Origin of the sequence: uncultured Hymenobacter sp., assembly GCF_964242765.1 — a bacterium.
Lineage (GTDB): Bacteria > Bacteroidota > Bacteroidia > Cytophagales > Hymenobacteraceae > Hymenobacter.
Genome location: NZ_CAXTBM010000037.1, coordinates 1 through 57671 on the forward strand (window position 1 = coordinate 1; position 57671 = coordinate 57671).

The following is a 57671-nucleotide window of genomic DNA, read 5'->3' on the forward strand; positions in this document are numbered from 1 at the left end:
GGGCAGAGCGAATCCAGGGCTGGGTGGGGCGGGGGAGAGACACGGATGGAGAAGCTAATTACTAGGATGCCGCCAGCATTTCGTGCGCTGCCCGTACGCCTTGATAAAATCCTTCCTCGAAGATAGAAATACCGCTCAGGTCGGTGTGGGCGAAGAACAACTTATTGCGCCAGGGGTGGGCGGCCGCCACTCGGTCAGGGCCCCAGAGGTAGCCGGGTGTAGGTGCTACCATGCCATGGCCCCACACCCACACATCGGCCCGCCGAACATGAGGCGTAACGCCGGGGTGCATGATTTCCAGCTCCGCAAGCAGGCGTTTTACCCATTCATCGTAGCTGGTTTGGTAGGCGCTGCGGCGGGCAGCTTCGGGCGGCTCGTCGCACAGTGGCCAGTACATGGTAATGACCTTGGCCCCGTCGGAGTTGAGGCTTAAATTTTGGTGGTTGGCATTCACATAGCCCACCGCCGTGCTACCGTAGCGCACATTGTCCCAACACAGCGGCTGACCGGGGCCCTGCGGCAGGCCGTCCACCGTGAGGTTTGCTACCACCCACGGCGCATGATAGGGCGTTAAGGTAGACTTAGGGGCATCGGTCAGGCCTGCTAGGAGCCGCTGCGTAACAAACTGCGGCGTAGCCAATAGCACCTGCTGCGCCTCCACGCGCACCGATTGTTGGGTAGCTACGTCATACGCCAGCACGTCTAGCCCCGTAGTAGTTTCGCGCAATTGATAAGCTACCATGCCCGTGCTGATGGGGGCGGAAGCCTGCTGGCGCAGCTGTTCGATCAAGAAGTTATTGCCTTCGGGCCAGGTTAGCACATCGGAGGCGCTGGCGTTGTGGGCGCGGCCTTTGCGAGCGGCAAAGTAGTGCAGTCCCGCCCACGCCGACACCGCCGCGGCGGGCGCGCCGTAGTCGTCGCGGCAGCCGTAGTCGAGGTACCAAAGCAAGTAGGGAGAGGTGTAACCGTGCTGTGTGAGGTAATCGGAGAAGGAAATGGTATCGAGCTGGCGGTAGGTTGAGTCGGCGGAGGAATGATCCAAGGGAATGGCAAACGCCTCTTTGTCGTCCTGGCCGCGGGCTTGCTTTAGCTCTTCAATTAGTTTGAAAAATCGCGCAATTTCGGCGCGGTCGGCGGCTGGTACACCGGCATCGGGCACCAAACCCTGCTGCCAATGCCCGTGGATGCTGAGGCGCTCCTCGGGGTCGTGGCAGAGATAGTACTCGTTGTAAATAGGCAAGCCCGTATCCGCAGCATACCCGGTTATCACCTCTGACTCTCGCAAAAAGGCCAGCAGCTTGCTGTTGCGGGAATCAGGAACAGGCAGGTAATGGGCGCCCCACGGATACGCGGAAACCTGGTTTTGCCCGGAGGATGCATTTCCGCCCACTCGCTCGTCTAGTTCAAGTAGCAGTGTATTAGTTTGGCCTTGTTGGTGCAGCTCACGCCGGGCGGCTAACCCGGCCACGCCTCCGCCAATAATGAGCACTTCGGTGCGCACGGTGCGGGTGGGAGCCGGCAGCTTTCCTGGTTGTCGCAGCAAATGGCCGGTAACATGATTAGCACCATGCAGAGCCCCCTGGATGTGGGCCCGCACCGTGCCCGGCGCGCATGATTCGAGCAAGCTGGTTGGGGCAAGCAGCACCCCGGCCAAGCCCAAGCCGGCTCGTTGCAGAAACGTGCGCCGTGGCAGGTCAACTCCTGGCCCTTTCCCCGAAAAAGGAGAGGTGCTAACGGCTAGTTTTTTAGCTCTAAAGGCCATACTGTCTTGATTGGTATATAACGCCCACTGCGGGCTAAGACACCTTTTAGTATAAACTGCAAAGATTAATGCGAGTAGGGCCCCCAGTCTTCCTCGAAATACCGCACCAGCGCCTGGTTATTTAATTGGTTAATTTCCGTCGGTACTTCGGCCATGTCGGGCGGGAAGTAGAGCATTTGGCGCAGGGTGGCAGGCGTGAGGAAGCGCAGGCCGGTTGGCAGCGGGCTGGCATCGGGGCGCCAATGAGCGTTGCGGCCTGCCAGTACGTAGCCCCACTCCCCAAACGAAGGCACGTAGCAGTGGTAAGGAATAGTCTGGAAGCCAGCCGCCGCCAAGGTGTGCGCCACGCACCAAAACGACTGCCGCGCCACATAAGGCGAAGTGCTCTGCACTACCACTCGGCCACCGGGCGCTAGCCGGCGCTCCAGTTCCCGATAGAAAGCAGTGCTGTACAGCTTCCCAATCGAGTAATTGCCGGGGTCGGGAAAGTCCACCACTATGCCGTCGTAGTGGGCTGTGTCTTGCCGAATCCACTGATAGGCGTCGCCGTTGATAACTTCCACTTTGGGATCAAGCAAAGCGCGCTGGTTGAGCTGCACCAAGATTTCGTTGCGCTGGAATAGTTGCGTCATGCCCGGGTCGAGGTCGACGAGGCGGATTTGCTGGAGGCGCGGATACTTTAGTAGTTCCCGCACCGCGAGGCCGTCGCCGCCACCTAGCACCAGAATGCGACGGGCTTTGGGCAAACCTTGGAGCAAAGGATGCACCAGCGCCTCGTGGTAACGGTATTCATCTTGGGAGCTGAACTGTAGGTTGCCGTTGAGAAATAGACGCAGCTCCCGGTTGTTTTTGGTAAGCACTAGCCGCTGATACGAAGTACTCTTGCTATAAATCACCTGGTCCTGAAAAGCCAGAGTTTCGGTATAGCTCTGGATACGCTCGGAATACACGAAAGTGGCACCCAAGGCCAGCAGCGCTACCAGCAGCCCGCCCGCAAAACTCCGGCGGTACGGCCGCGTTTCGCGAAAACGAAACAACGCTACGCCGGCTACTACCACGTTCAGCGCGCCAAACAGCAACGAGGTACGCATCAAGCCCAACTGCGGCACCAACACCAGCGGAAAAATCAACGAGGCTAATAGCGCCCCGATATAATCAAAGGTAAAAACCCGCGAAACTAGGTCCTTGAACTCGTAGCGGTTCTCCAAAATCCGCATCAGCAGCGGAATTTCCAGACCCACCAAAATTCCCGTAAAGCCGACCAGGGCGTACAGAATCAGGCGAAAAGACGTGACGTACTCGAAGAGCACAAACAGCAGCGGCGCCGAAAAGCCGCCCACCAGCCCCACCAATATCTCCAACCGAATAAACCACTTCAGCAACGGCCCGCCCAAGTAGCGCGACAACCACGACCCAATGCCCATCGAAAACAGATAGGCCCCGATGATGGTGGAAAACTGCGTAACCGAGTCGCCGAGTAGATACGAGGCCAGCGTGCCCGCAATCAACTCATAAATCAGGCCGCACGTAGCAATAACGAACACCGAGCCCAACAGCAGCGCCGCCTGGCTTTCCACAGCGCCCAACCGGCCCGACGCGCCCAACGCTACTGCCGCTGTTTTGCGGCCGGTGCGGCGTACCGGCTCCTTAACCATGAATGGCCGCGCTGATTATCAGAGCCACGGCAATCATGAAAGCCGCGCTTACCAATGCAAAAGCGTTGTTGTGCTCTTCCATAATTTCCTTGCGCAACGTGCCCGGCGTAAACTTCTCAAACAGAACAAAGCTGATAACTAAAATAACGATGCCTAAAACCGAATAGATAACGGAAGCGGCAATAAGCTTGAAGTTGAGGTATTCCATGAGGTAGAGTTGTGAGGTGGTGAAGTAGCCAGCTGCCAGTTACCAGTTGCCGGTTGGTTCTGCCAACTGGCAACTGGTAACTCACTTGTGGTAGAAGCGGGCGTGGCCGCCAGAGCCACCGCGGCTACTGCTGCTATTCAAGTTTTCAGTGTTTTCGTTGTCGTCGCCGAGCAGGCGAGTGCCCCGCAGGCCGGCCCAAACGAACGTGCCGTAAGCCAGGGCAGCCGCTAGAGCGTAGTAGCGTATGCTTTTTAAGTCGCGCAGGAGTTTCATAATGAATCTGAAAAGAAGATTATTCTGCTGCTTCTTGCGGACCATAGTCGCTATTGAGCCAGCGGGTTTGTTCGTGGGTGTATCGGCGGTATAGCTGAATGCCGGGGTAAATAGCTAGCAGCAGCAGAAACAGGATAGCATTGGAATGCAGCGGTGTGTTCTGCGTTACGGTGAGGTCGATGGGCAAATCGAGGCCGGCCTCGGTGGCGGGGTAAATGTTGAGGTGGTAGCGGCCCGACGGGATGCCGGCCAACGTAGCATCGTCGCTCTGGCTGCCTTCGCTCCAGCTTTCGCCACCCTCGACTCCAGAGTAAAACTCCAGGTTCTTCGTGAATTCGTAGCTCTGCCCAGTTTTCTCGTTTACCAGCGAAACCGGGATTTCCAGCCACTGATTGCTGAGCGAGGAGCGTAAGTCAAACTCGAGGGCCGCCGGTCCCTGCACCTCAAAGGAAGGTGTTACGATAACATTGTTGCTGCCCGCAACGGCGGCCGCCGCTGCGTTGGTATCGGTAAGGGCTTGGCTGCTAAACTGCTGGCTGAGCAACTGCTGTTGCGGTTTTACAAACAAGAACAGCGCCTGCGTCACGACGATGACCAAGGCCATAACCAATGAAAACTGACTCAGGGCAGGCCAGCTCGCTTCGCCCGGTGCTGGCTGAATAGCGCCCACGCCTTCGCGCCAAGGCATACGTTGGGGTTCCAAATTGAAGGCCGCTTGTATGGTATCCGGCTCCAGATAAGTAGCCTTGTACCACTCTGATTTTTTGGTTCGGGGGTTTCGCTCCTGTACCAGCATGTAGGGCGGCGCAATAAATTCAGAAATATTCAGCTTTTCGTCGTCCAGAATATTCCAGTCGAACTCGCCCATGGCGTACAGCACTTGCTGCTGGTATCTGTTGTAAAGAGCGTAATTGGTGTCGTTGGTGAAAACGTACGCACGCCGCGACGTGGGCAGGCCTACTTGGTAGCTGCCCTGGACAGGTTCTACGAACATCCAATGGCCTTCAAATACGGCCAGTTGCACGTAAGCTCCGGTGGCTTGGTCCAGCAACATGTATTCTATCCATTGAGCAGGATATCGTACTTCGCGCTTCAGTATAAAGCCAACCACGAGGTAGGACTCCCCAAGCAATGTGCCGACGGTACCTAGCAGCAGAGTCGGGTTTTCAACGAGGACCTGCTTGAACCCGTTAATTATTCGCGGTGGCCCTTCGTTTTCGTACTCGAAGAAAGTGCGGCATGTTGGGCACACGAAAAACGTACTGTTTTTAGTGTCAAAGTAGCCGATAGAGGCGTTGCATTTCGGGCATTCGAGTTGCGCCGGGGCCACGCTAGAGGGTAGACTTGCACTCATCGGCTCACCTCGGTTTTGGTTAACTCGATGCCTTCGAAAAAGCGCAGAGTTTCGGCGTATAGCTGCCGTACGGTTGCCGAATTATCGCGCTGGAAATTCGACAAGAACACGTCGAAGGTGGCCAGGCCGTATTCCGGCCACGTGTGCACACTCAGGTGCGACTCTGTGAGGCCGACCACCGCCGTAAAACTGCCGTTGGGAAACGTGTGGTACACTTCGCCCACTTTGGTGAGCTGCAACGCCCGGATCTGGTCGTTGAAAAACGACTGGCAGGCGGCAGCATCAATTAGACGATGTACCGGCGCCGTGAAGGTAGCCAGCACGTGTAAACCAGGAGTATAAGAAGACATAGAATAAACAACAGCAACATAGACAGCCGCCGCCAGTAAGCTGGACGGATAATGGAAAGCAATAGTACGCAGAGTGTTGCTAATGCCAAAACCGACAGTGCTAGTGCGTGCAAGACTCACGCCCTCTGGCAAGACCAACTTGCTGCAGAAGCTTTTACGCCCCTTCAATTGCTTCTTCAACTTTCAAGATGAACACCTATATTGGACTAATAAGGTCTTTTCTTAAACTCTAGCCAGCTCAGCAGTCGAATACGGTTGTGCGAAGGCGAAACTCAACTTGTTGCTATGAAAAAACACTTACTCTCCATAGGTCTGCTGGCGGCCTTGTCGGCCCCGGTGTGGGCGCAAGACAACCGCAAAGAAATTGGCAACCTAGTGGTGGATGGCATTCCGGCCTTGCCCGCTGACCTGCTGGAGCGCGTCGATCAATATCAGAACGTGCGGGGCGCGAGCTTCGCCGATTGGGACCGGGATGGCAAAGGGCTGTTTATTTCGACGCGCTTCGCGGAGGTGCCCCAGATTCACCACGTGGCCGCGCCCGGCGCCGACCGGCGACAGATTACGTTCTTTAAAGAACCGCTTGGGTCGGTGGGAGTAGCACCCGACAAAAAGCAGAACGGCTTCCTCTACAGCCGCGACCTTGGTGGCAACGAAAACTACCAGATCTACTTCTTCGACCTCGGAAACGGCCAGTCGCGGCTGCTGACGGATGGCAAGAGCCGCAACAACTTGCAAGGTTGGAACGAGGCTGGAACTCAGTTGGCTTTCACCAGCAACCAGCGCAACGGCACCGACCTCGACCTTTACAGCCTAGATTTCAAGTCCAATGCCAAGCCCGCTATGCTAGCCGAGCTAAAAGGCGGCGGTTGGCGCGTGGCCGATTGGTCGGACGATGGCAAGCAGATGATTCTGGCCAACTACAAATCCATCAACGAAAGTGAGCTGTACCGGTTTGATGTAGCTTCGCGGAAGATGGAGCGCCTGCACCCGACGCCGGCGCCAGTAGCCTACGCGGGGGTGGAGTTTACCAACGATGGCAAGGGCCTTTTTCTGACTTCTGATGAGGGCACCGAGTTTCAAACCCTGCGCTATTATGACTTAGCAACTGGCAAACAAATCCCGCTTACGGCGGCCATCAATTGGGATGTAGAAGGCATGGACCTCAGCAAAGATGGCAGCAAGCTGGTTTTTTCAACCAACGAAGGCGGCTACTTCAAGCTCTACGTGCTCGACACTAAAACCCGGCAGTACCAACCCGTACCCAACATCCCGAAAGGCGTCATCGGCAACTTCAAGCTCAACGACGACAACCAGCGGCTAGCCGTAAGCTTCGGTACTCCCACTTCTAGTTCCGACGTGTACGTGGTAAATCTGACCACGCAAGCCCTCACGCGCTGGACTACCAGCGAAGTGGGCGGGCTGAACCCGGCCAGCTTTGTGGAGCCAGAACTGATTCAATATCCCACCTTCGACCAGGTGGACGGCAAACCCCGTATGATTCCGGCTCTCGTATATCGGCCCCGCAATGCAAACGGTAAAACGCCCGTGCTGCTCAGCATTCATGGCGGACCGGAAGGTCAGTCGTTGCCTAATTTCAGCCCTTTGATCAACTTGTTGGTAAAGGAGTTAGGCGTTGCGGTGGTAGTGCCCAACGTGCGTGGCTCCAGTGGTTACGGCAAAACCTACCTCAAGCTCGACAACGGCCCCAAGCGCGAGGAATCAGTGCGCGACATCGGCGCGCTGCTCGACTGGATAGCCAAGCAGCCCGACCTCGACGCCACCCGAGTCGGTGTGTACGGCGGTTCGTATGGCGGCTACATGTGCTTGGCTACCATGACCAACTATAATGCCCGCATGCGCTGCGGCGTCGATTTGTTCGGTATCAGCAACTTCACCACGTTCCTCAAAAACACCAGCTCCTACCGCGCCGACCTACGCCGGGTGGAGTACGGCGACGAGCGGGACCCAGCCATGCAAACCGTATTCGAGCAGATTTCACCCATCAACAAAATCAAGAACATCACCAAGCCCATGCTGGTCTACCAAGGCAAAAACGACCCGCGCGTGCCCCTCACCGAATCCGAACAAATGGTGGACGGCCTGAAGAAGCAGGGCACCAAAGTCTGGTACATCATGGCCAAAGACGAAGGCCACAGCCTCGCCAAGAAAGCCAACCGGGATTACACCTACGGCGCCATGATGCTGTTCCTGCGGGACAACCTGGTGAATTTGGTGAAGTAATAAATTAGTATCAAAAGCAAGAAGACTAGTTCCCCTCTCAGCTGAGGAGAATTAGTCTTCTTGCTTTTAACAACCTAATGTATCTAGCCTCATAGTACTGCTTTGCCTTAACTAGAAGTGCGCCGATACGTAGGGCAAAGGCTAAAGCATCTTATTTCGCCTGCATGACAAAACCTCTTTTCTCACACTTGGCAGCTTCCAGTTGCCTGAGTACCCTTTTACTAGTTGGTAGCGTAGCTTCGGCGCAACGCAACCCGTTTACTGGTGACAAGCGCACTACGATCAATGAAGCCGACCTCAAGCGCGACTTGTTTGCCATTGGAGGCGACCATTTCCGCGGCCGCGAAGGCGGAACGCTCGATGAACTCCGAGCATCTATGTGGATAGCCGAGCAACTGCGTGCCAGCGGCCTGCAACCCGCTGGCGACGATGGCACTTACTTCCAGTTCTTTCATATCCAGCGGACTCGTCTTACTAAAGGCAGCACCCTGCGCATTGGCACTCACCAACTCACCCACGGCCAGGACGCCATGATTCTGGCGCCGGGCATTGCTTCCATAAATGCCCCGCTGGTATATGTGGGCACGGGTACTGCCACCGAAATGGCGGGCGTTGATGTCAAGGGCAAAGCAGTAGCTATACTCTTCTCGGGCACCGGGCCGGCTGAGCTAAGCTACCGACGCTTCCTGACCGGCACCATGCGCGACCGGTCGGCAGAACTGGTAAAAGCAGGCGCCGTAGCGGTTGTTTTTGTGTCAGATGCGCGGGCCCAAGACTACTACGAGCGGTGGACCACCGGCTACGAGCGGGGCCGTTATGACTTGCCCGGCGGCCCCAACGTAGCAGTTGTAGCGCAGGCGCCCACCATTTGGCTACCCGCCGATGCGCTATCGTGGGTGCGCCAGCCTGGCCAGCAACTCACCGCTACGCTTAACGTGGAAAGTTTCAGCTATCCGTCCGTCAACATCGTGGCCAAAGTGCCCGGCACCGATTCCAAGCTGAAAGCAGAGAATGTGCTGTTCAGCACCCACCAAGACCACGACGGCGTACGCAAAGCCGTGGCCGGCGACTCCATCTGGAACGGCGCCGACGACAACGCCACTGGCTGCGCCGCCTTGCTAGCTATAGGCCGGGCTTTCGTGCAGAAACCAGGGCGCCGCTCGGCGCTTTTTGTGTATCACGGGGCCGAAGAGCGAGGATTGCTAGGGTCGCGCTACTACGCGGCTAACCCCACTGTGCCCAAGGAGTCGATAGTGGCTGTGCTGAACGCCGAGATGATAGGCCGCAACGCTCCCGACAGCGCGGCGCTGCTCGGCTCGCAACCGCCTCACCGCAATTCCAAGGACCTTGTAGCTACCGCCTTGGCGGCCAACCAAGCCAGCCCGAAGTTCAAACTTGATACGCTCTGGGACAAGCCCACCCATCCCGAAGGCTGGTACTTCCGCTCCGACCACCTGTCTTACGCCCGCCTGAATATTCCTTCTATCTGCTACACCACGCTGCTACACAAGGATTATCACACGCCCAAAGACGAGCCAGAAGGCATCAACATCAACAAGCTTGCCGGCGTCACCCGCTGGATTTACCTGACCGGCTGGGCCGTAGCCAATCAGAACGAGCGGCCACCAGTGGACCCAGGCTTCAAGCTGGAGCGGTAAAGAATAACTGTCCTACGGAAGGTCTTTCCTGTAGTAGGAGGCAAGCACTGAATGAAGGCAAGAGCTTGCAATAAGTTTTGCCCTTCATTCGCTACTTACACATAATGCAAAACAAGCTGCGCGAAGCTAAAACGCTATAATGGGCGTTTGGCTTCGCGCAGCTTGTTTTCAGGTAGGTGCAGTTTTCTCTTACTTTTTTGTGACAGTCTGCGTTTCTCGAATCATGCGTAGCATCTCCATGGTCATCAACTGAAGGTGCTCGGTGTTGTTGGTCATAAACCCAACCATTTCAATCAAACGGTCCTGCACTTCGCGGTTGTTGGCCGGAATTTGGGAAGTAAGAATCCCGCGCACCAGCCAGATTTCCCGGATGTCTTCGGCTCTTACCCTGTGCACCTGGTAGTGTGAGTTGTCGGAGTAAAGCTCTACAATGTCGTCAGCGTGCAAGATGGGGGCGTTGATGCGCTTCACCATAATCATGTTTTCCATTACCACCACATAAGGGTAGCCAGGGGCCAAGTTGGTCCACTTGTCTACATAGCTGCACAGCACCATGTCCTTGTGGCGAATAATGGGCATCATGCTGTCGCTTTCTACTTCGAAAGCTCGCCCGCCTTGAATAGGAAAGCCAGGAATGGTAAACTTCACTAGGTCTTCGACGAAAGAAGGATCACTGAACTGACGGCTATAGCCAGCTTGTGCCGGAATCGGAACCAGCGACATGTTTTCCTTGCCTTTGGTATCGGTAGTGACCACCAGTGTACGGCCGTTATCGGTGCGCAAGGGCAAGTTTTTGGTTACCTCAATACCTACTTCAACATCTGTTGTAGGAGCACTCATATACATATTGCCCTGACCCCGAATAAGCCACTCAGCACTCAATTCGGGGTAGCGAGTGAGTATGTCCAATAAGGTTTCATAACTAGGTTTGTTGCGTTGACGCAAAATGGAGTACAGCTTCTCGGGTCTATCATAGCTAAGCTCTTTAGCTAATTGATTCACAGTAATACCTTTATCGGCTATAAAAGCAGCAAACCGTTCGTGCAATTCCATTTTGGTGTGGTTATGTTGTAAGACTTTGTGGTATGATGCTGGGTTTTGGTCTATTCACTTGCTTTGTATTCAATATTTATTGGCAATAATAAAGGATATAGTTGTAATTGCAACAGTAATAATTGAGCTTATGTGTTGCGTCCCATCAGTTGTAAGATTGATGTCAATACCATTTGTAAGCATAGAATTAATGGGCTAGGTGCTCAGCAGGGCTTCCTACCTGTAGTCACAAAGCGTCAGGAGAGATAGGTTTTAAGGGCTGAGCTTGCGGAGCGGGAGGTGCTAGTCTTCTATTGCCATCTTCAGGCTCCACTGCCACCGACGATATGGCGGCAGCTACTGAGCCAGCTAAAATGAGGTAGCTGCCTATCGTTACAACAAGAGCTGGCAAGGGCACTTGCGTGGTGGTAAGCACAAGACCCAAGGCGCCCAAAGTTGAGCCTATAGCGCGGAGTTTGCGGAAAAATTGGGGAGTAGGCAGTCTTAACCGGTCCCATAAGGTCAGATTTTGGTGCTGATTCATGACAATGCGGATGAAAATGGATAGAAAAAGGCGTGGCAGAGCGGGAGCAAGGCCCCACTCATGTGCTCATGCTCAGTCAACTTTATTTCAAGATCTGCTGAATATTATTCTTCGTTCAGCCTGGTATTAGCTCGCCACAGAATCTGCTCTACTCGCTCGCTACGAACTTCTTGGCGCCGTGTGGAGTCCATCAACTGGTTCTGCCGCTCCACCGATACCGATAACAACTTGTCCAAGGCTTCCACTCGCTCGTGTAGCCGTAGCACTGAATTCGCACTTTCGCGGCGGCCTACAGTTACCTCCCGCGCCATTTCCGTCCGATGTTCTTGGAATTTGATTTCGAAAGCCTGTTTGTGCTTTACCTCCCGTGCCAACGCGGCCATCTGATACCCGTCCAACTTCTCCAGCAAAGCAGCAATCTGCATTTCTGGAGTTCGCCGATGTTCTTTAAGAGTTTCAACATCACGCCAACTTTTGATGAAGTAGAGCACGCCTGCGGAACCTGCCGTTAACACCGACACTAGTATTCCCCAGTAACTCATAAAGTCCTGCATGACGCTCAGTATCTAAATACCGACTGCACCCTAGAAGTCAAACAGCGCAAGCCAATCCGCGCAGATACCTTATCACGCAGCGCTTGGTGGCCAGCGTGAAGGCCATACGCACATCTAGCTTGTGCATGAAATTCGAGTTTGCTGACAATAGATAGTGTCGCAGATCTACCGTCAGCATAAGTAGTTTCAATTTCATCGGTAAGCTTGTTCATAGAAGATAGGAGTAAGGGTTACAGACATTGTTGATGCAAATGTTGTATTATGTTGTATATTATACAAATAAATAAGAAGAAATGTTTTCTCGAATGACAACTTGAACTTGAAACGTTTGAAACCTTATTTATAAGTAGCTTTTAATCAAACAAATGCAGATGCTTTATTTTCAGGAAATATTGTATAAACCGTGCGAGATAGTAGATATTGATGTGTTCCGCCCTCACATGAGTTGGTAGGTAATACACAGTACAAGCTAAATCTGAGTTGTATACACGCAGAACAGCTTTGAGTAGAGCAGAAGAAGTGAGAGTTCTAAAAGCATCACCAGCTATGAATACATGGCCTTCTCGTTTAGCTCTTATTGCATCTCAAGAGAATTGGCTCTGGCTCGAACAAATATTTATTAGCTGGTCTATGCTAGCTCTTGATCAGCTAGCTCTTTGATCAGGTTCAGAGCTCCAATCATTTCAAAAGGAGCTTGAATGAGCTACTAGCACGCATCTAGTTCTATCGGCGTATCCAGCAAGGTCTTTTTCAACTGCTCTCGGTGCATGCGCCACTCCGGCATAAAATGATCCATTAGTCCCCAGAATCGAGCATTATGCAGTCGCTCATGCAGATGCACTAGTTCGTGCACTACCACGTATTCCAAGCAGGGAGTAGGCCTCTTAATTAGCTCTAGGTTCAACCAAATTCGCTTCGCGCGAATGTTGCAAGTGCCCCAGCGGGTTTTCATTTGCTTGATGCCCCACTCGTTCACTCGCACGTCTACTGTCCTTTGCCATTGTGCCACCATACCCGGTAGTTGAGCCTTCATCTGCCGTCGATACCATGTTAGCAACACTTTCTCACGCTGTTGTTGGGTACTGCCTTCCCGCACATACAAATCCAGAATTTGCGATTCTCGACACTCCACGTACGGCGTTCTATCAACTATGTGAAGCTGCAACTGGTACCCTACGCCCTGATAGTAATGCGTTTCGCCCGAAACATACTGCAACTCTGTCGGGGGCGTCCGCGACTTGAACTTCTCTTGATGTTTCGAAATCCACGCCCGACGGGCAATTACAAAATCCTGAATAGCTTGGTCGGATGTGCGCGTTGGTACGGCCACTCGGATGCGCCCGTCGGAGGCATATACGGTTAGGCGTAGGCTGCGAATGTTCTTGCGTACTAGTTCTACTTGAAAATCACCAATTTGTATTGCTGGCATAATGAGTGGTAGCAAGAACACAGTTTTCGGTGTTGCTAAAACTTTCTTTGAGATGAATATTCTTCATTTTACAACCAGTGCGTTAAACTAAACATCAGTTCACAAGCGTCTGCACAACCCTGTGCGAAGCTACCTGACGAGCTGTTGGCTTCCAATGGACTGTGAATGTTGCGCCGGCTTGTTACGCTTTTGACGATGCTCCGCAACGAAAGGCTCTGCTTCTTGCAGGCAACCTTATTTGCCAATAACACTTATTGCTACTAAGTGCTAGCACAGTAAGTAGTTGGCCAGCGCTTGAGCTTGTTCAACTCTAAGTAGCCTACTATGAGTGGCTATAAATATAAAAGCGGCCCCTCCAAGAGCTTGGAAAGGCCGCTTTTACGGCTAATTCGGCGCTATTAGTGCCTTTGGGTACCCAGAGCCGGAGTCGAACCGGCACACCTTGCGGTATTGGTGTTTGAGACCAACGCGTCTACCGGTTCCGCCATCTGGGCTTCACGCACTCCTTCGTTTTAGGAGCGGGCTGCAAACTTAGTTAGACTTTCGCGAATGCGCAACAAGTAGCGCTTTTTCAAATAGTAGGTCCGTACTTGTTGTAAAGCTTGAGGCCGGGCATCAGTCGGCAAGCCAGGGTAGCCAGCCAGCACGGGCTCGATGCCTGCATCTAGCGTCTGGGTCAAGGCGTTAACTTCGTCTTCCACCCGCTTGGCGGCCTCCAGATCGGGCTCGAATTCGAACTCCATTATTTGCTCGTTTAAGTCCATTACTTCCATCAAAAAATTTGGTGGCATTTCCTGTTTGCCCTCTTCCAGCAACCCGTGTTGCCCCAAAATGTACGCCATCCGCAGGTCAGGATCGGAGAGGGTGCGGTAGGCGTTGGTGTTCAAAGTTGCCAGCCGCAGGATTTCCTGCTGCCGCCCTGGGCTCGCCGTAGCGTGAAAATCGGGGTGGTATTCGCGGCTTAAGGCGTAGTAGCGACGCTTCAGGGCTGCCTCGTCCGGCTGGAAGGTCTCGGGCAGGTCGTAGAATTCGAAATAATTGGTGTCCATAGCTAGCAATACAGCCTTTGCCGATTAAGGTTGGGGCTTTTACCTTGGCTAGTGCCTTTGTCGGGCTCCACTATTTTTCGGCCACATTTTTCCGGCAGACCTTAGGAACAAGGAGTAGTGATTTATAGCGACCGAAAAAATATAACTAAAAGCCGCGAGGATACACGCCAGTCAAGCCCCAAGTCGGTTGCTTCTTTTTTCACCATGCCACTACTATTCCGGAAGTACTTGGTGCGCCGAAAATGCCTGCGCTGGCGCAGCAAACAACGCCTTGGTAGCAGGCCACACCTGCCCAAACAGTTCTGAGCGACGATATTCATTCAACGCTTCCTCGGACTCCCAATGACTGTGGGTGCAGTAGATATGCGGCTGTTCTGCATCCTGCCACAACTCCAGAAAGCGGCAGCCAGGCATTAAGCGAATCTGGTATTGGGAGCGGTGAAAAATCTTTAAAAAAGCTGGGACTTGTTCAGGCGCGAAAGTCATGCGCACAATCCTAATTAGCATGATGAGAAAGTTTAAGTTAGCTTATCAGCTAATAGAATCGGGCTGATTTGCAACTAGTATTCTACTTAACATAATATAAAAATAGAATTGAAATAGGCATTTAGACGCTAGAAATAGGGTTTTTGAAGTGGCTATTAATGGGTTTTGCTAGCTAGCGCACCTTTACTGACTGTCAACTGGGAAGCGCAAATCAACTTGCGAATCAAAGTGCAGCCCGAGCAGCTCCGAAGCGTTGCCTTGATTGATACCGATGCAAAGCTGATCCTGGCTGTTGAAAATGCACACGGCTTCGCCTGGATCAGCGGCCTGGAAATGAGCCGCAATTTCACGTACCGTTTCGCGGGCAAAATGAATCGTGAAGGGGCGGGTGCGGCCAATCACTTCCACCGCTTGGCGCGTGATGTCGGTGATTAGATTACCGTAGTGGTCGACGTGCACAACGTGGCCGGTGATGCGATTGTCCTGGAGCCGCACTTGGCGGTTGAGCAGCTGATAGAGCTGCGTAGTGGTAGGACCAAGGTCGGTGAGCAAGCCACCCTGGGCCAAATGCACGGCTGCGGGGGCCAGCAGGTCGCGGGTGGGGGAGGCAGTAAGGCCGGTGGCTTTCCCTAAGCTCACTAACTCTTCGGGTTGGCCGTCGCAGATCAGGGCGAGCAAACCGTTGTCGGCGGCTACGAAATAGTGGCCTTGATAGAGGGCTGCATGCCAGGCAGCGCGTGGACCGCCTAAATCGTTGACGCCTATCAGGTGAGCGGTACCAGTGGGAAAGTCGCGAAATACCGCATTTAGAACGTGAACGGCGTGCGCGATGTTGAAGGGTTCAACAGCATGCGAAATGTCGAGTACAGGCACTGCTGGGGCCAATTGCAGAATCCGCGCTTTTACGGCCGCCACGTAATGGTCGCGGTAGCCGAAGTCAGACAGAAACGTAATCAACCCCATTGCCGGAAATCCTGAGTTCTTCGTACTATTGTTTTAGTGCCTTGCGAGGGCGGCAAAAGTAGCCTATTTGCGGGAACTGATGTTGTTCAAACGCTTTCATTTCACTCAACTTCCTAGTCCTTACCACCCCTTAATTTGGTAGAGAAAGTCATCACGCTCGAAAACGTGTCCCTGATTGATTTCCTGGGGCCCGATAACCAGAACATCCGTCAGCTAGCGGCGGCTTTTCCGGGCAGCAAAATTATTTCCCGCGGCAACGAGATTAAAATACAGGGTCAAACGCCCGTCATCAGCCGTATCAACGATATTCTGTCGGCTCTGCTGGAACATTATCACCAGTACGGACAAATCACCGACAGAACCGTGTATCAGTACCTCTCCTCGTCCGATGAAGACCAGCAAGACCGCCTGCTAGCGGCCTCGCCCGACGTTATTTTGTTTGGCGCAAAAGGGGGCGTTATCAAAGCCAAAACGGCCAACCAGCAGCGGCTCGTTGACGCCGTTATGCGCCACGACCTGGTGTTTGCCCTCGGGCCAGCCGGTACCGGCAAGACGTATATTTCGGTGGCGCTGGCCGTACGGGCGCTCAAAAACAAGGAGGTCAAAAAAATTATTATTTCGCGCCCCGTAGTGGAGGCCGGCGAAAGCCTTGGTTTCCTGCCCGGCGACCTGAAGGACAAGATTGACCCCTACCTGCGGCCCATTTATGATGCGCTGGAGGATATGTTGCCGCCCGAGAAATTTAAGTTCTACATGGAGAACAAGACCATCGAAATTGCGCCGCTGGCTTATATGCGCGGGCGGACGCTCAACAATGCCTTTGTGCTTCTCGATGAAGCGCAAAATACCACGCCCTCGCAGCTGAAGATGTTCCTGACCCGTATGGGCCCAACGGCCAAGGTGATGGTAAACGGTGACCGAAGCCAGATTGACTTGCCCACCAAGCAGAAGTCTGGCCTCATTCAGGCGTTGGACATTCTGAAAGAGGTGAGCGGCATCGGCTTCGTGGAAATGAGTTCCGAAGACGTGGTACGTCACCGCTTGGTGAAGTCGATTGTGATGGCCTACGACAAGTTCGACGTAGACGCCCAGCACGAGCAAGCCAATCAGGCCAACCGCCCGATTCGCGAGTATCAGCCCTACCGTCGTCCTAACGGCCCTGGGTCTGCTGCTCCCGATGCTGGCCGTCACCCCGACGCCCGCCGCGAAGACGACGGCACGCAGGAGCTACCCGTAAACCAGGAGCAGCAACTGTAAAGCACCAAGCGGCAAGCAGCGCGTTCGGCTAGCCGACACCGTATAGTTCTGACTACAACAAAAAGCGGCCTCCACCTGGAGGCCGCTTTTTTATTTCGTTGCTACTTTCGCCAACTAATCGAAATGCGGGACTTGAACTCATCCGCGAAATCTGAACAATCCGTCTACATCCAGGCTACATGAAAGCTCAACGTATTTCTGCTCCTCAAGACCTCGACGCAGCTTTTGCTATTCGGCGGGAAGTATTTGTAGTGGGACAAAACGTACCCGCCGAAGAAGAATATGATGCCCACGACGTGAACGGGGCTACGCACTACTTGGCCCGTACCGCCGACGGTATTCCCTGCGGAGCCGCCCGTTGGCGGAAAACCGAGTCTGGGGTGAAACTGGAGCGTTTTGCAGTGCTAGCCGACTTTCGTAACCAGCAAGCTGGGGCCCTGCTACTCGAACAGGTTCTTAAAGATGTTGATGCGCAGAACCCTGGCACGGTCGTGTACTTGCACGCGCAACTGCCGGCCGTGCGATTCTACGAGCGGCATGGCTTCGAGAAAGTAGGAGAGATGTTTGAGGAATGTGATATTCAACACTACAAGATGATCCGTCGGGCAGTGGCTTAATAAGGCACAGTAGAGATTTGACGAGCAACTGCCGTTATTGCAGCAGCCTTTATTGTTGGGTAGCACGAGAGCATAAAATGCAACGGTAAGGCTCTTGTTATTAAGACGTTAAACCGTTGATTCGACGGATAAGGCTATACTTCTGCTTGAGGTGATTGCAACTGGATATTGGAAAAAGTTAATTTTATCTTTGTATTTTACCGAAAACAAAGATTGATTAGCTTTTAACCCAATACTATGTTAGCTCAACTCCGGCCGGCCATCGGGACTTTTCCGAAGCAAAAACAGTTGGAATTCTATCTCGTTGCCACGGGCTGTATTCTCTTTTTAGGCATTGTCTTCCGCCTGTTTCATTACTTCTATAACCGCTCGTTGTGGACGGATGAAATCTATCTGTCGGCGGGCATAGTGGATATGAGCTTTCAGGAGTTACTCTCTCAGCCCTTGCCCTACATGCAAAAGGCGCCGATTGGGTACTTATTACTATCGCACCTATTTGTGGTGCTCTTTGGTAATACGGAACTAGCGCTGCGCTTGTGTTCTTTGCTGACGGGTATTGCTGCCTTGTTCTTGTTTTTGCCCGTCGCGCGCTATTTCTTGAAACCTTTCGGGGCGTTGGTGGCGCTGGCGCTGTTAGCATTTGCCTCGCCAATTATTCACCATTCGGTAGAGGCCAAACCCTACGGAGTAGACCTATTCACTACGGTCCTGGTTTTATGGCTTTACGTCCGCTACCAGCACGAAACCACCGTAAAGAAGCTGGTGTGGTGGGGGCTTGGGGGCAGCATTGCCGTGTGGCTGTCGTACCCGAGCATCTTTGTACTAGCCGGTATAGCACTTGCGACTAGCATTTACCAGGTGCTAAAGGGTAATTGGCAAGTTGCCTTTCGCTTGGCAATTCCCTTCGGTATGTGGCTGGTGAGCTTCGTGCTTAGCTATCTGTTGTTCGCAAAGGAGGGGTCCGATGCGGGCTGGCTGGTGTATTTCTTCGTCAAGTTCGATGGCTATTTTCCGCTCCAGCCAGTGAGTGGCGTTACGTGGCTGGTGCGTAAGGCATTCGCTTTCTTCGATTATCCGCTCGGCTTAACGTGGATCAACAACTTAGGCAATCACACCAATACGGGGCGCTTTATCGAGCGGATGACTATTGTTCCGGTTGTGTTGGCCAGCCTTGGAACCTTGTATTATTTCAAACAAAACAAAAGATACCTTGGACTGCTCGCTGCTATACTGGGAATAGCCGTCGTTGCTTCTTCCCTTAAACTCTACCCTTTCCACGAAAGGATGACGGTCTATCTCGCCCCACTGGTTGCCTTGTTGCTGGCGGGCGGCTGTGATTACCTCAGAAATAAAACCGCTTTTCTCAAGTACGTGAGCTACGGGCTGGCCTTGCTGCTTTTAGCTGGTGCACTGAAAAACCTACTAATCAACACCACGACTCCTTACTTACTTGGCGGCTATAAAATGTCGTATTACCGGGAGGCTCTACAGTACGTTAACACTAAGTACCGAGCCGGTGATGCTGTGTATGTGTATTGGAATGGGGTGGCAGGGTACAAATATTATAAAGCTGCTAATGCACTCAAGTTCGACGGGGTAATAGGGAAAGATCATCGGCATAGCGTTCATAGTTACCCCGAATTTTTCGCGAAGGTGGATGCTGATCTTAAGGCGCTACCTAACCAAAAGCGAGCATGGGTGATTTATAGCCTCATGGATATGAATCAGGGCGATTATGCAGGTGAGCCCGCTTGGTATTATAATGGTCATGACTTCAGAGAGGGATACGGGGCCGAACGGTTCGTGAAACATTTAGCGCAGGCTGGTAGAGTAATCGATACGTATGTTCCGGCCGATGGAAATAAAGCAAACGATGCTCATGCCCATCTACTAGAATTAAAGTAAAATGCTTAGCTAGCCACTCACAGGATATTCTGCCCGAAAAACAAGCAAACTAGTAAGCAAGCAAAAGCACAGTAAAGCTATAACACTTCGTAAGCCTGACGGCCCCTGCATTGATAGCCTCTTGTTGGGGTGTTAATCAAGCAAGGCTCTGCTATATTTATAAGGTATTAGGGTCTTATTGTATTGTGTTTATAATGTGTTAGCCTTGTGACTTCTATACTTCATTGGGCCTCCTACGCCTTTGTGCGTCTGGTGCTAGCCCTGATGGCGGGCATTCTAACGTACCTCTATTTCGGGGAGCTGCTTCCGCCGCTACTGGGGTTGTTGGTGGGTCTGGCGGTTCTTTTTGGGCTTGTTCAGTACTGGGCGAGTCGGCAGCGGGGGGCCGCAGCCACCGATGCGGCGGGTCTGCTGGCAGTAATGACGGTGTACGTGGCCGGGGTAGCCCTGACGCAGCAGGCTACCGAGTCTCTGGCGGCGAGCCACTTGTACCAGTTCCGCGACAGGATAGAGTTCTACCGCGGCGTGGTAGACGACTATACGGTGGTGCGGCCTGCTACCTACGCTACTACGGTGCGGGTTTCGGCGGTGCGGGTAGGAGGGAAGTGGCAGTCGGCCGTGGGTGGCATTCGCGTTTCCGTGCCGCGCGATTCAGGCCTGGTAGCCCCTCTCTACGGCGACGTATGGCTGGTGCGGGGTGGGCCCGCGCCGAGTAAAGCCCCGCTTAATCCCGGCGAGTTCGACTACCGCCGCTATCTGGCGTATCATCAGGTCTACCACCAGCAATTCATCCACCCCGACCAATACCGTAAAATAGCCACGGCCCCGCCCAACGCCCTGCGGGCAGTGGCCATGCGGGCCGCCCGAGTGCTCGATGGCGTATTCCGGCATTACGTCCACGCCAAGCGCGAGTATGCTTTAGCTTCGGCACTGGTGCTGGGCATCAAAGACGAGGTAGATCAGGAAACCAAGCAGGCCTACGCCAACACCGGTACCACCCACATCATGGCCGTATCGGGCTTGCAGGTAGGACTGCTGTTCGGGGCCGTGACGTGGATGCTGGGTTTCGCTCCGGGCCGCCGGGGGCCAATGTTCCGGCTGGTGTCGGCGTTGCTGGGGCTAGGAATTATTTGGAGCTATGCGTTCCTGACGGGCTTATCGGCCTCGGTGCTGCGGGCGGCGGTTATGTTCACGTTCATCATTGTGGCCCGGGCCAGCGGCCGGCAAACCAACATGTTCAACACGTTGGCCGTGGCCGCTTTCTGCCTCCTGTGCTATGACCCGTATTTGCTCTGCGACGTAGGCTTTCAGCTATCCTTTCTGGCTGTTATCAGCATCGTGTACTTGCAGCCGCGCATTGCCGCTTGGTTTGAGGTAAAAGGCTATTTCCAAACCAAGCAGCGGCCTTGGCAATCTAAAGCGACGCAGCGCTTCTGGAAAGCTTCCGGGTTCGTTCTCGACAAAATCTGGCAAGCCACAGCGTTGTCGTTGGCGGCACAGGTGGCTACGTTTCCCTTGGGCCTTTACTACTTCCATCAGTTCCCGCTCAGCTTTCTGTTCTCCAACCTCGTGGCCGTGCCCATTTCCTCGGGCGCCGTGTATGTGGGGCTCGGGCTACTCGTACTCAAAGGCGTTGTGGCCTTCATCGGACTGATTTCGTCGGAATTGGCCGGGTTGCTCGACATCGTTCCGAGCGGAGTAGCGTGGGTATTCGAACGGATGATCTGGCTATTCAATGAGTATATCTTCTGGATTGGGCGGACCATGCCCAACGCGCTGATTGCCGGCGTGCACGTTACGGCGCCGCAAGCCTGGCTGATTTTCGCCCTGATTCTGGTGCTGCTGGCGTTTCTGGCCCGGCGACATCTGGCGTGGCTCGGAATGGCGTGCGGGTTGATGCTGGTGTTTGCTGGCAGCCGCGTATGGGCAACGCGGCGCCTCGCTCCCGATGAGCGCCTGATTTTCTACAGCATTCCCCGCAGGTCGGTGGTAGGCTTCTGGCAGGGCGCGGCCGCGCACGTTGTAACCGTTGATTCGTTGCCGCTAAACGAAACCGAGCGTACGTACCGCATTGTGCCCGGCACCATTGAGCGAGAGGCCCGGCAAGTGAACTACCACACCGGCTGGCAAGGTAGTTCAGTACCCGTTGAAAGCATGGATAGTAGCGGCGTGGTGCTAGCAGTATGGCGCGGGGTGCGCGTGGCGTTTGTGTCGGGCCGTCTTGAGGGCGCCCGTCAACCTAGCCGCGTAGACCTAGTGGTGCTGCGTCGCAATGCCCGCGTCTGGCCCGAAACCCTGGCCGCCGTTTTCGGGACCACGCCGACAATTATTTTCGATTCTTCCTGCAAATCTTGGTACGTTACATTGCTGCGTTCTAAACTGCAAGTGACTGGCTGGCAAACATATGACCTCACAACGCAAGGGGCCTATGTTCATAAGCTGTCCTCGATAACGCCCGCAAACTAAACCCCACCGAAACCGGTTTGCTTGCTTGCTCGCTATATAGTTTTAAGAGCGCTTCCTTTTCGTTAGGTTTGGTTGATGCTGATTTAAATCCGTGCTGTCCGGCTGTGGGGCTTTGCCCTACTAGCCGCACGCCGTTTCTCACCGTTGTCATAACCCGGAATTCCATGGATAACATGCCCACCCAAGAGCTGGAAGCCTTGCGCTTCATCCGCTACGAGGCGCAAGACGCCATTGGTTATATCACCCTCCATCGTCCCGAAAAACGCAATGCCCTCAGCGCCGAGATGGTAACCGAGTTGAAGCTGGCCTTCGATTTTGCAGAAGACGATGAAGCCTGCAAAGTAATTGTGTTACGAGCCGAAGGCGAAGCCTTTTGCGCCGGTGCCGACTTGGCCTATATTCAGGAGCTGCAAAGCTTCGGCTACACCGATAATCTGGCCGATTCCACGCACCTGATGCAGCTATTCCACCAGATTTACACCCTCAAAAAAGTGGTGATTGCCCAGGTGCAAGGCCACGCACTAGCCGGCGGTTGCGGCCTGGCTACTATTTGCGACTTCGCTTTTGCCGTGCCCGAAGCTCGGTTTGGCTACACCGAAGTGAAGATCGGTTTTTTGCCCGCTATCGTCAGCGTATTTTTGCTGCGCAAAATTGGGGAGGCGCGTACCAAGCAATTCCTGCTCACCGGCGACGCTGTTCTAGCTCCCAAAGCCCTGGACTTACACCTTATCAATGAGGTGGTGCCTGCCGAAGCGCTTGCAGCGCACGTTTACACTTTCGCCCGGCGGCTGTGCGTCGAAAATTCCAGCCACAGCATGGAGCTAACCAAGGAAATGTTGGCTCGCATACCGGAAATGCCGCTGGAAGACAGCTTACGCTACGCCGCGCAAATGAACGCCGAAGCGCGTGGCTCTCTGGACTGCCGCCGGGGTATTGCCGCCTTCCTAGCGAAGGAAAAGATGAACTGGGAAAACTAAACTAGCCTCTGTAGGTCTATAAGTTACTTTCGAGAGCGAGCCTCTTTCGCACGCTGCTATTCGCCGCTTAGCTTGCTATACTGCGAGTTGAACAGCGGATACTGGCTTTGCGAAACCCACAGAAAGGCAGATAGGGCTACTGTTTTTGCTTTTTTGCGCCTTGCTCTCTGTAAATCTTTCAAACATCTGCCTCTTCCTGTGGTTAGCTGAGCTATATGACAACAACGGCAGCCGTAGCCACTACCGCGGCTACTTTTCTCGGAATGGAATTTATTGCGTGGTTCATGCACAAGTTTGTGTTGCATGGGCCATTGTGGTTTCTGCACCGCTCGCACCATGTGCGGCATCCGCACCATTTCGAGCGTAACGATTTTTTCTTTCTGTTCTACGGTGCCCTTTCGGCGCTGCTTATCGTGTATGGCACTCCCGAAAAGGATTTTCGCTTCTGGATGGGAGTGGGCATTGCGGCGTATGGTACGGTGTACTTTTTCGTGCACGACGTGCTGATTCATGGGCGGATGCGCTTCTGGCGTAAATCGCGCAACACATACTTGCGCGCTTTGAATATGGCGCACAAAATGCATCATAAAACCACCAGCCGCGACAACTCCGAAGAGTTTGGCATGCTGTGGGTGTCGCCGCGCTACTTTGTGCTGGCCTTGCGCAAGCCAGCCCCTGCGCGCACGCTGCGGCAGCCCGCTGGTACGAGCATGAGCAAGCAGTTGGAAAGAAAGGATAGCTAGCCGTGGGACAATTTTCAATCAGTGACCTAGAGCAGCTTTCTGGCATTAAGGCGCATACTATCCGCATGTGGGAGCAGCGCTACGGCATTTTGCGGCCCGTGCGCACCGCTACCAACATCCGGACCTATTGCGATGATGATCTGCGTCGGCTCCTGAATGTAGCGACCCTTTGCGGGCAGGGCTACCGCATCTCCAAAGTTGCGCAGCTTAGCGAAGAAGAACTGTGCCAAGCAGTTATATCCTGCAACGAAGACGCGCATAACTATTGTCAGCAAGTAAACAGTCTGTTGGCTGCTATGCTTGACATGAACGAGCCCCAACTCAGCTATTTGCTTAACCTAGCCACGCAGCAGTTGGGTTTCGAGGCGGCGGTTATGCACGTAGTGTATCCGTTTTTGCAGCGCATAGGGGTCATGTGGCAAGCCGGCAGCGTGAATCCGGCGCAAGAACACTTGGTTACCAATCTGGTGCGCCAAAAGATGATAGCTGCCACCGATAGCCTCGCCTCGGTGCAGCCTACCTCAACGCATCGGTGGGTGTTGTTTCTGCCGGAAGGGGAGATGCACGAGCTGGCCTTGTTGTTTATGAACTACGCTTTGCGTGCGCGAGGGCAACACGTGCTGTATTTAGGTCAAAACTTGCCTACCAAAGAACTGCAAGCCGTTTGTGCTACCTACCAGCCGTATGCGCTGTGTACCGTGATGACAGCCCTTCCCGAGCGAGACCAGATACAGGATTTTATAAGTAGCCTAGCGGTTCTGGGTCCCGACAAACTGCTGTGCTTTTATGGGCCTTTAGCCCATATGGAGGGGTTGGAAATGCCAGTCAATGCTACTCGTTTTCGGTACATGCCCGAGTTTTTAGCCTTAGCCGACGAGCTTCAACTAGTAGCAAAGACCAAGGAGTAACAAAAAATTAACCTGTTTAAAGGAAATTTCTAGCTGAGATTTTATCTCAATAAAACCTGCTTTTGTCTAGGATAAACAAACGTTTATCGAGCGTTTTAGGAATATAGCGAAGCATGCAAAACCGAGCACTGCTGAATTTTATTCGTGGTAAATTGTCCTGATAATCAGGCGCTTCGTACTTTGCTTAACGCTATACAAGCAGTTGGGAGGGGGACGAAAAATAGTTGACGCAGCGTTACCCGACTTTAAATTTGGCTCGTATATTTGTTTAACCTTTTGCCACGAAAAGCTAAACAGTATGACCTCTTTGGAATTTACCAGTCAAGTACAGAAGATTTCTTACTCTCTAAAGCCCGTGGCGATGAACCTGACCCGCGACGCTGATGATGCGAAGGATCTAGTACAGGAGACTTTGCTTAAAGCGTTATTGAACAAAGACAAGTTTAAAGCTGGTACCAACTTGAAAGCCTGGTTGTATACCATCATGCGCAACACGTTTATCAACAATTACAATAAGATAACGAAGCGCAACAGCAACATTGACAGCACAGAGTACTTTCAGTACTTCAACACCGACGAAAATTACATTACCCACAACGGTGCTACCTCCGACTTCGTAGTAACGGACATCAACCAAGCCATTGCTGGCTTGTCGGCCGATTACCGGACGCCGTTCATGATGTACTACATTGGCTATAAGTACCTGGAAATTGCGGAGAAGCTGCAAATTCCGATTGGCACCGTCAAAAACCGCATTCACATTGCCCGCAAGGAGCTAAAGGATGCGCTTAAGACATACGCCCCCGGCGAGTAGGGAATAGGGAGAGAGTATACCCCGCCCCGGGCGTATCACGGGCCGCGAACGACGCTGATATGGCGCTGTTCGCGGCCCGGTTTGTTTTACCGCAGTTCGGCATAAGGCAAGCTTATTTCACCGATCAACGAGTTAATTAAAACCTCTGCTGCCTTCGCCGGTATCTTAGGAATGCTGTTCGGCTACAATGCCTGCTACCTGGCAACAGCCAGCGGGTTACGGCTTGATTCTTCACCTTTGCGGGAGTAGCGTCAGCGAAATCAAATAAATACAGCGCAAATCAGTGATTCGACTCTGTGAGTAAACATGTGATTGTTATCGGGTCCGGTTTCGCGGGCCTGTCGGCGGCTACTTCGTTGGCGCAGCGCGGCTACCGCGTTACGGTTCTGGAAAAGAACGAAGGGCCCGGCGGCCGGGCTAGGGTGTTCAAAGCCGAGGGCTTCACCTTTGATATGGGGCCGAGCTGGTACTGGATGCCGGACATTTTCGAGCAATATTTCGCCCGCTTCGGCAAGAAAGTAGCTGATTACTACGATTTGGTCCGGCTCGACCCGTCGTATCAGGTGGTTTTCAAGGGGCCCGAGGCGGTAGATATTCCAGCGGCCATGAGCGAGCTACGGGCGTTGTTTGAGCGCTACGAACCCGGTAGCGCCGCCCGGCTCGATGAGTTTCTGCGGCAGGCCGCCTATAAGTATGAAGTTGGCATCGGCAAATTCGTGCACATGCCCGGCCGCTCTTTGCTAGAGTTTGCCGATCCGCGCCTGCTGATAGATGCCCTGCGGCTCGATTTATTGCAAAGTATGCACAAGCACGTGCGCAAATTCTTCAAGGATTCGCGTTTGTTGGAGCTGGTCGAGTTTCCAATTCTTTTCCTGGGGGCCACTTCCGAAAACACGCCCGCCCTGTACTCGCTCATGAACTACGCCGACTTGGCGCTGGGCACCTGGTACCCCATGGGCGGCATGCACAAGATAGTGGAAGGCATGGTGAAGCTGGCGCAAGAGCAGGGCGTAACCCTGGAATACAACCAAGAAGTGCAGCAGATAGAAGTGGAAAACGGCCGCGCCACCGGCGTACAAACCGCCACCGGCTTCCGCCCCGCCGACATCGTAGTAGCCGGCGCCGACTATCACCACGCCGAGCAGCACCTGTTGGCCCCCGCGTGGCGCCACTACAGCGAAGCCTACTGGGACAAGCGTACCATGGCGCCGTCGTCGTTGCTGTTTTATTTGGGTGTGAACAAGCGGCTCGACAAGCTGCGCCATCACAATCTGTTTTTCGACGAAGACTTCGCGCTGCACGCCGAGGAGATATACGAGCAACCCAAGTGGCCGAGCCGCCCGCTGTTCTATGCCTCCACGCCCAGCGTAACGGACCCAAGCGTGGCACCTCCCGGCTGCGAAAACCTCTTCCTGCTGATTCCGGTGGCGCCCAATTTGCCCGACCCGGAGCAGACGCGGGAGCACTACTACCACCTCATCATGGATCGGTTGGAGCGCCATTGCGGCCACAGCATCCGCGACGCGGTGGTGTTCAAGCGCAGCTACGCCCACCAGGATTTCGTACAGGACTATCATAGCTACAAGGGCAATGCGTACGGCTTGGCTAATACTTTGCGCCAAACGGCTATTCTGAAGCCCTCCCTTAAAAGCAATAAGGTGAGCAACCTGTACTTTACTGGCCAGCTAACCGTGCCCGGCCCAGGTGTGCCGCCCTCCCTGATTTCCGGCCAGGTAGTGGCCGGAGAAATAGAGAAGGAGTTTCCTGTTTTGAAAAAGCCTGTGGTGCCTGAACTGGCGCACTGAGGACGCTTTTACTTCTTTCTACCAGAATAGAGAGTTCTATTTATCTTCACTCAGCCACTCAGTTACTAACTCCCACCTTGGACCACGTCGCATTATTCACTGAAACCAGCCGTGCGTGCAGCAAACTCATCACGCAGCGCTACAGCACGTCTTTTACGCTCGGCATCCGCACGCTCGAAGGGCGGTTTCACCTGCCAGTGTATGCCGTGTATGGCTTCGTGCGGTGGGCCGATGAAATCGTGGATACCTTCCACGACCACGACAAGGCGGCGCTATTCACTGATTTCAAACGGCAGACGGACGAAGCCCTGGCGCGAAAAATAAGCTTGAACCCTGTACTGCACGCGTTTCAGGATGTAGTGCACACCTACAACATCGACCGAGAGTTCATCGATGCCTTTCTGTATAGCATGGAAATGGACCTCGACGACCGCAGCTACAACCAGTCTCTTTACGAGAAGTACATCTACGGCTCGGCGGAAGTGGTGGGACTGATGTGCTTGCGCATTTTTTGCGAGGGCGACGAGGCTATGTTCCAGCGGCTGCGGGAGCCGGCGCGGCGGCTAGGCTCGGCGTTTCAGAAGGTGAACTTTCTGCGCGACATTCGTTCCGACTACGACGAGCGGGGTCGGGTGTACTTTCCCGGCGTCACGTACGAGCGGTTTGATGATGGTACAAAGCAGGAAATCGAGGCGGATATCCGGGCCGATTTTGATGCCGCGTACGTGGGTATCATGCAACTGCCCCGCTCGGCCCGGCTTGGGGTGTACCTGGCCTATGTATATTACCTCAAGCTATTTCACAAGATTCGGCAGCTGTCGGCGGCACGGATTTTGGGAGAGCGGGTGCGCGTCCCCGACAACACCAAGCTGCTTTTGCTGATGGGTTCGTACTTTCGTTACCGCCTTCGAGCAATTTAATACGTTGCTTGGTAACACAACGACAGCCCATTCATCCACGAATCTTCTGCTAAGTGAAGCCGTATTTCCGTCGCTGCCTTTTCCTTGTTGCTGGTCTTATTTCGCTTTCTGAATTAAAAACTACCCCGGCTCCGGCGCAGCCTTCCTTGATTTTTGATTCTCCGCTTTTAATTGAAAAAATGCCCTATTCTGTTTCCAATCTGCGCCGTCAATACCAAGAGGCTGCTACCAGCAAAGAAGCCGGCGAGAAGTTTTACCAGCTAATGTCCGCTTACCGTCAGCAAGACGCTGTGGTGCTGGCCTACAAGGCGGCCGCCGAAGCCATCCGGGCCCGCGACGCCTCGATGTTCAACAAGCTAACGTACGTGCAGAACGCTGCGAAGCAGTTTGATGAGGCAATAAAATTAGATGCCAACAGTGCCGAAATACGTTTTCTGCGCCTTAGCGTGGAAAGCAACCTGCCCTCTTTTCTTGGTTTAAGCCAGCATGTTGACGAAGACCGACAGTTCTTGCTGAACACGTTGCTCCAGCATCCCAAGTCCGGCCTCGACCCCGAATCATTCGGGCTAGTACGCAACTTTATGGTCGACCGAGGCCACATTTCCGAAGCTGATGCGCAGAAGCTGACCCAACTCTAGCCGTAGCGCCTCTCCATGGTAGAAGCTCCCAATTGGGAGCTTCTTTTTTGCCTGGTTGGCTGTAAACTACAAGCGGTTAACCTTATTTTCCGGCAACCGCAAACACGCAATGGTTGAGTTTTTTGTTGAACAAAGCCACGCAAGAGCAGGAAGGATACTCAAGAGTAACCGCCGCACAGCGCAGACCAGGATTTTGCTACAAACTTCAACCTAATGAAGCTGCCACTTCTGTTTAGTGCCCTATTGCTAGCAGGGCAGCTTGTATTAGCGCAGAGCGTCACCTTGACGGGGCAAGTCGTGGACGAGTTGCAGCGGCCGGTCCCTTATGCCAGCGTGGGCGTGAAAGGCAGTCAACAAGGCACCGCCACCAACGAAGCAGGCGAATTCAGCTTGCGGGTTTCGTCGTTGCCGCAGCAACTGGAAGTGCTTTGCATCGGCTACGCGCCCACTACGGTGCAGGTAAGCACTACCGCCACGCCTTTAACGGTGGTGCTGCCGGCCAATGCGGTGGCCTTGCCAGAAGTACGGGTCCGCAACCCCGAATCGGAAGCGCGAGAACTGGTGCAGCGGGCTTCGGCCAAACTGCTTCGGCACGAAAAACAAGCCTATTACGGCAAGGCTTTCTACCGCCAGAAAACCCGCCACAACGGGACGTACTGCGAATTTTTCGATGCCTTTTATGATGTCAAGTTCAACAACCGGCAGATAGAAGGGTGGGACTTAGGCGAGAGCCGCTACGCTGTGCGGCCGGGCGGCTTCACGTTTACCAATTTTTCGGCTATTATTCGGGTGGTGCTGCCCACGTTCATTACCCACCCCGCGCGTGCGAAACTGCTAACCCCGCTCGGGCCGCAGGCGCTACAGCAATTTGATTTTACGCTCAAGGAAATCCAGACCAGCCAGGGGCGAGAACTGGCCGTCATCTACTTCGAGCCGAAAATGAGCGTAACCAAAACGGCTCCTAGCGGTCTGCTCTATATTGATCGGCAGACGGCGGCCCTGCACCGACGGGAAATGCTGTTTTCGGCGAGTAGCCTGCTCAGCCTGAACGGTGTTCCCGGCACGCACATTGAATCGGACGCTTTTCGGGTGGTATCGGATTATACGCCGGTGGCTGATTCGCTTACGCGCTTGGCCAGTACCCGCGCGCAGTGCAGGCTGGTAACGCGGCACGCCAATGGTAAAGTTGACAGCACGCATGTAGCGGGCAACTTCTTTTTCTATCAGTACACGCCGCGCTTGTCTGGGCATGCGTATGCTGATGTACCTCGCAAAAGCAAAGATTTACAGCAAGTGATGGCCCGGCCTTACAACTCCGCTTTCTGGCTTGATAACGCGGTATTGAAAGATAGTCCGCTGGACGAGCAACTGATTCAGGACCTCGAAGGCCAGCACGTATTTAGGCGCATGTAAGCTGAACCATCGGGCCTACATCCGGTTTCAAGTAAGATTGCGTATTTTTTGTGGTCAGCTAAACAACAACCTCATAACCTTCCGACCCCATCCGCGGTTATTCCTGCGTTATGCCGCAACACCTGAGCGTCCGTATCGACCCTAATTCCGGCTTTTGCTTCGGCGTTATCTATGCCATTCAGATGGCCGAAGACATCCTCGAAGAACAAGGCTACTTGTATTGCCTAGGCGACATCGTGCACAACGATGAAGAAGTGCAGCGCCTGGAAAAACGGGGTCTGCGCATTATCGGGTACGAGCAGTTCGAGCAGCTTCGTAACGAGGCTGTCTTGATTCGGGCGCACGGTGAGCCACCGAGTACGTATCAAATGGCGCTCGAAAACAACCTGACGCTTATTGATGCCTCTTGCCCGGTGGTGCTTAAGCTGCAAAACCGCATCAAAACCAGCTACGACAAGCAAGAAAAGATTTTCATTTACGGCAAGCACGGTCATGCCGAGGTGCGCGGCCTTTTGGGTCAAACCAGCGGTAATGCCGTGGTATTTGAGAGCCTCGATGAATTACTGCGTCACGAGCTGCCGTCCAACATCACGCTCTACAGCCAGACCACCAAAAGCACTGACTCGTTCTACCGCATCAAAGGTGAACTCGAGCAGCGTGGCTACCAAATCAATGCCAACGACACCATCTGCCGGCAGGTAAGCAACCGCGACAAAGACCTACGCCGATTCGCCGAGCAATACGACCAGATTGTGTTTGTGTCGGGCACGAAAAGCTCGAACGGCAAAGTGCTTTACCAAGTCTGCAAGGATACGAATCCGGCGACGCACTTTATTTCCAAGGTGGAAGAAATTTGCCCGAAGTGGTTCCAGCCGGGGCAGTCGGTGGGTATCTGCGGCGCTACCAGCACGCCTATGTGGCTGATGGAGCAAGTCCGCGACGCGCTGTTAGCGCTATAAAAGACCAACAGCTAGAAGTATTTTTGTGAGATGAGTGCTGAACGTATCCTGTGGCTGCGGCGTAATTAAGCAGCTAAGTGAGGCTGTTTTCGCCACTTTTCCTGAGTTAACTTCACGTTATGGTTCCCCTTACGCAGTCAGTAAGCTACTCTCCCTCAAGGATTAAGCCCGCGCCGCTTGGCTACAAGGGCGTGGCAGCAGCACTGTTGCTTATGGGAGCTTGGGCGGGACTACTAGCGTTTCTGTTGGCAGCCTATCAGCCCGACTGGACTACTCCCGGGCCGTATCTGTTGGCGTTGCTGCAAACTCACCTCTACACTGGCCTTTTCATTACGGCGCACGACGCCATGCACGGAGTGGTGAGTCCGAACAAGCGCCTAAACAACGTTTTAGGCACGGTAGCGGCGGGTTTGTTTGCCTTCAACTGGTTTCCCCAGATGCTGCCCAAGCACCACCAGCACCACCGCCACGTCGGCACCGACGATGACCCTGACTTCCACGACGGCCATCATCCCGGCTTTCTGCCGTGGTTTGTGCGCTTCGCCTGGAACTATGTAACCGTGTGGCAAGTGCTGTTGATGGCCGCCACTTACAACGTGTTGAAGCTGTATTTCCCGCAGGTGAATGTTATTGCCTTCTGGATGATACCCGCCGTTTTGGCCACGCTACAGCTGTTTTTCTTCGGCACCTATTTACCGCACCGCGGCGAACATGCCCCCGATAATCCGCACAAGTCGCGCAGCCAGTTTCGTCACCACTTATGGGCTTTTGTGAGCTGCTACTTTTTCGGGTACCACTACGAGCACCACGACCAGCCCTATTTGCCGTGGTGGCGGCTGTGGCAAACCAAGTAAGCTTGGAGTGTTGGCTCGGCCAAGCAAACCTAATAGCTAAATAAGACGCTGCGTAATAAAAAAGGCTCTCCTACTACAGAAGAGCCTTTTTTATTACGTTGCGTCTATGCTTGGTAGGCTACTACTTGCTGCCTTCGCTGGTGTGTACTGCGTTGGTTTTCTTGCAGCAGTCCGGCAGATGGTCGTAGGCGCGGGCGTCGGCGGGCTGAGTGTCGGCGTCGTAACCGGTTTTTTGCACGGCGGTGCGCAGGTTTTCCGGCGAGGTCTTATCGGGGCGGTAGGTGACGGTGAGCACCTGCGTAGGCACATCCAGAACGGCGGCCTGCACGCCCTTTTCATAGGCCATGGCTTTTTCGAGACGAGTCTTGCACATGTCGCAGACAGCGGAGGTCTTCATCTGTACTTGCTCGGTGCCAGCGGTTTTTGCTTTCGACTTAGGAGCAGTTTGTGCTTGTGCCACCTGAGTTGTCAGCAGTGTGAACAGGGCCAGCAGGAAGGTTTTGAAGGATTTCATAGGATACAAAGGTTAGCGCTGAAGCGCGGAAAAGCTTGAGAAAGACAACGAAAGAAAAGACGAAAACTGTGCCGTTTCTAATATTAGTGACTGATTTGCCGGGTACTACTCTAGCCGAAAACGCAGCCCAGCATAAGTCAGGCGGCCATACGTGGGGCCATAAACCATAGCCGCATCAAAACCTTGCTCGAAAGGCGTAGCGGCGTTTTGAATAGGGTTGTTTTGGCGGTAATTGGTTAGGTTTTCAACCCCGGCGTACACCTCGAAGCGTTTGAAAGCGCGCGTGAGTTGCGTGTTGAGCAGGGCAAAGCGCGGCGAATAGGGCAGAGTCATCTGGCCGGCGCCGTGCTGGTGCCCTGCTTCATTTGGGTGCGGCGCTAAGGGGCGTTGCCCAAAGGCTTGCACGGTGAAGTCGGCCCGCCATTTATCGAAGGCAGTTGCGTACCCTACGTTGAAGAACAGCCGGTGTGGTACCGTCATGGGGCGGCGCAGCAACTGACCTTCGTAAGAAGTTTTCACGTCCAGGTATTTATAAGCCGCTTTTGTCGTGAGGCCTTTGACGGGTTCCACCTGCACTTCGGCCTGGAAACTCCGCGAGAAGGAGCGGCCACCGGGCTCTAGGTTGTTTATCAGCAGCAAGCTAGGCACGGTGTACATATCGACTACTGCTTGGTTCTGGAACTCGGTGTGGTAGTAGTCGGTCACGAAAGTGGCATTGCGGCCGGCCACTATGAAGTACTGCGTGACGCTGCCGCCGACGTTCCAGGCTTTTTCAGGGCGCAGATTTGGCGCAATTACGAATTCGCGGGAGCTGAGCAACGAGCCAATATTGTCAGCAATAGGGTTAGCTACCCGGAAGCCCGTACCGGCCGCCAGGCGCAGCACCGAGTTTTTGGTGGCATCATACTTCAAATTGAAGCGAGGCGTGAGCTGCCAGCCGTAGAGGTTGTGCCGGTCGAGGCGCAGGCCACCGACCAAGGTCAGATTGCGCGAGTTTTGGTAGGTATACTCCGCAAAACCACCGGGCACGTTCTCTAGGCGGTTGCGGTGCTCCCGAGCATAGCGCGCCTCCGGCGTCTCATTCAGATAGTTGATGCCATTGCAAAATACCTCCTGGTAGTTGTCGTGCAAATAGCTTAAACCCACGCGGTAAGTGTGCGCCGTGGTGCCTAGCACGCTCTGAAAGAGCAGCGTGGCAAGGCCGGTGCGCTGGGTACCGTCGTACTGCCGCGGCTCGAACGGGGCCTGCTTGTAAGAATACGTGGAGTTGAAGTTGTGGTGGGTGCCGCTCAGCAACAGCCCGAGGCTTTGATAAGGGCGTCCTGGCCAGGTATACGAGGTTTTCGCGAAGCCCGTGTACCGATTCGTGCGGTTGGTAAAGCCGTAGCTCTGTCGATACGCATCGTCTGCACCGGGTCGGAAGCTTAACTGCCCGCCTTCCCGGGTTTCGCGTAGCGCCCCCAATCCAATTTCCGTCACTAGTCCTTTGCCCGACAGGTACTTCCACTTGTTGAACACGTTGTACTGCGTGGCCAAGGGCAAGTCCATAAACCCGTCCTTGTTCCGGTCGACGCGGCGGCCTAGGTGGTCGGAGTGCAGTAGCAGAGTAGTCGATACCTTCTTGCTCAGGGGCGTAGCCAGATTCAGGTTGAGGTCGAACTTGCCGAGGTCGTTGCCATAGGCATTGAACAGCAAACGCTCTGCTTTGTCTGGCTCTTTGAGGCGTACGTTTACTTGGCCCGAAATGCTTTCGTAGCCGTTCACCACCGAGCCCATGCCCTTGATGATGTCGATGCTCTCAATCCAGGTGCCGGACAGATAATTGAGGCGGTACGGGGTAGAGAGACCACGCAAAGCCGGCAGATTGTCGACAGTCAGCAACGAGTAGGCGCCATCAAGCCCGAGCAACTGGATCTGCTTGGCCCCGGATACGGCATCGGTGGTTGAAACCTCTACGGCGGCGTTGGTTTCAAAGCTTTCCGCCAGGTTGCAGCAAGCCGATTTCGTTAAGTCTCGGCTGGTGATAACCTGCGTGTTGGTGGGCGTAAGAGAGGAATAAGAAGGCGCACGGCCTTCCACTTTAACTTCGCCTAGCTCAGCACTTGGCCGCAGTGCTACCCGCACGTACGGGCTGCCAGTGGTAGCTACGGCAACGGTATCGGCACCGTAGCCGAGGGCGTTGATAATTAAACGGTTGTCTTGGGCGCGAGCAGGCCGTGGCAGCGCAAAGCCGCCGGCATTGTCGGTGGTGGCGGCATCGGTGGTGCCAAGCCAGCGGATCACGGCGCCCGGCAACGGCTTGGCCGCCGTAGCGTCCGTCACCTGGCCCCGCACGGGGGCCAACAGGTCAGTAGATGATTGGGCCAGCGCAGCAACCGAGCCACTCAGCAGCAAGCCAAGGGTAGCGGTAAGGCGTGGCCTCAAAGGAAGTTGCATAGTACTAGTAAGTTAACATTCATTCCGGAGGAAAATAGCCGAGTGCTATAGTGCGCGGCTTCTCATGCGCCAGCATTCAGGGCTAGCGTGGAATGAATGTTAAACAACCAGCATTCCAATAAAGGAAAGCAGAACCCGCCCTGCCCGCAACGGGGGCGAACTGTCGGCGGCATGCCAAGCATCGGCCTGCGTAATCAGCAGGGCAGGGGGCAAGGCCGGCCAGGTTGGAGTTGGCCACCACGGAGCCACAAATGGCGAAGGCAGCAGCTTCGCCCACACAATCCCTGATGTGGGCGCATCCAGCTTGTGCAGATGAGCACTGAAGTCGCAGCAAGCAACTTTCAGTTGTGCTTGGCTGGAATGGGCGTGCCGCTCAGAGGCTGGCTTGGGAGCCAGGCAGCGGTGCTGCGGCGTTGAGAAGATAATCGAGGCCGTCCGGCTTCCACTCAGATGGCAGGTATGCTGCTGCACCGTCATCCCCACCGAGGCGGCGAGAACGAGCAAAGCCAGCAACGTGCTGAACAACCGATGGGAGAGAGGACGCTTCATCTGCACAAAGATACAAACCACCGCGCTAGCCAAAAGGTGCGGAATACGGCTGACATTGGGAATGAAGTTGATGGGTAAACATTGCTAATGCAATGAAGCAAGCCGCAGGCGTCTCAACTAGCTGGCTCTTTAGTTAAGCAGTCCATTTTATCGTGCGGCTGATTCCTATGGAGGTTAGCTTTTGGTAAGGCCTGGTTTCATAGTGTAAGCTCTGCAGTAGTACTTCTAGCAGGCAATATCTAGTGGTTGATTTATTGTACTGACATTCTGTCAAAACAGGCTTTTAGCCCTCTCATAACCTTGGCTAAAATCTTTAGTTAAGTGCTGAAAACTGCATCCATTGCTTGGAAACAGCTTTTTTGAATAGTGGTAGAAAATGGTAAATCGTGGTTGCCTTTTCTAGGGCATTGTGTACTTTTGCTAACATCCCTCCCTACTGCCCTGCCTCAATCCATGAACCTGCTCTCCGGCGAATACGAATGCAAGCTGGACCCGAAAGGGCGGCTAGTGCTGCCGGCCAAGGTGAAAGGCAACTTGCCGGAAGCCTCGGGCAACCAGCTCGTGTTGGTGCGTGGGTTTGAACCTTGTCTGGTGCTGTACCCGCGGGAGTCGTGGCGCATTATTCACGATAAGGTGATGGCACTCGACGAATTCAACGAAGAGTACCGTCAGTTTCAGCGTAACTTCTTCCGGGGCATGACGGAGGTAGAATTAGATACCATCGGGCGGTTTATGCTGCCCCGAACCATGGTCCGCTACTCGGGCATCGAGAAGGAAGCCATTATTGTGGGGCTAGGCAACCGGTGCGAAATCTGGGACCCTGTTCGCTATGATGAGTACCTGATCAAGGACCAGCAGAGCTTCTCGAAGCTGGCCCAAAAATTTCTTACCACTGAAAATGGCCCTGGCGGCCCCCTGGCCGCATGAGCACAAATCCCGACTACCTCAACGATGCTGCTTACCACCGCCCGGTGATGCTGCGCGAGTGCCTAGAGGCGCTCAACCTGCAACCCGACGGCCGCTACGTAGACGTGACCTTCGGTGGTGGCGGCCATTCGGCTCGCATATTGGATCACCTGACCACCGGCCACCTCTACAGCTTCGACCAAGATGCCGATGCTGAACGCGAAGCCGAGAAGCTGGCGCGCCCGCAGTTCACTTTCGTGCGGGCTAACTTCCGGGAGCTGTATACCGAGCTAAAGAACCGCAACGCATTGCCCTTGGATGGCTTGCTGGCTGATTTGGGCGTGTCGTCGCACCAGTTCGATACACCGGAGCGGGGCTTCAGTACCCGTTTTGACGGGCCGCTGGACATGCGCATGAACGCCGAAGACGGCCCCACCGCCGCCGACATCATCAACGACTACCCGGAGGCCGACTTGCACCGCATTTTCGGCATGTACGGCGAAGTAACCAACGCCCGCACGCTGGCCCAAACGGTGGTTTCGGCCCGGCGCGGACAAAGCATCAACACCATTGCCGAACTGAAGAAGGCTATTTCTAGCTGTACGCCGCGTGGCAAGGAAAACAAGTACTTGGCGCAGGTTTTTCAAGCGCTGCGCATCGAGGCTAACGAAGAAATGGAGGCCTTACAAGAAATGTTGTCAGCCACTGCGCAGGTGCTTCGCCCCGGTGGGCGCCTAGTAGTGATGAGCTATCATTCCTTGGAAGACCGACTAGTGAAGAATTTCATGGCCAAGGGCAAATTCTTTGGCGAAGCGGAAAAAGACCTCTTTGGCAATACCAACCAACCCTTCGACGTAGTAACCCGCAAACCCGTGGAGGCTTCGGCCGAAGAAGTGGCCGCCAACAGCCGAGCCCGGAGCGCAAAGCTGCGGGTGGCCGTTCGAAAAGGCTGAAAGACCTGTGTCCTGATATTTTCTGCGCTCTGCGCAGCAACCAACCATAAAACAACCGAGTGGCAACCAATACTGTAAAACCCGTCGCTAAGCAGCCTCGCACCAACGCACCTCGTGCTGTGGTGCCAGAGTTTGTGGCTGCGCCTGAGCCGGTAGTGATGCCGACGCCCGAGCCAGAGTTCAAGAAGCCACAACCCGAGCCCAAAGCGCCCCGGCCAACGCGTCCGGTGGGTCCGCGCAGCTCTTGGAGCGTGTTCACGCTGCTGGAGCGCGTTACGCGCATGGACGGGCTGTTTCGGGAGGGGTTGCCGGTGCGCTACCTGCCGCACGTGCTGTTCGTGATGTTTCTGATTTTGGTGTACATCGGCAACACGCACTACGCCACCCGGATGAACCGCGCCATTCAGAAGTTGAAGCTGGAAACCGAAGACTTGCGCGCCGACTACACCACTCTGAAGTCCGACTACATGGAGGCCAGCAAGCAGAGCGAGGTAGCCCGCAAGGTGGCCGCCTACGGCTTGATCGAAAGCTCGTCGCCGCCGTTCCGTATTGAGGTTCCCTCCGGTCGCCTTGATGAGGCGGCCCTGGACCTAGTGCCCATCCTGACCGCCGATTCGTTGGCGGCCCGCGCCCTGCGCGATTCGCTACGCCACGCCGTGCCCGTAGCGCCTATCGACTCGTTGAATATTGAAGTAGGTGCGCCGCCCGTGCCTATCGGGACGGATGCCACCGGCGAGCCGGCGACAGAGCAGCCGGCCGCTTCCCAACCTGCTAACAGCACTCGTCGCAATGAAAGGAAGCGTTAAGAAATCCATCGTAACCCGGGTACGGCTGGCGTTTTTGGGCGTCTGTCTGTTTTCGGCTGCCATTATCTGGAAGGTCGGCAACATCCAGTTCAAGGAAGGGGAGAAGTGGCGCGCTTTGGAGCAGGAGCGGCGCGTGGTATATCAGCCCGTGTTTGCTACCCGTGGCTCCATCGTGGCCGATGATGGCAAAAGCATCATGGCAACTTCGCTGCCCTTTTTCCGAGTGGCATGGGACCCGAGCGTAGTAGATCCTCAGCTTTTTGATAATAAGGTGGATTCTCTGGCGCTATTATTATCACGGTTCTTCGGTGATAGAACCAAAGAGGAATATAAGCGCAAGCTCAAGAATGCGCACAACCCAAAGGCGCACGTGCGGTACGTACGGCTGAACTCGCGGCAAATCAATTTTCAGGAGAAGAAAGAAATTGCGGCTTGGCCCATCTTCCGGGCGGGCAAAAACAAAGGCGGCGTTATTTTCGAGAAGGTGGATAAGCGCTTCCGCCCTTTCGGTGGGTTGGCGCAGCGCACTATCGGCTTCATCAACGAAGACAAGAACGGAGCAGGCCTGGAGTTTACCTTCAACCGCCACCTAGCCGGCAAAGACGGCGAAGCCTTGTTTGAGCGCCTGCCCGGCGGCAACAAGCCTATCTACGACGGCACCGAAATCAAGCCTATTGATGGCTACGACGTCAAGACTACACTCGATATCAACCTTCAGGACGTAGCCGAAAACGCCCTCTACAAATCGCTGGTGGACAACAACGCGCAGTATGGCTGCGTGATTCTGATGGAGGTGCAGACCGGCGAAATCAAAGCCGTAGCCAACCTAGGCAAAGTGGACGAGGGCATCTACCGCGAAGACTACAACTACGCCATTGCCGACCAGGGGCGTACCGAGCCGGGTTCTACGTTCAAGCTGGCCTCGTTAATGGCCGTGCTGGAAGACAACCCCGACATGACGCTCGACGAAGTGGTAGACACCGGCAACGGCCGCATGTACATCGGTGGGGCCGTGAAGACCGACTCGCACGGCTACGGCAAGATTACGGTGAAGCAGGTGTTCGAGAAGTCCAGCAATATCGGGGTGGCAGTGCTTGTAGATCGGCAGTTCAGCAAGAACCCCGGCAAGTACACCGACTACCTAAAGCGGTTCGGGCTGCACAAGCCGCTCGGCTTCCAGATGGCTGGCGAGGCCCGCCCGTATGTGAAAGACCCGCAGGACCGCTCTTGGAGCCGTACGTCGCTCACCACCATGAGCATCGGCTACGAACTGAAGCTGGCTCCGCTCCAAACGCTGGCCTTCTACAACGCCGTGGCTAATGGCGGCGTGAAGGTGCAGCCCATCATTGTGAAGGAAATCAAGCAGGTGGATAAGGTACTGGAGCGTTTCGAGCCGGTGGTGCTCAACCCCAAAATCTGCTCCGATGAGACGCTGGCTAAAGTGAAGGCCATGATGGAAGGCGTCGTGACCGAGGGTACGGCCCGCGGTATCCGCTCCGAAGATTACACCATTGCCGGCAAAACCGGTACGGCTTGGAAATTCAAGAACGGCGCGTACACCCGCACCTACTCCACTAGCTTCTGCGGCTATTTCCCGGCCGACAAACCGAAGTATTCGTGCATTGTAGTGGTTGACTCGCCCAAGAAAGGCCGCATCTACGGCGCCGACGTGGCGGCGCCGGTGTTCCGCGAAGTGGCCGACAAAGCCATGGCGCGTGATGCTGCCTCTCAGCGGCCGGTGCTGGCTCGCACGCCCATCAACCGGGCCAAAACGCCGGTGGTGCAAGCGGGTATGCAAGACGAATTGCGGCTGGTATTCGAGAAAATCGGGGTGAAAAACGAAACGGCAACGCCTGATGAAGATTGGGTACGCGTGCCAACTAAAGCTGATAGTGGCGCCGATGCCTTAGCGTTGCAGCCGCTGGCCGTACGCCCCGGCCGAGTGCCCGACGTACACGGCCTAACGTTGCGCGACGCCCTATTCCTGCTCGAAAACCGTGGCCTGCGGGTGCGTGCCATCGGGACTGGCCGCGTGAAAACGCAATCAGTGGAAGCTGGTTCGCCAGCACGGCGCGGCACCGTAGTTACGCTGGCGCTGCAACCCATTGGGCAACGCTCCACGGCTGCACCTGCGCCGCTGGTAGCGCCTGCGCCTAGTCAGCTAGCCGAGAACAAGCTCTTGACTCCCGTAGACACCGATTTGGAAGCTAAAACGCGCGAGCTGGCAGCCACGGCTAAAGTTCGGCTAGCGGCCAGAAAAGGCGCAGTTTCCTCAAACGAGGCAAAGAAACCAGAAGATAAAAAGCCAGAGCCTCGCAAAGCGGAGAGCAAACCAACTGCTCCTGCCAAGCCCAAGCAAGCGGAGAGCAAAGCATCGAAAAGACCAACGCAGATAACGCAGCAGGCAGCCACCAGTAAACCCAAGAAAGCCTAAACAGCGTCTTCTGCGCAACCCTCAGCGCCCACTGCGGGCTAAAAAACACAGAACAACCTTGTCGACTGATAAAGAAATAACGCCCCCTCTCTTCGCCCTGCTGGCCGACGTAACCGTGCTAAACCAGCACGGCGCTACCGACGTGCCCGTGCAGGCCCTCACGCTCGATTCGCGGCAAGCCGCTCCCGGCTTCGTATTTTTCGCGTTGCGCGGCGCGGCCACCGACGGCCACCACTTCATTGCGAATGCAGTGCAGCAAGGCGTATCGGCTATTATCTGCGAAAGTCTGCCGGCCACGCTGGAACCCGGCACCACGTACGTGCAGGTGCCCGACTCAGCCGAGGCAATGGCACACATGGCAGCGGCATTCTACGGGCACCCGTCGCGGAGCTTGCAGCTGATTGGCGTAACGGGTACCAATGGCAAAACCACCTGCGCCACGCTGTTGCACAAACTGCTGCGGGAGCTAGGCTACCACACCGGCCTGCTTAGCACGGTGCAAAACCAGATTGACGAGGAAGTAATTCCAGCTACGCACACCACCCCCGATGCCATTCGGCTAAACGAGCTGCTGGCTCGCATGGTAAAAGCCGGTTGCACCCATGCCTGCATGGAGGTTAGCTCGCACGCGGTGGTGCAGCATCGCACCACGGCGCTGCGCTTTGCCGGGGGTATCTTCACCAACCTCACCCACGACCACCTCGATTACCACGGTACCTTCGATAACTATCTGAAAGCCAAAAAAGGCTTTTTCGATCAGCTACCGAAGTCGGCTTTTGCCCTCACCAACGCCGACGATAAGCGGGGTCTGGTGATGCTGCAAAACACGGCTGCCCGCCGCGAAACGTATTCCTTGCGCGGAGCCGCCACCTTCAGGGGCAAGTTGCTTGAAAATGCGGTGCATGGCTTGTACTTAGAAGTGGACGGCCGTGAGGTGCAGTTTCGCTTGATTGGGGTCTTCAATGCCTACAATTTGCTAGCCGTGTATGGCGCGGCCGTGTTGCTAGGCGAAGATTCGTCGGAGGTACTGACGGTGCTTTCGGGGTTGCTTTCGGCGCCCGGCCGATTCGAGCCGATTGTATCGCTCAAGACTCATGTCACGGGCATTATTGACTACGCTCACACGCCCGACGCGCTAGAAAATGTGCTCGATACTATTGCCGACATCCGCCAGCCAAGCCAGCAGGTAATTACGGTGGTGGGCTGCGGCGGCAACCGCGACGCTGGCAAACGGCCGGTCATGGCCAACCTCGCCTGTCAGGGTTCCGACCGGGTAGTACTCACGGCCGATAATCCGCGCTTCGAAGATCCGCTGGCAATCCTAACCGAAATGCAAGCCGGCGTCAAGGCGCAGGACTTAATGAAAGTCGTTACCATTCCCGACCGGCGCGAAGCCATCCGGGCTGCGGTGCTGCTCGCCGGCCCCGGTGACATTGTGCTAGTTGCTGGCAAAGGCCACGAAACCTACCAGGAAGTAAAGGGCGTCCGTGCTGAATTCGATGATAAAAAAGTGCTCAAGGAGATGTTTGAGCAACTTGGAAAATAAGGAGCCATTAATGAAAATCTGCAAAAACACAACGCTTGCTTGACCTTAAAAAACTGGAATCTTTGCAGCTTGCCCATTTTTTGACTGCAATCTGCTAACCCTGCGCTCATGCTTTATTATCTCTTCAACTATCTCTACAAAGTGCACCACATACCGGGAACGGGCGTGTTTCAATACATTACGTTCCGGGCAGCACTGGCGGTAGTTACCTCTCTCATTATTGCACAATTCTTCGGCAAGCCCTTGATTCGGGTGTTGCAACGTGCTCAGATTGGTGAGACAGTGCGCGACTTAGGGTTAGAAGGCCAGCTTGCGAAGAAAGGCACGCCAACTATGGGCGGCCTTATTATTCTGCTGGCTATTCTGGTGCCGGTTTTGCTGTTTGCCAAGCTCGATAATATCTACATCGTGCTCATGCTGCTCAGCACGGTTTGGCTTGGGCTGATTGGCTTTGTCGACGATTATATTAAGGTAGTAAAGAAGGACAAGGAAGGCTTGGCCGGGCGCTTCAAGATTATGGGCCAGGTAGGACTTGGCCTCACGGTGGGTTGGGTGCTGTTTTTTTCCAACGATGTAACTGTGCGGCAATATCTGCTGGCCGATGGCCAACTGTCGGCCGTGGATGCCAGCAAGGTGTATCAGGATGTGAAGCTGATGATTACCACGGTTCCCTTCCTGAAGAACAACGAGTTGAACTACGGCGACTTATTTGCCACCGCCGGCGACTTCTTCAACGAGTACTACGCCTTCTTCTACATCCCGATTGTCATCCTCATCATCACAGCCGTGAGCAACGGGGCCAACCTCACCGATGGACTCGACGGACTAGCGGCGGGTACTTCGGCTATTATTGGGACCACACTGGCGGTTTTCTGCTTCGTGAGTGGTAACGCTTTCTTGGCTGATTACCTCGACATCATGTTCATTCCGAACTCAGGCGAGCTGGTTATTTTCTGTACCGCTTTCGTGGGGGCCTGCGTGGGCTTTCTGTGGTACAATTCGTATCCGGCGCAAGTGTTCATGGGCGATACGGGCTCGTTGGCTATTGGTGGCATCATTGCCGTACTGGCCCTGATTGTGCGCAAAGAGCTGCTGATTCCGGTGCTGTGCGGCGTGTTTTTGGTGGAAAGCTTGTCGGTGATGGTGCAGGTAAGCTACTTCAAATACACGCGGCGCAAATACGGCGAAGGCAAACGCCTGCTGCGCATGTCGCCGCTGCACCACCACTACCAGAAGCTAGGCTACCACGAATCTAAAATCGTGTCGCGCTTCTGGATTGTGGGCATCATGCTGGCTGTCTTGACCTTGGTTACTTTAAAACTGCGCTAATGATTTTCTCGCCGGGTTCTGCCCGCCGAGGCATTCAACACGAACATCGACTATGCACATTGTAGTATTAGGAGCGGCCGAAAGTGGAGTAGGGGCAGCGCTGTTAGCGCAGGCCAAAGGCCACTCCGTGTTCGTGTCCGATAAGAGCCCAATTCAACCCCAGTACAAGGAAAAGCTAGCGCAAGCCGGTATTGCTTTCGAAGAAAACCAGCACACGCTGGAGGAGGTGTTGAAGGCGCAGGAAGTAATCAAGAGCCCTGGCATCCCGGAAAAGGCGACCGTCATTCAGGCCCTGCGCGAGAAAGGCACCCCTATTATTTCGGAAATCGAGTTTGCGGGCCGCCACACTAAGGCCAAGTGCATTTGCATCACCGGCACCAACGGCAAAACCACCACCACGCTGCTGACTTATCACCTGCTAAAAGAGGCGGGCTACAATGTAGGCTTGGCCGGTAACGTGGGCTATAGCCTCGCGGAGCAAATTATTGAAGATAAGTTCGAGTACTACGTGGTAGAGCTCAGCAGCTTCCAGCTTGATGATACTTACCATTTCCAGCCTTGGGTTTCGGTGCTGCTCAACATCACCCCCGACCACCTCGACCGGTATAACTACTCGCTGGCTAGCTACGCCGAATCCAAGCTGCGCATCATGCGCAACCAGGATAGCAGCGGCTACTTCATCTACAACGCCGACGACGAGAACATCCAGCGCTACTTCCAGGCGGCTCTTCGCGCGGTGCAGCAACTGCCCTTCAGCCTCCCCCACCGCCCCGACTATCAGTAAGGAGCCTTTTATCTAGACGAGGAAAATATCTGCGTGGATTTGAAGCCCGGCTACTTCAGCGAAACCGAAAAAGTCAATACCGCAAAGTCTCCCCTCATCGGGCAACACAACCGCCAGAACATGATGGCGGCCGTGCTCTGTGCCCGCATAGCTGGTGTGGGGAACGGTGAAATCGAAGCTGGCTTGGCCACGTTTCACAATGCCGACCACCGCTTGCAACAAGTCGGCGAAATCAACGGCGTCCGCTTCATAAACGACAGCAAAGCCACCAACGTAGAAGCGGCTTGGTATGCCCTCGACGGCATTCAGCAACCAATCATCTGGATAGCGGGCGGCACCGACAAAGGCAACGATTACACCACGCTCGTGCCGCTGGCGGAGTCGAAAGTGAAAGCTCTCATCTGCCTAGGTGTCGACAATGAAAAATTGCGCACCGTTTTCCAGTCCGTGGTTTCTTCTTTAGAAGAAACCCAAAGCGTGACAACCGCTGTGCAGCGCGCTGCCGAGCTAGCGCAGCCCGGCGACGTGGTCTTGCTTTCGCCTGCCTGCGCCTCCTTCGACTTGTTTAAAAACTACGAGGACCGAGGCCGTCAATTTGCTGCGGCAGTAGGGGAGTTGCAAAGACAGTAGACTTTGTCTTAACTCCGTCCACCTGCTCAATATCAATCACTGAATCACCCTTTCACCAACTCCTTATATGGACATCGTCAAAAACTGGCTGCGGCAGAACTTGAAAGGTGACCCAGTACTGTGGGGCATCGTGATTTTATTCTCGCTCATCAGCATTGCCGTGGTGTATTCCGCCACCGGTACGCTGGCCTATAAGCAGCGCGCTGGCAATACCGAATACTTCCTGCTCAAGCACACCGGCCTGATCTTCGTGGGGCTAGCCTTTATGTGGCTAGCACACCGCATCGACTACCGCTACTATTCGCGGCTGTCGTTGTACGCGCTGCTGCTGTCCGTGCCGTTGCTGCTGTTCACCTATTTCATGGGTGGCACCACGCTCAATGATGCTTCGCGCTGGCTTACGATTCCAGTTATCAACCAAACCTTCCAGCCTTCTGACTTAGCCAAGCTGGCCCTGATTGCGCACCTAGCTTCCATGCTCAGCCGCCGTCAGCAGCAAGTGCAGGATTTCAAAACCACGCTGCTCCCTGTAATGCTGTGGGTAGGCTTGATTTGCGGTATCATCATCCTAAGCAACGCTTCTACGGCGCTGTTGTTGTTTGTTACTTGCTTGCTGTTAATGTTTATTGGGCGAGTGCCCCTCAAGCAGATGGCCGTGATGGTTGCCATTGGGGTGGTAGTAGGCGGCGTCGGTCTTTCTTCTGGCCAGCGCTACAAGACGGTATTAAGCCGTATTGAGAGCTTCACCGACAAAAGCAAGCCGGTGCCGTTTCAGTTGGAGCACAGCTACATTGCCATTGCCACGGGCGGCGTAACGGGCAAAGGCCCCGGCAACAGCACCGAGCGTAACATCCTGCCGCACCCGTATTCCGACTTCATTTTTGCCGTTATCATTGAAGAATACGGCATGGTTGGCGGCGCCTTTGTGGTCTTTTTGTACTTAGCCTTTCTCTATCGAGGGCTGCTGACCGTAGTAAACAGCTACGGGGCCTTTGGCGGTTTGCTTTCGGCCGGCCTCACCTTCAGTTTAGTGTTGCAGGCCATGGTGAATATGGGCGTGGCCGTAGGATTAGGCCCCATTACGGGTTTGCCGCTGCCACTACTAAGTATGGGTGGTACCTCACTCATTTTCACGGGTATCAGCATCGGTATCATCTTGGCCGTTAGCCGCGGCGAGCGGGAAATTCGCCCCATGGTTGGCGAGCCTGCCGACACGGCTCGGATACCGAAAGTGTCGTCTTACGCTTAGCCTGACTAGTTCTTCGAAATCCACTCATTACACGCTGCGCCATCCTGCGAGAATCAAGAAATGCCCACTAAGAAGCCCCATACTGCCTCAGAATCATTACGCGTCATCATCAGCGGTGGCGGCACGGGCGGGCATATCTTCCCGGCAGTAGCTATTGCCAATGAGCTACGCCGTCGTCAGCCAGATGCCGAAATCCTATTCGTGGGCGCTAACGGCCGCATGGAAATGACGCGCGTACCCGAAGCTGGCTACGAAATCGTGGGCTTGGACATTGCCGGCTTGCAGCGCCGACTCACCCCCCAGAACCTGATATTTCCTATTCGGGTAATGCGGGCCGTCCGCAAGGCTGGTAAGCTAATCGAGCAGTTCCGGCCCGATGTGGTGGTAGGGGTAGGAGGCTATGCTTCGGCGCCGGTGCTGCTGGCTGCCACCTCGCGCAGCATACCTAGCCTTATCCAAGAGCAGAATTCCTATGCTGGCTTGGTGAACAAGCTGCTGAGCCGCCGCGTCAACAAAATCTGTGTGGCGTACGAGGGTATGGAAAAGTTCTTTCCGCAGGAAAAGCTGGTTCTCACTGGCAATCCCGTCCGTACCGAAATAGCTAGCGGCAACCGTTTGGAAGCGCGGCAGTTTTTCGGCCTCGCACCAGACCAACCTGTGCTGCTCGTAATAGGAGGGAGCCTCGGAGCCCGCACCCTCAATCAAGCTACCGCTACCGCGTTACTGCGCCTAAAAGCGGCCGGGGTGCAACTGCTGTGGCAAACAGGCAAGCTGTATTACCCGGAAGCCGCACAGCAAGCCGCTCCCTTCGCCGCTGATAACCTGAAGGCGCTGGAGTTCGTGCAACGCATGGATTTGGCTTACGCCGCCGCCGATGTGGTGGTCAGCCGGGCCGGGGCGCTATCTGTTTCGGAACTGTGCCTTACGGGTAAGCCGAGCATTCTGGTGCCTTCGCCCAATGTGGCGGAAGACCATCAAACCAAAAACGCCATGGCGCTGGTGCGCAAGGATGCCGCCCTTCTGGTATCGGATGCGGAAGCTCCCACCAAACTCTACGATACAGCGCTGGCGCTCTTGCAAAACCCTGCGCAGCAACAGCAACTAGCAACTCAGGTACGCCAGCTGGCCCGTCCTGCGGCTACCACTACCATCGTCGATGAGCTGTTGAGGCTAGTTGGCAAAGCTCAGATTCCTACTTCCTAATTCTAGATTCATTGTCGTTTTGAGTTCCGTCGCTGCATATCCTTACGTCTACTTCCTCGGTATTGGGGGCATTGGCATGTCCGCGCTGGCGCGCTGGTTTCAAGCCAATGGGCACACCGTAGCGGGCTACGACAAAACCAGCACGCCGCTGACCGAGGCGCTGGCAGCGGAAGGCATTGCGGTGCACTACGACGATGCCGTTACAAGCATTCCGGCGGTAGTGCGCGAGAACAAAGCGCAAACGCTCGTCGTACTCACGCCCGCCATTCCCAAAGACCATCAAGAGTGGGCTTGGTTACGTAAAAATGGCTACGATATCCGTAAGCGCAGCCAAGTGCTTGGCGTACTCACGCAGGGGCACCGCACCATTGCCGTAGCGGGTACCCACGGTAAAACCACTACGAGCAGCATGGTGGCGCACTTGCTTCACCACGCCGGCGTACCGTGCGCGGCCTTCCTCGGCGGCATCTCCGTAAACCTCGGTTCGAACGTGTTGCTGCCACCGGCAAACAATTCGGAGGTGCCCATTGTGGTGGAGGCCGACGAATACGACCGAAGCTTCCTGACGCTGCACCCCAGCATTGCCATTGTAACCAGCACCGACGCCGACCACCTCGACATCTACGGCAACAAAGATGCGCTGGTGGAGTCGTTTCGGCAGTTCGTGGGCCAGATTCAGCCCGGTGGCACGCTCATCATCAACCACACCGCCGATGCCAGCGTGGCGGCAGCGGTGCCGGCTGGCGTGCAGGTAATCCGCTACGGACTCACCCTTGAGCAAGGCCCCGAGTTGTACGCCACGGATATCACGGCGCATGGGCACCAATTTCGTTTTGCCCTGCACGGACTTCAGGGAACAGTAGAAGGACTGGAGCTAGCAGTACCTGGCTACCACAACGTAGAAAATATGCTGGCTGCTGCTTGCGTGGCGCAACTTGAAGGCGTAAACCCTGAGCAGTTGCAAGCCGCTGTAGCGGCTTATAAAGGCGTAAAGCGCCGGTTCGAGTTCATCGTGACGGCGGGTTCACCCGAGAAGCCGAAAGTATATGTAGATGATTATGCCCACCACCCACGCGAAATCGAAGCTTTTCTACGTTCTCTGCGGGCGCTGTATCCGGGGCGGCAGCTGCGGGTTGTATTCCAGCCCCATCTGTTCACCCGCACCCGTGACTTCGCTCCTGGCTTTGCCGAGAGCTTAAGTTTGGCCGATGAGGTGGTGCTGATGGATATCTACCCGGCTCGGGAGTTGCCCCTGGAAGGGGTGACCTCGGAATTGATTTTGTCCCAAATAACGGCCCCTCAAAAGTCGTTGCAAACCGTGGACAATATTTTGGCAAATGCCGGTGCTGATTCTAATTTCGACGTACTCGCAACTGTCGGGGCGGGAGATATTGATAAGTTGGTTCCTGATTTAAGGAATATTTTACATATTCGCTGGAATGAAGCTCAAGCGTAAAGTTCAAAATGTCTTATTCGCAACTACTTGCCTGATGTTATTGGGTGGGCTGGCGGTGTTTGCCGGGATACGGCAAGCCAACCGGCCCGTTGGCCAAGTTATCGTCACGATTAGCAACGAGTTCAATAACTTCTTCATCAGCGAGCGAGAAGTAACCAGCCTGCTCACGCGTGGGGGAGAGGAGCGCATTGAAGGCAGTACGCCCGACGAATTGGATTTACCGGCACTAGAAGCTCGCCTAAAAGCGCATTCTTTTGTAAAGGACGCTCAAGTGTATCGCGACTTGTCGGGTAACATACACGCTGATGTGCGCCAAAACCGCCCTATTGCGCGCCTCGTTCACCCGAATACGCGTCTTGATTCCTACCTCGACGCTGATGGCCACAAGCTGCCGCTCTCGACGTTATTTACGGCGCGGGTGGTGCCAGTGTCCCGGCAAAACGGCGCTCCGTTAGCTGCTTCCTTTTTTCAAGATTCCACCGGCCAACGTTACCTCGAATTATTGCGCTATATTGATGAAAAACCCTTCTGGCGCGCTCAGATAGCTGAAGTATTCATTGCCACCAATGGCAAGGTTTCCTTCACGCAGCAAGTGGGCGACCAACGAGTAGAATTTGGCTTTCCCGAGAATATTTCGGAGAAATTCGCGAAACTGATGGTATTTTACCGTCAAATTCCGCCGGCGCTTGGCTGGGATACGTACCACCGCGTCAACGTAGAGTTCAAAGATCAAATCATTTGCGAGTAGTTTTTTCTGCTCCTAAGGCCTGAAAAAGGCTATTTTTGCCAAGTCACACCGCATCCAACTGCTATTTCCCCGCCAGCTTTACCCGACCCATCCCCATGCAACACGACAAGATTGTAGTCGGCCTCGACATTGGAACCACGAAGATCTGTGCCCTTGTAGGCCGCAAAAACGAGTTCGGCAAACTCGAAATATTAGGTATGGGTAAAGCCGTGTCGGAAGGCGTGGTACGCGGTATCGTGTCCAACATCGACAAGACGGTGGATGCTATTCGGCGTGCTATTCGGCAGGCCGAAGAAATGTCAGGCATCAACATTGGCGTGGTGAACGTGGGTATTGCCGGCCAGCATATCAAGAGCCTGCAACATAATGGCAGCATCACCCGCGCCTCCGCTGATAGCGAAATCACGCAGGAAGACGTGGAGCGCCTCACCGGCGATATGTACCGCCTCGTGACCCCGCCCGGTTCTCAGATCATCCATGTAATGCCCCAAGACTACAAGGTGGATTACGAGGAAGGTATCATGGACCCCGTAGGTATGTCGGGCGTGCGTTTGGAAGGCAACTTCCACATCATCACGGCTCAGAGCACAGCCATCAACAACATTAACAAGTGCGTTACCAAGGCCGGTCTAGAAATCGACAACCTGATTCTGGAACCACTGTCTTCTTCTATGTCCGTACTGTCGGATGAAGAGAAAGAAGCTGGTGTAGCCCTGATTGATATTGGGGGTGGTACCACTGACTTGGCCATTTTCAAAGATGGCATCATTCGCCATGCGGCCGTACTGCCTTTCGGTGGCAACATCGTAACCTCCGACATCAAGCTAGGCTGCCAGGTAATGCAAAACCAGGCCGAGCAGTTGAAGGTGAAGTTTGGTAAAGCCATTGCTGAGGAAGCTTCCGACTATGAAATCGTAAGCATCCCCGGTCTGCGTGACCGGGCGCCCAAAGAAATTTCCCTCAAGAACCTAGCCTACATCATTGAGGCACGGATGGAGGAAATTATCGAGTTGGTGTATGCCGAAATTCAGCGTACCGGCCACGCCGATAAGCTGGCTGCTGGCATTGTGCTGACGGGTGGCGGCTCGCAACTGCAAAACCTGGTGCAACTCACTGAGTATGTAACGGGCCTCGATACACGTATTGGCTATCCTAACGAACACCTTGGTAAGAGCAAGATTGAGGCAGTGAAGTCTCCGATGTTTGCTACTACCGTGGGTCTTGTACTTGCTGGTTACCGTTCGCTTGATGAGCGTTTGAACCGCAATAATTACGAGCAGGAACAGCAACAGCAACACATTCCGCAGCCAGCTTCGTATTACCAAGCACCAGCGCCTACTCCGGCGCCAGCGCCTACTCCCGCTGCTAAACCCGTAGCGCAAAAACCTGCGGAACTAAAAGAGCCGAAGAAGCCATCTGGCGCTGGTAAGTTCTTCCAGGACATTATCAGCCGTACCAAAGGACTGCTAATTGACGACTTCGACGATACCAAGTACTAATCTGTTAAATGGTTGAATTGCTAAATGGTTGTCGTTGAACGACCAACAATTTAACCACACAACCATTTAGCCACTCACCTCATGAATTATAAATTCGACATCCCGGCGCAATCCAAGTCCATCATTAAGGTGATTGGCGTGGGTGGGGGCGGCTCCAACGCCGTCAACCACATGTTTGGCCAGGGCATAAAAGACGTAGAATTCGTCATTTGCAACACCGACAAGCAGGCCTTAGCCTCTTCGACGGTGCCCAACCGGCTGCAAATCGGGATGGACCTGACAGAAGGCCTTGGGGCTGGCGCCAACCCGGAACGCGGCAAGCAAGCCGCTATTGAAAGCCGGGAACAAATCCGCGAACTACTCAGCAATGGCACCAAGATGGTGTTCATCACGGCGGGTATGGGCGGTGGCACCGGAACCGGAGCAGCTCCCGTTATTGCTAAAGTAGCCAAGGAGCTAGGCATTCTGACCGTAGGCATCGTAACGGCGCCGTTCATGTTTGAAGGCAAAAAGAAACGCCAACAAGCGGAATTGGGAATCAAAGAGCTGAGCGAGAACTGCGACACCGTGCTGGTGATTCTCAACGATAAGCTCCGCGAGATTTACGGCAACTTGCCTATCCGCTCAGCCTTCGCAAAAGCCGATAACGTGCTGAGCACCGCCGCCAAGTCTATTGCCGAAATCATTACGGTGACGGCCGATGTGAACGTGGACTTCGAAGACGTAAAAACCGTCATGAAAGACAGCGGCGCTGCTGTTATGGGTAGCAGCATCACGGACGGCGAAAACCGCGCCCGCCGTGCTGCTGAAGAAGCTTTGGCCTCGCCGCTGCTCAACAATACCGATATTCACGGGGCGCAGCGTATCCTGCTCAGCATCATGTCCGGCGATCAGGCGGAACTAGAGATGGACGAGCTGACGGAAATTACGGAGTGCATCCAAGACAAAGCAGGTCAGAACGCCGAGGTTATTTTCGGGCACGGTATCGACTCTTCGCTGGGCCAGAGCATCCGCGTGACGGTAATTGCCACCGGGTTTGCCCGCGAGGCGCACACCATCACGGTGACTCCTTCTAATAATCGTACACCCGAGCCTGAAGCGCCGGAGCCCGATCCTCAGATCAATCTTTTTGATAAGGATCGGCAGGAGGCAGTATCTAATGCTCCCGTAGTTCCGTCCTTCACGAGCGCGCCCGCGCCGCCCCCTGCTCCTGAGCCGCAACCCGTGAAGTTCGACCTTGAGACGTCGCCCTACAACGCGCCTGTACCGCCTGTAGCAGCACCTTCCTCGCCCGCGCCGGATCCAGTAGTGTATCAGGCCCCACAGCCCGCGCCACCGTTGCCGGGTCGTCCGGCGCTTGATGCACGGGCCGAAGAGCGTCGTCGGCGCTTGCAGGAATTAAGCAATGGCCTTTCCAATGAAGCTATCAAAGACCAACTGGAAACGCCTGCTTATCTGCGCCGTCAAGTGAAGCTCGAAAACGTGACGCCTTCTTCTGAGCGTAATATTAGCCGCTTCAACCTCTCCGATGACAATGAGTTGCTAGGCGACAACCGCTTCCTACACGACAACGTGGATTAGTTGTTGAGTTCATGATTGAAAAAGGCCACTGACAAATCTCAGTGGCCTTTTTGTTTTGTGGAAGACAAGGAAGCACGCCTCAATGCTGTCTTAAAGAATCTGTCGGTTTTCCTGCCGAATCTGAGGCTGGTAAGCGTTGGGGCAAGTCCGGTTCTCGGTCGGGGCTGAGTTGACGAGTGGAAGATATAGAAGAGCACGAAGCCCACAAGGCTGAAGCACAAACCAAGAACAGCAGAACAAGTGAGTGCTTCATGAAACTTGGGCTGAGTGTAAGCGCTGCCGATTGATTAGATTATTTGTAACCAAATTTTCAAGGATCCGAGATTTGGCCACCTATAACCTATGGTCAAAACGGATTGGAAAACCGTGGGTCCTGAATAAAAGTTGAATCGGTGAGGGTTCGCAGGAATGCGACGAGCTGCCGTTTCTCGGTAGCCGTGAGGTTGAGTTTGGTGCCGCCTGGTGTATTGGAGAGGAGCAGGATAGGTTCGACAGTAGTGGTGTTGATGTGTTCGTTGTAGTGATCCACTACTTCCTCTAGGGTTTGAAAACGGCCATCGTGCATGTAGGGGGCCGTCAGCGCAATGTTGCGGAGCGTGGGCACGCGAAACTTGCCCTGGTCGGCGGCGAGGCCGGTTACGCCAAAGCGGCCCAGGTCGGTGGAAGAGGTCAGGCCGTTGTTGAAGTACTGCGTCAGGCCACCGGGAGCGGTGAAGTTGGTGGACGTAAAGAGGAAATTATTGCCGTTGTGGCAATGGTCGCAGGAGCCACCGCGGGCTAGTATATTGCCGCCCTCGCCCGGATGATTGAAAAAAAGAACCCGGCCGGCGCGCTCGTCGGCTGTCAGCCGGACTCCCCCCGGCAGCAACGACTTTTCATAGCGAGAATTCGAAGAAATCAGCGTCCGTTCGAACTGCGCCAACGCTTTTAGCACGTTTTCTTCGGTAATAGCGGCCGAACCGAACGCACCAGCAAACAGTGGCGGGTACAAGGTGGTTTGCTGCAACTTACGTACGCCGTCAACTAAACTTTGATGTAGCTCAATCGGGTTTTCAATCGGGATACGGGCCTGCTTTTCGAAGGTGTTGACCGAACCATCCCAATTTAAGTTGGGCTCCCAAAGCAAATTCACCAACGACATCGTGTTGCGTTGATGCGCTACCCCGTCGACGCCAACTGCGCGTGTGCGACCGTCGGTAAACGCTTTGCTTTGCTGGTGGCAACTGCCGCACGACATGGAGTTGTCGCGCGAGAGACGAACTTCATAAAACAGCTTGCGGCCCAAGTCCACGCCTTCAACCGTTAGAGTATTGTCCGCGGGCAGCACAACGCCTTGTGGTAGCTGTGCGGGTAACGTCAAATTATAAGGTGTGGCTGGCGTAACGGGTGGTGCCGGCAACTCGGGGTCTTTCTTATCACAACTGGCAACCAGGAGCAATACTCCTGCTAGTAGTAGCCTAAGAGGTCGATAAGTAGAGTGCAAATACATGAGAAAGTAGAGACAAGCCTGTGAAAGATAGTGATTTGCAGTGCAACCACAGGCACTTGCCGTAACGCTAGAACAGTTTGGTTATTTGAAACTCGAACAGTAATAGAAGCTTGGCGTTTCTATCGTGTAAGGGAACTACTCTGTTATTCTGCTAGCTGCGAATTATTTGTAAACTGCTCGTCAGTGAGGGTAGCTAAAAAGGCCAGTAGGTTTTGGCGTTCTTCAGCGGAAAGGGAGATACCCGGGCCCGGGCCAGACCGCCGCAGTTGCGGGTCAAGCGTAGCGGATTCTACCATGCCGTGGTCGTAATGGTCGAGTACTTCGGTTAGCGTGTTGAAGCGGCCATCATGCATATAAGGGGCGGTCAGGGCCACGTTGCGGAGGCTGGGCACCTTGAAGCGCCCGGCGTCGAGGCGGCTTCGGGTGATGTGAGCCCGCCCGGAATCCAGCGGAAAGTGCCGATCCAGCCCGTTGTTGCGGAACGATTCGTCGGTGAATAGGTCGCCAGCGTGGCAGTTAGTGCATTTCTGGCGTAATACGGCTAGGCCGCGTAACTCGGCACCGGTGAGCACGCCGCCCGCTTCGTGGCGGGCGTAATGGTCGTAGCGGGAGTTGCTGGAGGTGAGAGCAGCTGTGAATTGCGCCAATGCCCGCAGAAACTGGTAGGAGTCGATGGGGCTACTACCGCCGAAAACCTGGGCGAAGCGGCGCTGGTAGTTGGCATTGGCGTTGAGCTTGCGGAGTACGTTATCCAGCGTTTCATCCATCTCCAAGGGGTTGGTGATGGGAGCCAGGGGCATTGTTTCGATGTTCTTAGGCCCTCCGTCCCAAAAGAAGTTCAACTTCCAGCGTAGGTTTTGTAGTGCCGGAACATTGCGAGTTCCCAATCGGCTGTCAATCCCTTCACTCATCCGGTGCCCGGCATTAGCGAAAGCCGATGCTTGTTGATGACAGCTACCACACGACACCGTGCCGGTGCGCGAGAGCTGAGGATCATAGAACAAGGCACGACCTAGCTCGAAAGCCGCCTGCATTGGTGGATTTTTTTCTAAGCCATACACCGGCGCAGGAAAGTTGTTAGGCAGTTGAGTGCCCGGCACTTCTTTGGTCGGCAATACATCTGCATCTGGTTGGCAACTCGTTGTTACCAGTCCTGCCGTGCTTACAAAAAACCAGAGAGCTATGAGCGAAGAGGATTTCACGGGTATAACCTCAGCAGGCTAGTCAATTACATTGACACTATCGACTGAGAACATACCAGCTTTTTGGTTGTCGGCTACGTTCCCCGCATCAGAGCCACCCATTACGTTATAGGTGTTGGCGAAGCGTACAGTAGCGGCTGGACCAGTGAACATTCTTAGTACATCGGCCCTTATTTGTACTTCCGGGGTTCGCGACTCCCGTACTTGAATAACTCTGTTGTTTAAAGCTGGCGTTACTTCCCTAATGTTTGCGGAACCACCAATGTGGAACACCAAGACCCCGTTTGGCGACTTGGGGGAGCGACCTTCCAACTTGGTGAAGATATAGCCGGTATCCCAAGTCCAGAACATGTCGCTGATAGCCAAGGCTCCCGTTTGGGCACCCCCTTCGTTGCGTTCTTTGTCTACACCAACAGTGAAAGTTATACTGGTGTAGTCGCCAACGGGCACATCGGGGATGGTGAACTTACGGGATGCGTCGCGCTCCTGATCAAGCAGGTAGTAGCTTTCTGGCTGAACGAATTCCGTGTTGTCGGCGCGTTTTAGCTTGATATTTGAAATGTAGTAACGGAAAACAGAAACCGTGAAGTCATCGTTGGAAGGGGTGAAGTAGGGCGTTCGTCTGTTCAACTCCAGAGGACTATCACCAACTATATTTTCAAATTTCATACTCACTTTCCCGGTCTTGCCGCTGGGAACTGGTTCGTCTGTATCCTCTTTGCAAGTTGTAAACATTGCGGACGAGGCAAGAAGGGATAACCAAAGAAGAGAGTATCGTACTAGTTTCATCTTCAAGATTTTTTGGGTAAGTCACGTTCACACTGGGTTCATATAAATCCCAGCAAATAAGGTCGCCACCGTGACCTTGAGCAAAACCTATATAGAGGCGAGACGCAGCTGGCTAAGGAATATATCACCTCGTTACTTCACTTCAGTTAGCCCCGTGGCCAAGGCCTTGCCTTCCGGTTCGGAAGCCTTGCATTACTTCACTAAATGGTACTTGCCGTTGCAGTACGAGAGCCGGGAGGCATGCCACGGATAACGGAAGAAATGCTAGCCTATTATAACTGTAGCCCGCTGGATCCCTGAAAGGTTCAAGGAAAGCTCCACTATGTGATAAGTGAAGCCGCTACAAGAAAGTTCTTAAAAAGCCAATAGCTGCTCTACTTGCTCCCGCAACAGTTGTTGGTAGAGAGGATGGTCTAGTGTACCGTCTTCGCTTAAGTATTTGTCAATAAAAGGGAGCCGCACGCGCGCAGGCAGCACAGCCGTACCCAAGTACATGAGCACGTCGGAGAGGTGGCTGAGGGCTAGCAAACCGCCTTGGCCTCCGGAGGATAACCCAATAAGGGCCGCTTTCTTCCCCCGAATGCCTCCAGGATAGGGCAAGCCGTCAATGAACGTTTTGAGCACCCCTGGGTAAGAGCAATTGTACTCGGGTACTACCAGCACCAGCTTATCGGCGCTACTAGCCAAAGCTGCTAATTCGTTGAAGCCATTATGGTTGCCTGAGTTGCCGTAGAGGGCGGAAACGCTTACATCAGCGGGTAGCAGAGCCAAGTCCAGTAACTGACATTCGGCGTCCTGGCTGCGCAACAAGCTTATGTATAAGTCGGCAATGCGACGCGCCCGCGAATTAACCCGGTTGGTACCAACAATAACTGTTATCATGAAATCGAAGTGAATGATGAACGGTTGAGAAACGCAGTTCACAACCCGGACAGTGAAACAAGCTAACGGGTGAGTTAGCTAGAAGCAAGACAAACAAAAAAGCGAAACGGCAGGCCGTTTCGCTTTTTCAGAAGCTTGTGCATAAACAATCAGCATTGCCTACGCTAGATTGTTGGATGTAGCTTTAGCTGACAGGAATTCGCGGTTCAAAATGGCAATATTCTCCAGCGAAATGCCAACGGGGCATTCTGCAGCGCAAGAGCCAATGTTGCTACAAGCACCAAATCCTTCCTTGTCCATCTGGGCTACCATGTTTTCCACGCGAGTTTTGCGCTCTACGTGTCCTTGCGGCAACAAGGCTAGCTGGCTAACTTTGGCGCTTACAAAGAGCATAGCCGAAGAGTTCTTGCAAGAAGCTACGCAGGCACCGCACGCAATGCAAGTAGCGGCCTCGAAGGCCCGGTCAGCAATTTCCTTAGGAATCGGAATCTCGTTGCCATCAGGAGCACCGCCGGTGTTAACGCTTACATAGCCACCCGCCTGAATGATGCGGTCAAAAGCAGAGCGGTCTACACTAAGGTCTTTGTTGATAGGAAACGATTTCGACCGCCAAGGCTCGATAGTGATGGTATCACCGTCACTGAACTTGCGCATGTGCAGTTGACAAGTGGTTGTGCCCGCCTCAGGTCCATGAGCTCGACCATTGATGAAGAGGTTGCATGAGCCACAAATGCCTTCGCGGCAGTCGTGGTCGAACGCTACAGGCTCTTCGCCTTTGCGCAGCAAATCCTCGTTCAAAACATCAAGCATTTCTAGAAACGACATTTCGGGGGAAATGTCGCGAACTTGATA

At 54.4% G+C, this 57671-nt stretch carries 50 protein-coding genes and 1 tRNA gene (1 of these 51 running past the window's edge); 30 read left to right on the forward strand and 21 right to left on the reverse strand.

All coding sequences use genetic code 11. The annotated features are described in order from the left end of the window. Positions 1-61 precede the first annotated feature (61 nt). The 6 genes from ACFE7X_RS15510 to ACFE7X_RS15535 form a co-directional block, all read right to left on the reverse strand. Positions 62-1762, reverse strand: a complete 1701-nt coding sequence (locus ACFE7X_RS15510) for an FAD-dependent oxidoreductase (protein ID WP_375436593.1) — start codon at positions 1760-1762, stop codon at positions 62-64. A gap of 65 nt (positions 1763-1827) precedes the next feature. Beyond that, complete coding sequence (locus ACFE7X_RS15515; protein ID WP_375436594.1) at positions 1828-3417, reverse strand: polyamine aminopropyltransferase; 1590 nt, start codon at positions 3415-3417, stop codon at positions 1828-1830. Further along, on the reverse strand, positions 3410-3625 hold the full coding sequence (locus tag ACFE7X_RS15520; protein ID WP_375436595.1) for a DUF350 domain-containing protein: 216 nt from the start codon (positions 3623-3625) through the stop codon (positions 3410-3412). Before ACFE7X_RS15520 ends, ACFE7X_RS15515 begins: the two co-directional genes overlap by 8 nt. A gap of 81 nt (positions 3626-3706) precedes the next feature. Further along, the gene (locus ACFE7X_RS15525) at positions 3707-3898 is read right to left on the reverse strand and encodes a hypothetical protein (RefSeq protein ID WP_375436596.1); all 192 of its coding nucleotides are present in this window, start codon (positions 3896-3898) and stop codon (positions 3707-3709) included. Between the two features lie 19 nt (positions 3899-3917). Then, positions 3918-5252, reverse strand: coding sequence for a DUF4178 domain-containing protein (locus ACFE7X_RS15530; RefSeq protein ID WP_375436597.1), 1335 nt, complete (start codon positions 5250-5252; stop codon positions 3918-3920). Then, positions 5249-5602, reverse strand: coding sequence for an S-adenosylmethionine decarboxylase family protein (locus ACFE7X_RS15535; protein WP_375436598.1), 354 nt, complete (start codon positions 5600-5602; stop codon positions 5249-5251). Before ACFE7X_RS15535 ends, ACFE7X_RS15530 begins: the two co-directional genes overlap by 4 nt. 285 nt (positions 5603-5887) lie before the next feature. On the opposite strand from ACFE7X_RS15535, the gene ACFE7X_RS15540 reads away from it, so the two are divergent. After that, positions 5888-7843: a S9 family peptidase gene (locus ACFE7X_RS15540; RefSeq protein ID WP_375436599.1), complete on the forward strand. Its 1956-nt coding sequence runs from the start codon at positions 5888-5890 to the stop codon at positions 7841-7843. Positions 7844-8007: 164 nt separating this feature from the next. Continuing rightward, a complete protein-coding gene (locus ACFE7X_RS15545) occupies positions 8008-9501 on the forward strand; it encodes a M28 family peptidase (protein ID WP_375436600.1) in 1494 nt (497 codons plus the stop codon). Positions 9502-9690: 189 nt separating this feature from the next. On the opposite strand, the gene ACFE7X_RS15550 is transcribed toward ACFE7X_RS15545, so the two are convergent. The 7 genes from ACFE7X_RS15550 to ACFE7X_RS15580 form a co-directional block, all read right to left on the reverse strand. Continuing rightward, positions 9691-10554 carry a S24 family peptidase gene (locus tag ACFE7X_RS15550; protein ID WP_375436601.1) on the reverse strand — a complete coding sequence of 288 codons (864 nt, stop codon included), beginning with the start codon at positions 10552-10554 and terminating at the stop codon, positions 9691-9693. Between the two features lie 627 nt (positions 10555-11181). Then, entirely contained in the window at positions 11182-11502 is a 321-nt protein-coding gene (locus ACFE7X_RS15555) for a hypothetical protein (protein WP_375436602.1), read from the reverse strand. An 835-nt stretch (positions 11503-12337) separates the two neighbouring features. Further along, positions 12338-13060 carry a M48 family metallopeptidase gene (locus ACFE7X_RS15560; protein ID WP_375436603.1) on the reverse strand — a complete coding sequence of 241 codons (723 nt, stop codon included), beginning with the start codon at positions 13058-13060 and terminating at the stop codon, positions 12338-12340. 412 nt (positions 13061-13472) lie between these two features. Beyond that, positions 13473-13554: transfer RNA gene (locus ACFE7X_RS15565), tRNA-Leu, on the reverse strand. 18 nt (positions 13555-13572) lie between these two features. Then, on the reverse strand, positions 13573-14109 hold the full coding sequence (gene hscB, locus ACFE7X_RS15570; protein WP_375436604.1) for a Fe-S protein assembly co-chaperone HscB: 537 nt from the start codon (positions 14107-14109) through the stop codon (positions 13573-13575). A gap of 213 nt (positions 14110-14322) precedes the next feature. Further along, positions 14323-14616, reverse strand: a complete 294-nt coding sequence (locus tag ACFE7X_RS15575) for a putative quinol monooxygenase (protein WP_375436605.1) — start codon at positions 14614-14616, stop codon at positions 14323-14325. Positions 14617-14778: 162 nt separating this feature from the next. Next, positions 14779-15558, reverse strand: a complete 780-nt coding sequence (locus ACFE7X_RS15580; protein WP_375436606.1) for an S-adenosyl-l-methionine hydroxide adenosyltransferase family protein — start codon at positions 15556-15558, stop codon at positions 14779-14781. A gap of 135 nt (positions 15559-15693) precedes the next feature. Between ACFE7X_RS15580 and ACFE7X_RS15585 the strand changes: the two genes are divergently transcribed. From ACFE7X_RS15585 to ACFE7X_RS15650, 14 genes are all read left to right on the forward strand, one after another. Next, positions 15694-16815, forward strand: a complete 1122-nt coding sequence (locus tag ACFE7X_RS15585) for a PhoH family protein (protein WP_375436607.1) — start codon at positions 15694-15696, stop codon at positions 16813-16815. Positions 16816-16994: 179 nt separating this feature from the next. Next, positions 16995-17432, forward strand: a complete 438-nt coding sequence (locus ACFE7X_RS15590; protein ID WP_375436608.1) for a GNAT family N-acetyltransferase — start codon at positions 16995-16997, stop codon at positions 17430-17432. 237 nt (positions 17433-17669) lie between these two features. Further along, positions 17670-19337 carry a glycosyltransferase family 39 protein gene (locus ACFE7X_RS15595; RefSeq protein WP_375436609.1) on the forward strand — a complete coding sequence of 556 codons (1668 nt, stop codon included), beginning with the start codon at positions 17670-17672 and terminating at the stop codon, positions 19335-19337. A gap of 207 nt (positions 19338-19544) precedes the next feature. Continuing rightward, on the forward strand, positions 19545-21803 hold the full coding sequence (locus ACFE7X_RS15600) for a ComEC/Rec2 family competence protein (RefSeq protein WP_375436610.1): 2259 nt from the start codon (positions 19545-19547) through the stop codon (positions 21801-21803). Positions 21804-21967: 164 nt separating this feature from the next. Beyond that, positions 21968-22780, forward strand: a complete 813-nt coding sequence (locus tag ACFE7X_RS15605; RefSeq protein WP_375436611.1) for an enoyl-CoA hydratase/isomerase family protein — start codon at positions 21968-21970, stop codon at positions 22778-22780. 215 nt (positions 22781-22995) lie between these two features. Further along, entirely contained in the window at positions 22996-23523 is a 528-nt protein-coding gene (locus ACFE7X_RS15610; RefSeq protein ID WP_375436612.1) for a fatty acid hydroxylase, read from the forward strand. 2 nt (positions 23524-23525) lie between these two features. Next, positions 23526-24431: a MerR family transcriptional regulator gene (locus ACFE7X_RS15615; RefSeq protein WP_375436613.1), complete on the forward strand. Its 906-nt coding sequence runs from the start codon at positions 23526-23528 to the stop codon at positions 24429-24431. Between the two features lie 298 nt (positions 24432-24729). Continuing rightward, positions 24730-25245, forward strand: coding sequence for a sigma-70 family RNA polymerase sigma factor (locus ACFE7X_RS15620; protein ID WP_022823815.1), 516 nt, complete (start codon positions 24730-24732; stop codon positions 25243-25245). Positions 25246-25541: 296 nt separating this feature from the next. After that, a complete protein-coding gene (locus tag ACFE7X_RS15625; RefSeq protein ID WP_375436614.1) occupies positions 25542-27050 on the forward strand; it encodes a phytoene desaturase family protein in 1509 nt (502 codons plus the stop codon). A gap of 77 nt (positions 27051-27127) precedes the next feature. Beyond that, positions 27128-27970 carry a phytoene/squalene synthase family protein gene (locus tag ACFE7X_RS15630; protein WP_375436615.1) on the forward strand — a complete coding sequence of 281 codons (843 nt, stop codon included), beginning with the start codon at positions 27128-27130 and terminating at the stop codon, positions 27968-27970. Positions 27971-28149: 179 nt separating this feature from the next. Beyond that, entirely contained in the window at positions 28150-28608 is a 459-nt protein-coding gene (locus tag ACFE7X_RS15635) for a hypothetical protein (RefSeq protein WP_375436616.1), read from the forward strand. 213 nt (positions 28609-28821) lie between these two features. Then, on the forward strand, positions 28822-30021 hold the full coding sequence (locus tag ACFE7X_RS15640) for a carboxypeptidase-like regulatory domain-containing protein (protein WP_375436617.1): 1200 nt from the start codon (positions 28822-28824) through the stop codon (positions 30019-30021). 110 nt (positions 30022-30131) lie between these two features. Next, positions 30132-30980, forward strand: a complete 849-nt coding sequence (locus tag ACFE7X_RS15645; RefSeq protein ID WP_375436618.1) for a 4-hydroxy-3-methylbut-2-enyl diphosphate reductase — start codon at positions 30132-30134, stop codon at positions 30978-30980. A gap of 119 nt (positions 30981-31099) precedes the next feature. Then, positions 31100-31834 carry a fatty acid desaturase gene (locus ACFE7X_RS15650; protein WP_375436619.1) on the forward strand — a complete coding sequence of 245 codons (735 nt, stop codon included), beginning with the start codon at positions 31100-31102 and terminating at the stop codon, positions 31832-31834. A 121-nt stretch (positions 31835-31955) separates the two neighbouring features. On the opposite strand, the gene ACFE7X_RS15655 is transcribed toward ACFE7X_RS15650, so the two are convergent. From ACFE7X_RS15655 to ACFE7X_RS15665, 3 genes are all read right to left on the reverse strand, one after another. Beyond that, positions 31956-32348 (reverse strand): heavy-metal-associated domain-containing protein, encoded by a 393-nt coding sequence (locus ACFE7X_RS15655; protein WP_375436620.1) that lies wholly within the window; start codon positions 32346-32348, stop codon positions 31956-31958. A gap of 105 nt (positions 32349-32453) precedes the next feature. Then, complete coding sequence (locus ACFE7X_RS15660; protein WP_375436621.1) at positions 32454-34784, reverse strand: TonB-dependent receptor domain-containing protein; 2331 nt, start codon at positions 34782-34784, stop codon at positions 32454-32456. Positions 34785-34883: 99 nt separating this feature from the next. Continuing rightward, on the reverse strand, positions 34884-35333 hold the full coding sequence (locus ACFE7X_RS15665; protein WP_375436622.1) for a hypothetical protein: 450 nt from the start codon (positions 35331-35333) through the stop codon (positions 34884-34886). A 453-nt stretch (positions 35334-35786) separates the two neighbouring features. Here ACFE7X_RS15665 and mraZ point away from each other — a divergent pair, with 453 nt between their 5' ends. From mraZ to ftsZ, 14 genes are all read left to right on the forward strand, one after another. Then, a complete protein-coding gene (gene mraZ, locus ACFE7X_RS15670; protein WP_375436623.1) occupies positions 35787-36260 on the forward strand; it encodes a division/cell wall cluster transcriptional repressor MraZ in 474 nt (157 codons plus the stop codon). Then, positions 36257-37192: a 16S rRNA (cytosine(1402)-N(4))-methyltransferase RsmH gene (gene rsmH, locus ACFE7X_RS15675; protein WP_375436624.1), complete on the forward strand. Its 936-nt coding sequence runs from the start codon at positions 36257-36259 to the stop codon at positions 37190-37192. Before mraZ ends, rsmH begins: the two co-directional genes overlap by 4 nt. Before the next feature lie 59 nt (positions 37193-37251). Further along, a complete protein-coding gene (locus ACFE7X_RS15680) occupies positions 37252-37998 on the forward strand; it encodes an FtsL-like putative cell division protein (protein WP_375436625.1) in 747 nt (248 codons plus the stop codon). Further along, positions 37982-40432, forward strand: coding sequence for a penicillin-binding protein (locus ACFE7X_RS15685; protein WP_375436626.1), 2451 nt, complete (start codon positions 37982-37984; stop codon positions 40430-40432). Before ACFE7X_RS15680 ends, ACFE7X_RS15685 begins: the two co-directional genes overlap by 17 nt. A 58-nt stretch (positions 40433-40490) precedes the next feature. Beyond that, the gene (locus ACFE7X_RS15690) at positions 40491-41978 is read left to right on the forward strand and encodes a UDP-N-acetylmuramoyl-L-alanyl-D-glutamate--2,6-diaminopimelate ligase (RefSeq protein WP_375436627.1); all 1488 of its coding nucleotides are present in this window, start codon (positions 40491-40493) and stop codon (positions 41976-41978) included. Positions 41979-42086: 108 nt separating this feature from the next. After that, entirely contained in the window at positions 42087-43307 is a 1221-nt protein-coding gene (gene mraY, locus ACFE7X_RS15695; RefSeq protein WP_375436628.1) for a phospho-N-acetylmuramoyl-pentapeptide-transferase, read from the forward strand. 52 nt (positions 43308-43359) lie between these two features. Continuing rightward, positions 43360-44091: a Mur ligase family protein gene (locus tag ACFE7X_RS15700; protein ID WP_375436629.1), complete on the forward strand. Its 732-nt coding sequence runs from the start codon at positions 43360-43362 to the stop codon at positions 44089-44091. Positions 44092-44130: 39 nt separating this feature from the next. Then, the gene (gene murD, locus ACFE7X_RS15705; protein ID WP_375436630.1) at positions 44131-44721 is read left to right on the forward strand and encodes a Mur ligase family protein; all 591 of its coding nucleotides are present in this window, start codon (positions 44131-44133) and stop codon (positions 44719-44721) included. Between the two features lie 67 nt (positions 44722-44788). After that, on the forward strand, positions 44789-45970 hold the full coding sequence (locus ACFE7X_RS15710) for an FtsW/RodA/SpoVE family cell cycle protein (RefSeq protein WP_375436631.1): 1182 nt from the start codon (positions 44789-44791) through the stop codon (positions 45968-45970). Positions 45971-46030: 60 nt separating this feature from the next. Further along, positions 46031-47173, forward strand: coding sequence for an undecaprenyldiphospho-muramoylpentapeptide beta-N-acetylglucosaminyltransferase (murG, locus tag ACFE7X_RS15715; RefSeq protein ID WP_375436632.1), 1143 nt, complete (start codon positions 46031-46033; stop codon positions 47171-47173). 19 nt (positions 47174-47192) lie between these two features. Next, positions 47193-48629, forward strand: a complete 1437-nt coding sequence (gene murC, locus ACFE7X_RS15720) for a UDP-N-acetylmuramate--L-alanine ligase (protein WP_375436633.1) — start codon at positions 47193-47195, stop codon at positions 48627-48629. Positions 48630-48663: 34 nt separating this feature from the next. After that, complete coding sequence (locus ACFE7X_RS15725; protein ID WP_375436634.1) at positions 48664-49377, forward strand: cell division protein FtsQ/DivIB; 714 nt, start codon at positions 48664-48666, stop codon at positions 49375-49377. Positions 49378-49472: 95 nt separating this feature from the next. Further along, entirely contained in the window at positions 49473-50876 is a 1404-nt protein-coding gene (gene ftsA, locus ACFE7X_RS15730; protein ID WP_375436635.1) for a cell division protein FtsA, read from the forward strand. Positions 50877-50957: 81 nt separating this feature from the next. Next, on the forward strand, positions 50958-52457 hold the full coding sequence (gene ftsZ, locus ACFE7X_RS15735; RefSeq protein ID WP_375436636.1) for a cell division protein FtsZ: 1500 nt from the start codon (positions 50958-50960) through the stop codon (positions 52455-52457). A 346-nt stretch (positions 52458-52803) separates the two neighbouring features. On the opposite strand, the gene ACFE7X_RS15740 is transcribed toward ftsZ, so the two are convergent. The 5 genes from ACFE7X_RS15740 to ACFE7X_RS15760 form a co-directional block, all read right to left on the reverse strand. Beyond that, positions 52804-53817 (reverse strand): cytochrome-c peroxidase, encoded by a 1014-nt coding sequence (locus ACFE7X_RS15740; RefSeq protein WP_375436637.1) that lies wholly within the window; start codon positions 53815-53817, stop codon positions 52804-52806. Between the two features lie 272 nt (positions 53818-54089). Beyond that, entirely contained in the window at positions 54090-55148 is a 1059-nt protein-coding gene (locus ACFE7X_RS15745) for a cytochrome-c peroxidase (RefSeq protein ID WP_375436638.1), read from the reverse strand. Positions 55149-55166: 18 nt separating this feature from the next. Further along, complete coding sequence (locus ACFE7X_RS15750) at positions 55167-55937, reverse strand: MbnP family protein (RefSeq protein ID WP_375436639.1); 771 nt, start codon at positions 55935-55937, stop codon at positions 55167-55169. Positions 55938-56291: 354 nt separating this feature from the next. Then, positions 56292-56819, reverse strand: coding sequence for an NADPH-dependent FMN reductase (locus ACFE7X_RS15755; protein WP_375436640.1), 528 nt, complete (start codon positions 56817-56819; stop codon positions 56292-56294). 159 nt (positions 56820-56978) lie between these two features. Continuing rightward, positions 56979-57671, reverse strand: partial view of a succinate dehydrogenase/fumarate reductase iron-sulfur subunit gene (locus ACFE7X_RS15760; protein ID WP_375436641.1) — the 3' portion only. It continues 63 nt past the right edge of the window; only the last 693 of its 756 coding nucleotides appear in the window; the start codon falls outside the window, past its right edge; its stop codon occupies positions 56979-56981.

Bases quoted from the DNA above. Each gene is read 5' to 3' on its own strand.
- ACFE7X_RS15510 (WP_375436593.1), bottom strand. From the start codon at position 1,762: ATGGCCTTTAGAGCTAAAAAACTAGCCGTTAGCACCTCTCCTTTTTCG.
- ACFE7X_RS15515 (WP_375436594.1), bottom strand. From the start codon at position 3,417: ATGGTTAAGGAGCCGGTACGCCGCACCGGCCGCAAAACAGCGGCAGTA.
- ACFE7X_RS15520 (WP_375436595.1), bottom strand. From the start codon at position 3,625: ATGGAATACCTCAACTTCAAGCTTATTGCCGCTTCCGTTATCTATTCG.
- ACFE7X_RS15525 (WP_375436596.1), bottom strand. From the start codon at position 3,898: ATGAAACTCCTGCGCGACTTAAAAAGCATACGCTACTACGCTCTAGCG.
- ACFE7X_RS15530 (WP_375436597.1), bottom strand. From the start codon at position 5,252: ATGAGTGCAAGTCTACCCTCTAGCGTGGCCCCGGCGCAACTCGAATGC.
- ACFE7X_RS15535 (WP_375436598.1), bottom strand. From the start codon at position 5,602: ATGTCTTCTTATACTCCTGGTTTACACGTGCTGGCTACCTTCACGGCG.
- ACFE7X_RS15540 (WP_375436599.1), top strand. From the start codon at position 5,888: ATGAAAAAACACTTACTCTCCATAGGTCTGCTGGCGGCCTTGTCGGCC.
- ACFE7X_RS15545 (WP_375436600.1), top strand. From the start codon at position 8,008: ATGACAAAACCTCTTTTCTCACACTTGGCAGCTTCCAGTTGCCTGAGT.
- ACFE7X_RS15550 (WP_375436601.1), bottom strand. From the start codon at position 10,554: ATGGAATTGCACGAACGGTTTGCTGCTTTTATAGCCGATAAAGGTATT.
- ACFE7X_RS15555 (WP_375436602.1), bottom strand. From the start codon at position 11,502: ATGCAGATTGCTGCTTTGCTGGAGAAGTTGGACGGGTATCAGATGGCC.
- ACFE7X_RS15560 (WP_375436603.1), bottom strand. From the start codon at position 13,060: ATGCCAGCAATACAAATTGGTGATTTTCAAGTAGAACTAGTACGCAAG.
- hscB (WP_375436604.1), bottom strand. From the start codon at position 14,109: ATGGACACCAATTATTTCGAATTCTACGACCTGCCCGAGACCTTCCAG.
- ACFE7X_RS15575 (WP_375436605.1), bottom strand. From the start codon at position 14,616: ATGCTAATTAGGATTGTGCGCATGACTTTCGCGCCTGAACAAGTCCCA.
- ACFE7X_RS15580 (WP_375436606.1), bottom strand. From the start codon at position 15,558: ATGGGGTTGATTACGTTTCTGTCTGACTTCGGCTACCGCGACCATTAC.
- ACFE7X_RS15590 (WP_375436608.1), top strand. From the start codon at position 16,995: ATGAAAGCTCAACGTATTTCTGCTCCTCAAGACCTCGACGCAGCTTTT.
- ACFE7X_RS15595 (WP_375436609.1), top strand. From the start codon at position 17,670: ATGTTAGCTCAACTCCGGCCGGCCATCGGGACTTTTCCGAAGCAAAAA.
- ACFE7X_RS15605 (WP_375436611.1), top strand. From the start codon at position 21,968: ATGGATAACATGCCCACCCAAGAGCTGGAAGCCTTGCGCTTCATCCGC.
- ACFE7X_RS15610 (WP_375436612.1), top strand. From the start codon at position 22,996: ATGACAACAACGGCAGCCGTAGCCACTACCGCGGCTACTTTTCTCGGA.
- ACFE7X_RS15620 (WP_022823815.1), top strand. From the start codon at position 24,730: ATGACCTCTTTGGAATTTACCAGTCAAGTACAGAAGATTTCTTACTCT.
- ACFE7X_RS15635 (WP_375436616.1), top strand. From the start codon at position 28,150: ATGCCCTATTCTGTTTCCAATCTGCGCCGTCAATACCAAGAGGCTGCT.
- ACFE7X_RS15640 (WP_375436617.1), top strand. From the start codon at position 28,822: ATGAAGCTGCCACTTCTGTTTAGTGCCCTATTGCTAGCAGGGCAGCTT.
- ACFE7X_RS15645 (WP_375436618.1), top strand. From the start codon at position 30,132: ATGCCGCAACACCTGAGCGTCCGTATCGACCCTAATTCCGGCTTTTGC.
- ACFE7X_RS15650 (WP_375436619.1), top strand. From the start codon at position 31,100: ATGGTTCCCCTTACGCAGTCAGTAAGCTACTCTCCCTCAAGGATTAAG.
- ACFE7X_RS15655 (WP_375436620.1), bottom strand. From the start codon at position 32,348: ATGAAATCCTTCAAAACCTTCCTGCTGGCCCTGTTCACACTGCTGACA.
- ACFE7X_RS15660 (WP_375436621.1), bottom strand. From the start codon at position 34,784: ATGCAACTTCCTTTGAGGCCACGCCTTACCGCTACCCTTGGCTTGCTG.
- ACFE7X_RS15665 (WP_375436622.1), bottom strand. From the start codon at position 35,333: ATGAAGCGTCCTCTCTCCCATCGGTTGTTCAGCACGTTGCTGGCTTTG.
- mraZ (WP_375436623.1), top strand. From the start codon at position 35,787: ATGAACCTGCTCTCCGGCGAATACGAATGCAAGCTGGACCCGAAAGGG.
- rsmH (WP_375436624.1), top strand. From the start codon at position 36,257: ATGAGCACAAATCCCGACTACCTCAACGATGCTGCTTACCACCGCCCG.
- ACFE7X_RS15685 (WP_375436626.1), top strand. From the start codon at position 37,982: ATGAAAGGAAGCGTTAAGAAATCCATCGTAACCCGGGTACGGCTGGCG.
- mraY (WP_375436628.1), top strand. From the start codon at position 42,087: ATGCTTTATTATCTCTTCAACTATCTCTACAAAGTGCACCACATACCG.
- ACFE7X_RS15700 (WP_375436629.1), top strand. From the start codon at position 43,360: ATGCACATTGTAGTATTAGGAGCGGCCGAAAGTGGAGTAGGGGCAGCG.
- ACFE7X_RS15710 (WP_375436631.1), top strand. From the start codon at position 44,789: ATGGACATCGTCAAAAACTGGCTGCGGCAGAACTTGAAAGGTGACCCA.
- murG (WP_375436632.1), top strand. From the start codon at position 46,031: ATGCCCACTAAGAAGCCCCATACTGCCTCAGAATCATTACGCGTCATC.
- ACFE7X_RS15725 (WP_375436634.1), top strand. From the start codon at position 48,664: ATGTTATTGGGTGGGCTGGCGGTGTTTGCCGGGATACGGCAAGCCAAC.
- ftsA (WP_375436635.1), top strand. From the start codon at position 49,473: ATGCAACACGACAAGATTGTAGTCGGCCTCGACATTGGAACCACGAAG.
- ftsZ (WP_375436636.1), top strand. From the start codon at position 50,958: ATGAATTATAAATTCGACATCCCGGCGCAATCCAAGTCCATCATTAAG.
- ACFE7X_RS15750 (WP_375436639.1), bottom strand. From the start codon at position 55,937: ATGAAACTAGTACGATACTCTCTTCTTTGGTTATCCCTTCTTGCCTCG.
- ACFE7X_RS15755 (WP_375436640.1), bottom strand. From the start codon at position 56,819: ATGATAACAGTTATTGTTGGTACCAACCGGGTTAATTCGCGGGCGCGT.